Origin of the sequence: Phytobacter sp. SCO41, assembly GCF_003073275.1 — a bacterium.
In the GTDB taxonomy this organism is placed as follows: domain Bacteria; phylum Pseudomonadota; class Gammaproteobacteria; order Enterobacterales; family Enterobacteriaceae; genus Phytobacter; species Phytobacter diazotrophicus.
In genome coordinates this window covers 4485253-4542574 of sequence record NZ_CP027225.1, presented here as the reverse complement: position 1 = coordinate 4542574, position 57322 = coordinate 4485253, and the positions used below count along the sequence as shown (strand labels likewise).

The window sequence follows — 57322 nt, the reverse complement described above, 5'->3', positions numbered from 1 at the left end:
AATCAGCATGCATTCAGATACGGACAAGCCTGTCTGGCACTTTACCGATAACTACCCGCGCGATATGGCAGGGTATGCCGGAAAACCCCCTCATGCGCAATGGCCCGGGGGGGCGCGCATTGCCGTGCAGTTTGTCCTTAATTTCGAAGAAGGCGGCGAGAACCACGTCCTGCATGGCGACGCCGGTTCTGAACAATTTTTGTCAGACATTATTGGTGCGGCGAGTTACCCGGCAATACATATGTCGATGGACTCACTGTATGAATACGGTTCCCGCGCAGGTTTCTGGCGCATCCACAATGAATTCCAGAAGCGCGGCCTGCCTTTAACGGTGTTTGGTATCGCAATGGCGCTGGCGCGCAACCCGGAGATCGTCGCTGCGATCAACGCCGCGGAGTATGACGTGGTGAGCCACGGCTGGCGTTGGATCCACTATCAAAATATGGATATCCAGACCGAGCGTCAGCATATGCAGCAGGCGCTGGAGATCCTCACGACGCTGTTTGGCAAAGCGCCGCTCGGCTGGTATACCGGGCGCGATAGCCCGAACACCCGCAAGCTGGTGGTGGAGCAGGGCGGTCTGCTGTATGACAGCGATTACTACGGCGACGACCTGCCGTTCTGGACAACGGTTGACGAGAAGCCTCATCTGATTGTGCCTTATACGCTGGATGCGAACGATATGCGCTTTGCCACCGCGCAGGGTTTTAATACCGCCGAGCAGTTCTATACCTACCTGAAAGACAGTTTTGATGTGCTGTATGAAGAGGGGGAAACGGCACCGAAGATGATGTCGATTGGCATGCACTGTCGGCTATTGGGTCGCCCCGGCCGTTTCCGCGCATTGCAGCGTTTCCTGGATTATGTGCAGAGTCACGAAGGTGTGTGGATTTGCCGCCGTCAGGATATCGCCGAGCACTGGGTGAAGACGCATCCGTATACTCCGGTGTGAGTTTATCCCCTCACTCCGGCCCTCTCCCTCAAAGGTGAGGAATCCCCACAAAATGCGAGCACGAACGGTCCCCTCTCCTCTTTGGGGAGAGGGTTAGGGTGAGGGGGAAAATGCGGCTCTGATGGTCATTCCGTTCACCTTATGTTCCTTGCTTTTCTGTCGCGACAGAACCCGTGAACGTGCCAGGGTGGCTCACCGCCACCACCCTGGCGACCCGGGCTCCCGGCCAGGAAAATCGCCGCTGGCGCGGTCCATGATGCTTATGTCGTCTGACTTTCGGGTCGGGGACCAGCCTGCGTCCTTGCAGGCTATCCCCTCCGCCCGCTTCCCTGCGGGCGGCCCCGGTCAGCCGCAACGCCTCATCGATTTTCAGCCGGACCCTGTCATTGCTGTCATTGTTTTATTCTTATTAAGCGGCGTTATCGCTGTAAGACGTAAGATTACTGGGGATTCCTCAGCCCCCGGGGAGAGGGGGGCACCCTGTAGCCCCGGTAAGCGCAGCGCCATCGGGGACAATTCCCGGATGGCGGCGCTGGCACCTTATCCGGGCAATGTTTTCCATGCGAGCAGAGAGGGGTTTTCTCCCTCTCCCTGTGGAAGAGGACAGGGGGGAGGGCATCCAGCCGCACCCATCTTTCCTTTTTACCCCATCAAACTGACATGCGCCGCCACAATCCGCCAGCCATAGGGGAACTTCACCCAGGTCTGCATCTGGCGGCCCACCCGTTCACTGTTCTCGCGCGTAAACTCCGTGCTCGCGACTGCCATATCCTCACCGTAGGTGGTGATCGTGGTATTACGCAGCAATCTGTCCAGCCCCGCTGAGGGGCGTGCATTACGAAACTCGCGGATCGCCTCAATACCGTACAAATTCTCTGTTGCGCCGTAGCGCACCGTGCGCGGGTCCGCCCAGAAAAGCTCATCCAGCACTGCCACATCATTACTGATAAGCGCCTGCTCATAACGATAAAACGCAGCGGTGACCTCATTTAATACTGTCGGACGGTCGATATTGTCTCTGTTCATCATGCTTCCTGTGGGTAAAGAACGCCCGCCTGCTCCAGTCTCCACGCCGCCTGCAGACAGCGTGACTCCTGCCAGGGGGCGGCAATAATCTGTACGCCAATCGGTAATCCCGAGGCGGTTTTTACGGGCACGGTTACCACCGGCAGGCCTAAAAACGAGATGGGCTGCGTCAGCATCCCCATACTGGCTTTGATCGGTAAATCGGTATGGTTAATGCGCATGGTGTTCTCGCCAATTGGCGTTGCGCTGCACGGCGTCGCCGGGGCCAGAAGCAGATCGACATCGTTAAACAGCGGTAGCGTTTTATCGCGAAACCAGGCGCGAAAACGCAGTGCCTGGGTATACCAGGCCGAGGGAGTCATTGCGCCTGCCAGCAAGCGCTCGCGGGAGTTAAGCTCAAACGTATCGGCATCCGTTCGTAGCGCAGGAAGATAATGGTTACCCCCCTCTGCCGCAGAAAGCAAAAACGCGGCTGAACGCGCCAGCTCCGCTTCCGGCAATACCCGCGTCTGGTTAGCGCCCAGAGCTTGTGCCACCGCGTTGACGGCGGCGCGGGCATCAGCATTACACCAGGTGGTGAAATAGCCCTCCAGCACGGCACAGCGTAGCGCCACCGTACTGGATAACGTGGGCAGCGTAGCGGCAGGCTCGTGTGGTGATTGCCAGTTGTCTTCCCCGTCATGCCCCTGGAGCGCGTCATAGACACAGGCCAAATCCTCCACGTTACGTGCCAGCGGGCCGATGTGATCCAGACTGGCGACAAACGGATGGCTACCGCTGCGTGATAAGCGTCCAAAGGTGGGCTTTAGCCCCGGCACGCCGCACAGCGAGGCGGGAACGCGAATAGAACCGTTGGTGTCGGTGCCCAGCGCAAAATTGACCATCCCGGCAGCAACGGCCGCCGCTGAGCCGCCCGATGAACCACCCGCCACCCGGGTGAGGTCTCGCGGGTTACGCGTCGCACCATAGTGGCTGTTTTCGGTAGTGAAGCCATAGGCATAGGCATCCATGTTGAGCGTGCCAGCCAGCGTTGCACCCGCATTCGTAAGCTGGCGAATGGCGAACGCATCTTTTGTCGCGGGGGGCTGAGTGCTGAACAGCTTTGCCCCCGCCAGCGTGGTAACCCCCTCCACATCGAACAGGTTTTTCACCGCATAGGGTACGCCTGCCAGCGCAGGCAAGGTTTCGCCCGCAGCACGCCGGGCGTCGATGTGCGCGGCTTCGGTGAGCATGCGCGTCGCCGTTACGCTGGTGAAGGCGTTGATGCCGGGGTTTGCCTGTTCAATCAACGCCAGTGATTGCTGTGCCAGTTCGCGTGCGCTAAAGGTTTTGCTACGCAGTCCTTGCTGAATGTCCCGAATGGATAAGCTCATAGCCGATATTCTCCTGCGCCTTCCTGACGGTGCGGCAGTGGGAAAGCCATCAGCGGCTGCGCCATGGCCGCGATGCGGGTGAGCTGAACTTCGAGTTCGGCCCGGCGTTCATCGTCCAGCGGTACCGCCAGGAGTTGTTCCATCAACTGGATGTATGTCGGCCAGTCGAATTTGTTATCGCTCATAATGACTCCTTAAAAACCGGCCGCGCTGCCGTTACTGCGTGGATCAAATGCCCCTTCGAGCATCCCGTTGGGATGACGCACAATCGCCCCGGCGTGCCCGGTGGCTTCGCTCAGCCCCGGCAACCATTCAACGTCATGGCCCAGGTCACGCAACGCCTGATACGTGGCCTCGCTGAATCGCCCCTCCAGCTTCAGGCTATCGGACGTTTGCCCCCAGGTGCGGCCCAGCAACCAGCGGGGGGCGCATACTGCTTCCTGCAAAGGCATGTTTTGCATCACGTGGCGGGTAAATATGGCGGCCTGCGTTTGCGGTTGCCCGTCGCCCCCCATCGTGCCGTAGACCATGGTGCGGCCATCTTTCAGCCGTGCCGCCGCCGGGTTGAGGGTGTGGAACGGTTGTTTACCGGGCACCAGCGCCAGCAAATGATCCGGGTCGAGACTGAATGCCGCGCCCCGGTTTTGTAACAGCACGCCGCTCTCTGGCAGCACCACGCCGCTACCGAACTCGTGATAAATGCTCTGAATAAACGACACCGCCAGCCCGTTTTTATCCATCACGCCCATCCAGACGGTATCCCCCGGTCCTTTGCCTTTGCCCCAGGGGGCGGCCCGCTTGTCATCGATGCTGGCGGCCAGCCGTTGCAGTGGTGCCTGCTCCAGCAGACTTTGGACCGGCAGCGTGACGTGGCGTGGATCGGTGATGTAGCGGTCACGCAGGCCAAAGGCCTGTTTGGTTGCTTCGACGATGCGGTGAATGGTCTGTACTTCGCTGGCCTGCGCCATATCCAGATGGTCGGTAATGCCGAGGATGGCCAGCGACACCAGCCCTTGCGTTGGCGGCGTCATATTGAAGATGTCGCCCTTGCTGTGGCTCAGGCGAAGCGGTACCCGGCGGTGGGCACGGTGAGCCGCCAGATCCTGAGCGGTCAGTGGCAGGCCGAGCGCGCTCATTTCCGCCGCCATCTGATCGGCGAGCGCTCCGCGATAAAAACTGTCCAGTCCGTCGGTGGCGAGGCGGGTTAATGTGCGGGCGAGGCGCGGCTGGCAGAAACGGCTGCCCGCCTGTGGGACTTCGCCCTGAATTAGAAAAGTCTCGCTAAAGCCCGGCACATCCACCAGTTCCGGGTATTTACTTTGCGTGGCGCTGGCCTGCGACTGTGTTACCGGGATCCCTTCGCTGGCGTAACGGATGGCGTCGGCCAGCAGACGGGAGAGCGGCAATTGCCCGCCGCCCAGTGACGCTGATACGTTCAGCGCCTCGTCCCAGCCGCTCAGCGTGCCGGGAACCGTGAGCGCCGCCAGCGGGCCACGATGGGGAATATGGCTATGCCCGCGATAGAAATCACGTGTCGCCAGTTGCCCGGCGGCGCCGCTGGCGTCAATGGCGAGGGGCGCGCCTTCGGGTGGCACTATCAGCCAGAAACCATCGCCGCCGATGCCATTCATATGGGGATAGACCACCGCAATGGTAGCGGCTGCGGCGATCATCGCCTCAATCGCATCACCGCCGTGGCGCAACACCGATAATGCCGATTCGCTGGCAAGGTGGTGGGGCGTTACCGCCATACCGGAAGGGGCAACATTACTTTGCATCGTCATGCTCTCTTTGTTCGGGTAAGTCAGAGAGCTAAGCAAGAGCTGTTCCAGATTGACGGCAAGCGTTTCACTGTGTCAGCTTAATGTGAAACGAAAGTTGCAGGAGGGTCTATGCAGCAGTTAGATACGCGCTTACGTGAGTGCTATAACGAATTATCCCCGCAAGAACAGCGAGTTGCCTCATTTATCATGGATCATTTTGATGACCTGATGAGCTACAACAGCGCCGAACTGGCCCGTCTGAGCGGCGTGTCAAAAGCCACTGTCAGCCGCCTGTTTAAACGGCTTGGCTATGATCGTTTCAAAGAGATGCGCGACGAGGTGCGTACACTGCGCCAAAGCGGCATGCCGCTGACGGAAAACCGCGATGCCGTACAAGGCAACACCTTGCTGGCGCGACACTACAAGCAGGAGATGGCGAACCTGACCCAGTGGGTGAATGCGTTAGATGCCGTACAGTTTGCCGATGTGGTACAGGCGTTGGGCGCAGCGCAGCGCGTCTTTATTCTTGGCCTGCGCAACAGCGCGCCGGTGGCCTTGCATCTGCGCCAGCAACTGATGCAAATCCGTGGTCAGGTCAGTCTGATGCCTCAGCCGGGGCAGACACTGGCAGAAGAGTTAGTGGATATCACCCCGCAGGATGTGGTGGTGGTGGTCGCTTTTCGCCGTCGTCCACGGGTTATCCGCCCGGTACTGGAAGCGCTGCACAAACAGGGCGTGCCGACTGTTGCCATCAGCGAACCGCAGGCGGCGGGCATTACCACGCTTGCCCGCTGGCACTTCGGCCTGCCGCTCGACAGCGTATCGGCGTTCGATAGCTACAGCAGTGCCATGAGTCTGGTGAATTTACTGGCGAATGCGTTACTGCACAGCGCCCTGACGGAGGGACGTCAACGTATCCATAACATCGCATCGCTGTATACAGAACTCGACGAACTGGAGCAACGATGATGCACTGCATTGGTGCTTTTGCACCCGTTCAGGGGATCGTTATGGTGCGGGCAGATAACGTTAATCCGCGCTGAAAAAGGACGAAATCAGCGCAATAGCAGGCTGGTGTCTTCATTTCCTCTGTGGCACATTAGTTGCAGAAAGTAGCACTAAGAATCTTTTGTTTCATGACGATCACTTTTGTATACCAAAGGATGTGTCCATGTTCGACTCTCAGCACTCTGCGCAAATTAACCCGCCCCACCGTTTACTGATGGGGCCGGGACCTATCAACGCCGACCCGCGCGTTTTACGTGCCATGGCGAGCCAACTGGTGGGGCAGTATGACCCGGTTATGACCGGCTATATGAATGAGGTAATGGCCCTCTACCGCGAGGTATTCCGCACGCAAAACCGCTGGACCATGCTGGTAGATGGCACCTCGCGCGCCGGGATCGAAGCGATCCTCGTCTCTGCGATCCGCCCTGGCGACAAGGTGCTGGTACCGGTCTTTGGCCGTTTCGGGCATCTGTTATGTGAAATCGCCCGTCGCTGCCGTGCGGAAGTACACACCATCGAGGTGCCCTGGGGGGACGTTTTTACGCCCGATCAGATTGAAGACGCCATCAAGCGTGTTAAGCCTCGCCTGTTACTGACGGTGCAGGGTGATACCTCTACCACAATGCTGCAGCCGCTGGAAAATCTGGGTGAGATTTGCCGCCGTCATGGCGTGTTGTTTTATACCGATGCCACCGCATCGCTCGGCGGTAACGCGCTGGAGACCGATGCCTGGGGGCTGGATGCGGTCTCCGCGGGTTTGCAGAAATGCCTGGGCGGTCCGTCGGGCAGTTCGCCCATCACCCTGAGCCCACAAATGGAAGAGGCCATTCGCGCACGCAAATGCGTGGAGCAGGGGATCCGTACCGATACGCATCAGGACGGCGATGACGAGATGATCTACTCCAACTATTTCGATCTCGGCATGGTGATGGACTACTGGGGGCCGGAACGCCTGAACCACCATACCGAAGCCACCAGCATGCTGTTTGCCGCCCGTGAGTGCGCACGCATCATGCTGGAAGAGGGGATGGACGCGCTGATTGCCCGCCACGAATTACATGGCCGCGCCATGCTGGCGGGGATCCAGGGAATGGGGCTGGAGGTGTTTGGCGATATTCATCACAAGATGAATAACGTACTCGGGGTGATGATCCCGTCGGTTGTGCATGGTGAAGAGGTGCGTAAGCGCCTGCTGGATGATTTTCACATTGAAATCGGCACCTCGTTTGGCCCGCTACAGGGCAAAATCTGGCGTATTGGCACTATGGGGTATAACGCGCGCAAAGATTGTGTGCTGCAAACCCTCACAGCTCTGGAAGCGGTGCTTAACCGTCTGGGCCTGCGCACTGTACAGGGAGCGGGAATGCAGGCCGCCTGGGATGTCTACGAAGGGGTGGCATGATGATGACTGCCGATGAGGCTGACCGCGCTGCGCACCGGGTAATGACGCGTTGCGATGCGCTGGCAGAGATCAGTGAAACGCCGGGTCAACTCACCCGGGTTTACCTCTCTTGCGAACATCTGCGGGCAAACGCGCAGGTGGCGCAGTGGATGCAGGATGCGGGAATGCTCACCTGGCAGGATGCGGTAGGCAATATTTGCGGACGCTACGAAGCGGCAAGCGACGGTGCACAGGCGGTGTTGCTCGGATCGCACCTGGACACCGTTCGTGACGCCGGACGCTACGACGGCATGCTCGGCGTGCTGACTGCCATCGAAGTGGTGGACTGGCTGCACCGTCAGGGTTTGCGTGGTTCACAGGCCATTGAGATCGTCGGGTTTGCTGATGAAGAGGGCACGCGCTTTAACATCACGCTGTTAGGAAGCCGGGGGCTGACCGGCACCTGGCCGCAGGGCTGGCTGGATTGCGAAGATGCGCAGGGGATAAGCGTGGCGCAGGCGATGGTCAATGCCGGTCTGGAGCCTACACGTATCGCCACGGCGGAACGTGCCCGTGAGGATTTTTCCGCGTATCTGGAGCTGCACATCGAGCAGGGGCCGGTACTTGAGCAAGAAGATCTGCCGCTCGGCGTGGTCACCGCGATCAACGGTGCGCGCAGGTTGACCTGTCGGTTTAGCGGGGAAGCGGGGCATGCGGGCACCGTGCCGATGAGCCATCGTCACGATGCATTGACCGCCGCCGCCCAGTGGATCGGGTTTGTTGAACAAAAAACGCGGGAGTCTGGCCCGGAGCTGGTGGCAACGGTCGGTACGCTGCAGTGTGAGCCCGGTGCGGTGAACGTGATCCCAGGGGCAGTGACGTTGACGCTGGATATCCGCAGCCCGAACGATGATCTGCGGGAGACGCTGTTAAACGCCCTGCTGGATGAGGCCGTGCGCATTGGGCAGGAACGTGGCGTTGGTTTTAGCTACGATATTTTTTACTCCATTGCGGCAACACCTTGTGATACGCATCTGCGTAATGTGCTGGCTGGTGCCGTTGAGGCGGTGCAGGGGCGCGTGCTGTTGCTGCCAAGCGGTGCCGGGCATGATGCCATCGCAATTGCGGAACGCTGGCCATCGGCCATGTTATTTGTGCGTTGTGACAGGGGGATCAGCCATCATCCGGCCGAGAGCGTGCAGCAGCAGGACGTGGCGCACGCGTTGCGGGCATACAGTGAAGCGGTGAGAGCGTTAATGTAATTCAGTGTTTCCCTGAAAGAGGGGAAATATCGTGTAGCCCCGGTAAGCGTCAGCGCCACCGGGGACAATTCCCGGATGGCGGCGCAGGCGCCTGATCCGGGCTACGACCGGTTTTCTCCCTCTCCCCTGGGGCAGAGGAATCCCCACATAAATGCGAGCACGAACGGTCCCCTCTCCTCTTTGGGGAGAGGGTTAGTGTGAGGGGGAAAATGCGGCTCTGATGGTCATTCCGTTCACCTTATGTTCATGGCGACATGTCAACTTCGGCCACGTGAACGGGTAAAGGGGAACGTCATATCACCCAAGCGTAAACGGATCGGCGTCCTGCCAGGCGGGAAACTTCTCGCGGTACTCTTTTAATGCGGCCATCGACAACTCGGCATCAATGCGGATAGCCTGGTGCGGCTCGGCGGTGGCGATAACCTCGCCCTGCGGGTTAATGACCCGGCTGTCGCCACGATAATGATGCCCGTTGCCATCGGTACCCACACGGTTGCAGCCCGCGACATACGCCAGGTTTTCAATAGCGCGAGCCACCAATAGCGATTGCCAGTGCAGCGAACGCGGCGCAGGCCAGTTGGCGACATACAGCGCCAGATCGTAATCATCGCGATTGCGCGACCAGACCGGGAAGCGCAGGTCGTAACAGACCAGCGGTAAAATACGCCAGCCGCGCCACTCAAAGACCACGCGCTCGTTACCGGCTTCGTAATGGTGATGTTCATCGGCCATACGGAACAGATGGCGCTTATCATAGAAATGAACAGCCCCTTCCGGCTCGACCAGCAGGAAACGGTTAACCGGGCCGCGCTCTGTTTGCAGCGCGGCACTGCCTGCGACCAGCGCGTTCGTCTGGAGCGCTTTGGCCTGCATCCACGCCACAACGTCTTCTTGCGGCATCGACTGCTTCGCCGCTTCCATCGCAAAACCGGTGGTGAACATTTCCGGCAGGACTATCACATCACGCCCGGTGATATCTTCAAGCTGGCGGTCGAAATGGCGCAGATTGGCCGGACCGTCCATCCAGACTAAAGGTTGTTGCAACAGCGTAATTTTTAAACCAGGCACGATTTAAGCTCCCCTTAAACAGCATTTTTACACTTTAGCACGAGAAAAAGGGAATTTGTGGTAATAAAAAACCCCGCACGAAGCGGGGTCAGGGTCTCTCGAGGGGGGCGTTATGCAGCCTGAGGCTTACGCACCTTTTCCGGCGTTTTTACCGGCTGCGTTGCCAGCTCTTCCGGTTCGAAATCGTCGACATTGATACTGCGCAGACGGCTGATTTCGGCTTTTGTCAGGATCTCAGCTTCGTCCTGATTGATAAGCCCGCCGGCCAGCGCCTCTCTTGCCAGCACGTCCAGACGTGTGAACGGCAGGTTTTTACCGAGCTCTTTACAAATGCGCTGATGAATCGGGTCGGCGGCAATCACGTCAAGCAGCGCCTCTTCCAGCAGACCGACCGGGTTATGTTCGCTCGGCGTCAGGTACTGACCACGACCAATACGCGAACGGGTGGCGCACGGCGTTTGCAGAATCTTAGCGACCTGATGATCCAGCTTATCGGACGGTGCCAGATAGTGACGACCGGTCGGGAAAATCACCACCCGCAGCAGACCCGCAACCACACGGTTCGGGAAGTTGGCCAGCAGATCGTCCATCGCCTGTTCAGCCTGATACAGCGCGTCCTGTACGCCCCAGTGCACCAGCGGCAGATCCATCTCATGGCGGCCTTCATCGTCATAGCGTTTCAGCACCGCAGAGGCGAGGAACACCTGACTTAAGATATCCCCGAGACGTGCCGAGATACGTTCACGACGTTTCAGGCTACCGCCCAGTACCGCCATCGACACATCCGACAGCAGCGCGAGGTTGGCACTTAAGCGGTTGATATGCTGATAGTAGCGTTTGGTTGAATCGCTGGTCGGGGCCGAACTGGTCAGCCCGCGCGTCAGCCCCAGCCAGAAGCTACGCATCTTATTGCTACCCACATGCCCGATATGTTTAAACAGCAATTTGTCGAACGCATCCACGTCATTGTTTTGCGCGGCGGCCATTTCATCCAGCACGTACGGATGGCAGCGAATCGCGCCCTGACCGAAGATCATCATGCTGCGGGTCAGAATATTGGCCCCCTCAACGGTGATGGCAATCGGTGCGCCCTGATAGGCGCGAGCCAGGAAGTTGCCTTCGCCGAGCATAATGCCTTTACCGCCAGCGATATCCATTGCGTCAATGATTGACTGCTGGCCACGGTGAGTACAGTGATACTTCACAATGGCGGAGAGCACCGCCGGTTTCTCACCGAGCATAATGCCGTACGTAATCAACGCGGCAGCGGCATCCATCACATAGGCGTTACCCGCGATACGTGCCAGTGGTTCTTCGATCCCTTCCATCTTACCGATAGCAACTTTGAACTGACGGCGGATATGAGCATAGGCGCCAATACCCAGCGCCACTGATTTCAGGCCGCCCGTGGAGTTGGATGGCAGGGTGATACCACGGCCCACGGACAGACATTCCACCAGCATACGCCAGCCCTGTCCGGCCATTTTCGGACCGCCGATGATGTAATCAATCGGTACGAAGATATCCTGACCACGCGTCGGACCGTTCTGGAACGGGACGTTCAGCGGGAAGTGACGACGACCAATTTCAACGCCCGGGGTGTTGGTGGGGATCAGCGCACAGGTAATACCGAGATCTTCTTCACCACCCAGCAGTTTTTCCGGGTCAGAGAGTTTAAACGCCAGGCCCAGTACGGTCGCGATAGGCGCCAGCGTGATATAGCGTTTGTTCCAGGTCAGGCGCATACCGAGCACCTGTTCACCCTGCCAGTCGCCCATGCAGACGACGCCGGTGTCCGGGATAGCGCCCGCATCGGAACCGGCTTCCGGGCTGGTCAGTGCGAAGCACGGAATTTCCTGTCCACGCGCCAGACGGGGTAAGTAATGATTTTTCTGCTCTTCGGTGCCGTAATGTTGCAGCAGTTCGCCCGGCCCTAAAGAGTTAGGTACGCCGACGGTGATCGCCAGGATACCGGAAACCCCGGAGAGTTTTTGCAATACGCGGGACTGGGCGTAAGCGGAGAATTCCAGGCCGCCGTACTCTTTTTTAATGATCATCGCGAAGAAGCGATGTTCTTTCAGATACGCCCACAGTTCTGGCGGTAAATCGGCCATTTCATGGGTAATCTGAAAGTCGTTAGCCATACGGCAGGCTTCTTCCACCGGGCCATCAATAAAGGCCTGTTCTTCGGCGGTCAGGCGCGGCTGCGGGTAATTGTGCAGTTTTTTCCAGTCAGGATTACCGCGGAACAGATCGCCTTCCCACCAGGTTGTACCGGCATCGATAGCTTCTTTTTCCGTACGGGACATCGGCGGCATCACTTTACGAAAGCCGCGGAAGACCGGTGCAGAGATCAGCGATTTACGCATCGGCACAAAGTTGAAGGGCACAAGGATAATGGCCAACGGCACCAATACCCAGATGGACCACAGACCTGAAGCGCCAAGCGCGGCAGTCCATGCCAGGAGGATTACGCTGCTGAGCAGCAGACTCACCCGGTGATAGAACAACACGCCGAGTAGGACAACAGTTGCGAGAAGACTCAAAATCATCATAGAGAAAAGCTCCCTTGCTTGTAGGAGGTCTGACCACTTGTGATGATATGGTTGTAGTGGATGTTATTTCTTTTAGCAATGTGTTTACAAAATAATTACAACCTGGTTCACATTGTTGGGGAGGAATGTGGCACGAAAAACGAAAACCCCCGACGATCACCATGGCTTTAGCTTCTCGCTTGCCATGCTATCCGGTAAACTGCGCGCGAGAATTTATATTCATACTGCTTTCATACTGAAGGATATCCTCATGTACCAGGATCTGATTCGTAACGAACTGAACGAAGCAGCGGAAACGCTGGCAAACTTTTTAAAAGACGATGCCAATATTCACGCCATTCAGCGTGCAGCGGTTCTGCTGGCTGACAGCTTCAAAGCCGGTGGTAAGGTATTGTCCTGCGGCAATGGTGGTTCCCACTGTGATGCGATGCACTTTGCCGAAGAGTTAACGGGACGCTATCGTGAAAACCGTCCGGGTTATCCGGGGATTGCGATTTCTGATGTGAGCCATCTCTCCTGCGTCAGTAATGACTTTGGTTACGACCATGTTTTCTCTCGCTATGTTGAAGCCGTTGGCCGTGCAGGGGATGTACTGTTAGGTATTTCTACTTCCGGTAATTCTGGTAATGTCATTAAAGCGATTGACGCGGCGCGCGCGCAGGGCATGAAAGTCATCACCCTGACCGGTAAAGACGGCGGCAAAATGGCAGGTACTGCTGATGTTGAAATCCGTGTACCGCACTTTGGTTACGCCGACCGCATTCAGGAAATCCACATTAAAGTGATCCATATCCTGATTATGCTGATCGAAAAAGAGATGGTAAAAGCGTAAGAAGGCTATTTTATTTGCCAGTTTGAACCAGGGCTGTGTTCAGAATCCTCTCGTACCTGGTGTGCGCTCCGGTTCTTACGCGCTGTCCGTGTTCAAACTGGCTGCGACAATTACGCCTTCTCCATATTTGGGCGTTTGGGGGTGTTGAATGTGCGAACTGCTCGGGATGAGCGCCAATGTGCCAACCGATATTTGCTTTAGTTTCACCGGGCTTGTTCAGCGCGGTGGGGGAACCGGGCCGCATAAAGATGGCTGGGGTATCACCTTTTACGAAGGCAAAGGCTGTCGTACGTTTAAAGACCCGCAACCCAGCTTTAACTCTCCGATTGCCCGTCTGGTGCAGGAGTACCCGATAAAGTCCTGCTCGGTGGTGGCCCATATTCGCCAGGCGAACCGTGGTGAAGTGGCGCTGGAAAACACGCACCCCTTTACCCGTGAACTCTGGGGACGCAACTGGACCTACGCCCATAACGGGCAGTTAACCGGGTATAAATCGCTGGAGACCGGCAACTTTCGTCCTGTCGGGGAAACCGACAGCGAAAAAGCTTTCTGCTGGCTGCTGCACAAACTCACCACGCGCTATCCGCGTACTCCGGGCAATATGGAAGCGGTATTTAAATACATCGCGACGCTGGCGACTGAACTGCGTGGGAAGGGTGTTTTTAATATGCTGCTGTCGGATGGGCGTTATGTCATGGCGTTCTGCTCGACCAATCTGTTCTGCATTACCCGTCGGGCACCGTTTGGCGTGGCGAAACTGCTGGATCAGGATGTGGAAATTGATTTTCAGCGGGAAACCACACCTAACGATGTGGTTACCGTGATTGCTACCCAGCCGCTAACGGGCAATGAAACCTGGCAAAAGATTATGCCAGGCGAATGGGCATTATTTTGTCTCGGGGAACGTATAGTTTGACGCCAACTGCGGGTGAATAACTTCGTGGCTCAGCGGTTTGCTGACCACGTAGTTCCCGTCAACAACAGAGACCACAGGCGGTTTCTGCGTCTGCTGGAAGAAGTCATAACCCGGTTTTAACTGTTCCCAGAATTTCGCATAGGTCGAATATTTGTGACGCTGCATATTCGCGTCCGTCATACGGAACGGGTAGATGCTCAGTTGCACGCTTTCCTGACCAAACACCAGCGCGGCGGTGACGAACTGGAAAATCTCGTCGATTTGCGAATCGGTCATGGCGTAGCAGCCAATCGACACGCACGCGCCGTGGATCATCAGGTATTTCCCTTCATAACCGTGGGCACGGTCATAGGCGTTAGGAAAACCAATATTGATGGCTTTATAAAAACGGCTATCCGGTTTTAGCTGGCTGCGCTGAATGGAATAGAACCCTTCCGGGCTTTTGAAATCGCCCTGACGCTGTTTCGGACCCAGGCCGCCGGAGTAGTTACAAATTTTGTAACTATTGAGGAGCTGATATTGCTCACCCATTTTGACGTAGAGATCAAGGGTACGCTCTTCTTTGAAGATCTGGATGTATACCGGCGACCCCATCAACTGCTGCTTATATTCTTTGCTGATCGGCGTTGTTGAACCATTGCTGCTTAATAAGCTGGCAAACGAGACGCACGGCATCAGAAGCATCGCAAGAAAAAATGCGATTTTGCGCATACTGCTTGTTTCCTTGATAAAACGGTTACCACATTGCCAGGACGGCAAAAGAATCCCATAAATTCAGATTAATCTGGATTGGGTGCGCCCACAGTAGCATCACGGTAGTTTTTCGCAAGCCCGGATCGCTGAGTTTACAAATTAGTTTTTTGCAGCGGTCCCCCTGTTAAATATTGTCTGATGAAAACCCCAGAAATAACAGCGCTATTGGGCGTTTTTTTCACTGCGAACCCTCTTTTTTCCTCTCTCTTCTCATTCTGGGTAATGATGCTGTATACTTATCCAGTATCTGATAAGGTGAGCGTATGCGCAAAATCATACATGTCGATATGGACTGCTTTTTTGCGGCGGTGGAGATGCGTGATAACCCGGCTCTGCGGGATATCCCTATCGCTATCGGCGGCAGCCGGGTTCAGCGCGGCGTTATCAGCACGGCTAACTATCCGGCGCGTAAATATGGCGTGCGCAGCGCCATGCCCACGGCAATGGCGTTAAAGCTCTGCCCGCATCTCACCTTATTACCGGGGCGCTTTGAAGCCTACCGGGAAGCCTCTCACCAGATCCGCGAAATCTTTTCCCGTTATACAAGCCTGATTGAGCCCCTGTCGCTGGATGAAGCGTATCTGGATGTGACCGACAGCCCCCACTGCCACGGTTCGGCAACGTTAATGGCAGAAGAGATTCGCCGGACCATATTCCGCGAAACCCAACTCACCGCATCGGCCGGGATTGCACCGGTGAAGTTCCTGGCGAAAATCGCCTCCGATCTGAATAAACCTGACGGGCAATATGTCATTGCCCCTGCGGATGTACCGGCGTTTTTACGTACGCTGCCACTCAGTAAAATTCCGGGCGTTGGCAAGGTGTCGGCGGCAAAACTGGAAACGCTTGGACTGCGTACCTGCGAAGATGTGCAGAACAGTGACCTGGCGATGTTGCTAAAACGCTTCGGTAAATTTGGTCGCGTGTTGTGGGAGCGCAGTCAGGGGATTGATGAGCGACATATCAGTAGCGACCGGCTGCGCAAATCGGTTGGCGTGGAGCGTACGCTGATAGAAGACATTCATGAGTGGGAAGAGTGTGAAGCCATTATCAACCAACACCTTTATCCGGAACTGGAACGGCGGCTGGCAAAGATAAAACCCGATCTGTTGATTGCCCGGCAGGGAGTCAAACTCAAGTTTGCCGATTTCCAGCTCACCACCCAGGAACACGTCTGGCCACGCTTAAATAAAGACGATTTGCTGGCGACGGCGCGGAAAACCTGGAATGAGCGGCGCAGCGGGCGCGGCGTGCGTTTAGTGGGTTTGCATGTGACGCTGCTCGATCCGCAATTAGAACGTCAGTTGGTGCTGGGGCTGTGATAAGCGTGAAAATAAGAGCGTAACGGGAAGAGAAAAGGAAAAGCGTCCGCACCAGTAAAAGGTGCGGACGCTACGACTTATTTCGCCGGAATAGCTTTCAGCAGCTCGGTCAGCAGCGTCCAGTAATGGCCCACGCTTTCGATATGTACCTGCTCATCCGGGGAGTGCGGACCGGTGATGGTGGGCCCAATAGAAACCATATCCATATCCGGGTACGGTTTTTTGAACAGACCACATTCCAGACCTGCGTGAATGATCTGAATGTTCGGCGTCTTGTTGAACAGACGCTGATAGGTCTCACGTACCAGATGCATCACCGGCGAGTTCGCATCCGGCTGCCAGCCAGGGTAGCCGCCTTTCGGTGCGGTTTTTGCACCAGCCAGTTTGCCCAGCGATTCCAGCATGCTCACCACATAATCTTTGCCGCTATCGATCAAGGAGCGGATAAGACAGATGATTTCCACGCTGTCGTCCTGCATGGTCACCACGCCAACGTTCAGGGAGGTCTCGACCACGCCTTTGGCAACGTCGGAGTTACGGATCACACCGTTTGGCGTGGCGTTCAGCAATTGAATGAAGCTATCGCGGGAAGCAGAGGTCAGCGCCTGTTTGTCGCTGGAAACGCTATCCAGCAGTACCACCAGGTTTTTCTCTTTCATCGCCAGCTCGTTTTTCAGGATGTCCTGATAAGTTGCTGCCAGTGTTTTCAATTGTTCAGCTTTATCGGCCGGAACGGCAAACGTGGCGAAGGCTTCACGCGGGATCGCGTTACGCAGGGTACCGCCGTTGAAATCAGCCAGACGCAGGTCCAGCTCAGTCGCGTGGCCTGCCAGGAAGCGCGCCAGCAATTTGTTGGCGTTACCGAGACCCAGATGAATATCGCCGCCGGAGTGGCCGCCTTTCAGCCCTTTCAGGGTCAGTTTGAACGTCTGGTAGCCCGCAGGTACCGCTTCGCGGGAGAGCGGCAGGGTGGTGATGAAATCAATACCGCCGGCGCAACCCATGTAGATTTCGCCTTCTTCTTCTGAGTCAGTGTTGATCAGAATATCAGCCTGCAACCAGCCGGGCTGCAAACCAAACGCGCCATCCATGCCGGACTCTTCGGTCATGGTCAGCAGCACTTCCAGCGGACCATGCTCAACGCGGTCATCCGCCAGCACCGCCAGCGCGGATGCCATGCCGATACCGTTATCAGCGCCAAGCGTAGTGCCGCGCGCTTTTACCCATTCGCCATCAATGTAGGGCTGAATCGGGTCTTTGGTGAAGTCATGTACGGTGTCGTTGTTTTTCTGCGGCACCATATCCAGGTGCGCCTGCAGCACAACTGGTTTGCGGTTTTCCATACCTGCTGTTGCCGGTTTGCGCAGCAGAATATTGCCAACCTGATCGCGTTCCGCATGTAAGCCTTTTTCTTTCGCCCAGCTCATGATGTGCGCGGCGAGTTCTTCTTCATGGTAAGACGGATGAGGAATAGAACAGATTTTGGCAAAAATATCCCACAGCGGTTGTGGCGATAGTTGAGACAATTCAGACACGATGAGTCTCCTTTAAAAGGCCTGCCAGCATATTTTGCAGGTCCGAGGGTTAAACTACAGAACAATCACAAGGCCGGATTGCGAGATGGACTTGAGAATACCACTTTATTGTCTCTCTGTTAGTACGCGTCGCGTAAAAAGCGCCAGCCCGGCCCGGTAACACTGGTTTTTAGCGCGACAGATCTCTATAATCTCGCGCAACCTATTTCCCCGTAGAACACTTTTTAAGCCGTATATACACAGGCTGGGACACTTCACATGAGCGAAAAATACGTCGTCACCTGGGACATGTTGCAGATTCATGCACGCAAACTGGCAAACCGCCTGATGCCTTCTGAACAGTGGAAAGGCATTATTGCCGTTAGCCGTGGTGGTCTGGTTCCGGGCGCATTACTGGCACGTGAACTGGGTATTCGCCATGTCGATACCGTTTGCATTTCCAGTTATGACCACGACAACCAGCGCGAAATGAAAATTATCAAACGCGCAGAGGGTGATGGTGAAGGTTTCATCGTTATTGATGATCTGGTCGATACCGGCGGCACCGCGGTGGCTATCCGCGAAATGTACCCAAAAGCGCACTTCGTCACTATTTTCGCTAAACCGGCCGGGCGTCCGCTGGTTGACGATTACGTGATTGATATCCCGCAGGATACCTGGATTGAACAGCCGTGGGATATGGGCGTGGTCTTCGTTCCGCCTATCTCTGGTCGTTAATCCTCTCTTTATGATTATTTACAACGCCTGGCATCGCCGGGCGTTGTTTTTTTTCGCATCCACCAGGTTACAATACCGTCATCGACGTATTCATGGAGGCTGCGCGTAATGCCACAAGCTAACCTCAGCGAAACCCTGTTCAAACCCCGCTTCAAGCACCCGGAAACCTCAACGCTGGTGCGTCGCCTTACCCATAGCAAACAGTCGCCTGTAGAATCCACCCTTGACGGTAACAATGCGCCCCACTGGTATCGGATGATCAACCGACTGATGTGGATCTGGCGTGGCGTTGATCCGAAAGAGATCCTCGACGTACAGGCGCGGATCGCCATGAGCACGGCGGAACATACCGACCCTGAGCTTTACGATACGGTGGTCGGTTATCGCGGCGGCAACTGGATCTACGAATGGTCCACTCAGGCTATGCAGTGGCAGCAAAAAGCCAGCCAGGAGCAGGATACCACCCTCAGCGGCCAGCACTGGCTGCATGCGTCAAACCTCTATAGCATCGCCGCTTATCCGCATATTAAAGGGGATGTGCTGGCGGAGCAGGCTCAGGCGCTGGCGAATCGCGCCTATGAAGAAGCAGCGCAGCGTCTGCCGGGCACCATGAAAGAGATGGAGTTTGCGATTCCCGGCGGTTCGCCGGTAATTGGCTTCTTGCATATGCCCAAAGGGGAGGGGCCTTTTCCCACTGTCCTGATGTGCGGCGGGCTGGATGGCCTGCAAAGCGATTACTACAACCTGTATGAACGCTATTTTGCGCCGAAAGGCATCGCCATGCTGACGCTGGATATGCCTTCTGTGGGGTTCTCCTCAAAATGGAAACTTACCCAGGATTCGAGCCTGCTGCATCAACACGTGCTGAAAGCGCTGCCGAACATTCCGTGGGTTGACCATACACGCGTGGCAGCGTTTGGTTTCCGCTTTGGTGCCAACGTGGCGGTCCGCCTTGGTTATCTGGAGTCTCCGCGCCTGAAAGCCGTGGCCTGTCTGGGGCCAGTTGTGCATGCGCTGCTCACTAACCCCCAGCAACTGGGGCGTGTGCCGGAGATGTATATGGACGTGCTCGCCAGTCGGCTTGGCATGCACAATGCGTCGGATGAGTCACTGTATGTTGAGCTGAATCGCTATTCGCTAAAAACGCAGGGGTTACTGGGGCGGCGCTGCCCGACGCCGATGCTGTCTGGCTTCTGGAAAAACGATCCGTTCAGCCCGGAGGAGGAGTCGCGTTTAATCACGTCGTCATCTGCGGATGGTAAATTACTCGAAATCCCGTTTAATCCGGTTTATCGCAATTTTGATAAGGCGCTGCGGGACATTACCGACTGGATCAATGATAGATTGCGTTAATGGATTGCTAATTTCGATTGATTTGGTAAAACAGTTGCATCACATAAGGAGATCGCAATGACGTTACCGAGTGGACATCCCAAGAGCAAACTCATTAAAAGGTTTACCGCGCTAGGCCCGTATATTCGGGAAGAACAGTGTGCCGATAATCGCTTCTTTTTTGATTGCCTGGCCGTATGCGTCAATGTAAAGCCCGCGCCGGAGAAGCGTGAATTTTGGGGCTGGTGGATGGAAATGGAAGCGCACCAAGACCGTTTTACCTATAGCTACCATTTTGGGCTGTACGATAAAGACGGGAACTGGAAAGCAACCGAGATAAAAGATTCAGAAGTGACTGACCGGCTGGAGCATACGCTTCGTGAGTTTCATGGTCGCGCCCGCGAGGTCCTTGCGGCGCTGGAGCTGAAACTGGAGCCTGCGGAAAATTTCTCTGACGAGATTAACCTGACGGTGTAAGCGCAGTAAAAAGATTCCCCGACAAGAGACAATCCGGATTCAGCCCGCTGATTCCGGATTTTTTACGTCTCAACGCAACTGGCGATGTTGTTGTTGATGGCTGTGCTTCCGCCTGCCGGAGCAGGGAAAACATGCCGGACTCAGGTGAAATCCGACAGTTTTTGGCCGGAAACGATCAACTCTTTGAGCAACATTTGACGGCGCTCCTCCGGTGTATCGCGACTCACCATAAAACAGATCGCCGCGACCGCCTGCCCGCTACGAGAACGAATCGGCGCCGCCATACAGCAGGTAAAACTCTCCGATAACCCCTCAGTCAGACAATAGCCCTGCTGTCCGGCACGATGAATATCTTCCAGGAAGGCTTGTTTATCGAGCACTTGCCCGTTCGCCAGACGGTAATCTTCTTCGGGTATAAGGTTGAGAATAGCGCTGTCCGACCAATTACTGAGTAACAGACGGCCTGTCGCCGTCCAGGTGATCGGTACCCGCACGCCGATATCCGACGTGATTTTGAACGGGTGGGCATTACTTTCCGACAGCACGACGGTGTACTTATTCCCCTCCAGCATACAGAGCTGCACCGTCTCGCCATGACGGGCGACCAGTTCAACCATTAACTGATGTGAGCGGCGGATAAGATCGTTATGTGCCATATAATCTGCACCGTAATAGTGCATTTCACGGCCAAAGAACACCGCGCCGTCGGCATCCACTTCCAGCAGCCCGGCCTCGCTGAGCAGGCTGACAAGTTCATATACACTGGAGCGCGGCGCGCCGGTGGCCTCGATCAAATCGCGCATCGCCATCGGCTGACGAGCGATATGCAACTGGTGAAAAATGTCGATAACCCGGTCAACACCGCGCGCACGCGATGGCTTCTCGTCCGGCATAAGCAAATTCTCCTGATGCAGTCGGGCGGTCGCGCCAGACAGTAAAGACAATAAAAAAGAAAAGCATGATACACCCAGCGTCGTTGTTAACCCATCCCCGGTAATTAAAATTTTACTACCGGTTTTTATATTTTTTTGTTCTATTTTGGGGCCTCATTTTAGCGCATGGCGCACAAATTATTTTTTTTAAATTACGACCCCGGTAACATTTTCATTCTGCCATTCCCCCCATTCATTTTTTATTTTGCGATCGCCACAACACCACAAAAAATTAAATTGATCGGGATATATTGCAAAAATAAAAAACCTGTGCAAATCTTGCTCTATCCGATATTGCAGATAACAGTCCGATATACCAGACAGTTGTGACGCGGTATTCATGGCGATTCTCAGAACAAAAAGGAGCAGCATTGCATGACGATTAAGCGTTATGGCATTGAAGGCGGCACTGGTACGGGCGGGCAAAAACTGCCGTTCGCACGCGCCGTTGAGGCCGATGGCTGGCTGTATATCTCAGGCCAGACGCCGATGCGCGAAGGCGAAGTGGTGGAAGGCGGGATCATTGAGCAGACCCGTCTGGCGTTTGATAACTGCCTGTCCATTATGCGCGAGGCGGGGTACAGGGTAGAGGATGTGGTACACGTCACGGCAGTATTAACCGACGCACGTTATTTCAGTTCCTTTAATAAAGTTTTCAGCGAGATATTTACCGGAAACCCACCGGCACGTATTTGTAGCGTGCAGGATTTAGTCGTCGACTGCAAAGTGGAAGTGGATATGAAATGCTTTCGCGCCGACCGAAAATAATATTATTTATCTGATAACACACTGAGATTTTTATTTATTCGCCCACACCAGGGCTGCCCGTTAATAACTGATGCTTTTTATGTCGTCTCCATTTAATAAGCGAGCAAAACAATGAATGCAACTTCGTTAAAAATCATCGCCGGAACGCTGGCCCTGCTGGCCGTTGCCGGTTGTACCCCCACGGAAGAGAAGCAAGTGGCGGGTGCGGCTCCCCAATCGACGCTGCAAACCGTATTGCAACGCGGCACGTTACGCGTGGGTGATTGCCTGAGTTTCGCTCCTTTCGGTTTTTACGATAAAGACGGCAAACCGGATGGTTACGACGTCGATTTGGCGAAAGCGCTGGCGAAAGAGATGGGCGTGAAACTGGAAATGGTGAACACCACCAGCGCCAACCGCATCCCTAACCTGCAAACCAACAAAGTGGATGTGGTGTTCTGTAACTTCACGCGCAACCTGGAACGCGCCAAAGAGATCGGTTTCACCCACCCGTATGTTGTGGCGAGCGAAGCGATGTTGGTCCGTAAAGAGAGTGGCATCAAATCGGCGCATGACATGGCCGGTAAGACCATCGCTACGGTGAAAGGGTCAACCAACGGAGACGAAGTGCGCAGTATGGGCATTGAGGTCAAAATTCAGGAATACGACTCTTCCCAGGCGGCCATTCTGGCGGTGAAGCAGGGGCAGGCTGATGCAATGATTGAGGATAACAACTTCCTCGCTTATCAGGCCAAGCTTGATCCGACCCTGACGGTCACCAATGAAGCGCTGGTGCCGCTGGAATATAACGCCTTTGGTGTGAAGCAGGGCGACCAGGTATGGCTGAACTACCTCAATGAATTCCTGTTTGAGATCAACGCGTCCGGTGAGAACGCCACGCTCTATCAAAAATGGTTTGGTGATAAGCCGCGTTACCCACTGAATCCGCAATTCTGATTGCCTGCGGTGTAGCGCCCTTTGGTCTGCTACACCGCAGAAAGGAGTCCATGCATGAGTTATCAATGGCTAACCCTGTGGAGTTACGGCGAGACCTTCCTGGCCGCCGCCTGGCTGACGTTACAGGTTACTCTTCTCGCGTTCGTGCTGGCCGTCGCACTCGGCTTGCTGGCCGCGCTGGCGAAAGCCTCGGCGGTAGCGCCGCTACGCTGGCTGAGCCACTGCTATGTGGAATTTATCCGTAACACGCCGGTGTTGCTGCAAATTTTCATCATCTTTTTTGGTCTGCCTTCCCTCGGCATCACCATGAGCGCCTTTACCGCGGGGGTGCTGGCTTTGGGCATTAACGTCGGTGCTTACCTGTCGGAGATCTTTCGCGCCGGAATACAGTCGGTGCCGAAAGGGCAACTGGAAGCCGCGTGGATTTTAGGTATTTCACGCCGCCAGGTCTTTCTGAGTGTGGTGTTGCCCCAGGCCGCGCGCGCCGTGTGGCCGGCCATTATTAACAACCTGATCCAGCTATTGCTCGGCACGTCGCTATTGTCGGCCATTGCACTGCCGGAATTGACCGGCACCGCCACCGTGATAAATGCCCGTACTTTGCTTTATATCCAGACGTTCAGCGTGGTGGCGCTGGTCTATCTGCTGCTGAGTAATCTCTTTTCCTGGCTCGGTAACATGGTGGGAAGCCGCTTATTTCATCCGCAACTGGTCACGCCGGTAAAAAAGTCCGCCCGGTGGTGGGCAAAAAAATGGCTGACTAACCCACTGAAACGGGAGAATGCGCTATGAGCGATATGGTAATGACCTCGTTGCCGTTGCTACTGGAGGGGCTGTGGATCACCCTGCTGCTTTCGGTCGCGGCCATCATTGGCAGCACGCTGCTTGGCCTGCTCGCCGCCGTGTTGCGTACCAGCCGTGCCCCGGTCGCCAGCCATATTGCCGTGCTTTACACCGAGTTATTTCGCGGCACGCCGGTGTTGATCACCCTGATGTTTATCTACTTTGGCGTGGCCTATTTTGGCTATGAAATCAATTTGTTTGCCGCCGGTATCCTCGGTTTGAGTATTTACCAGGGGGCCTATATCGCCGAAGTCTTTCGCGCCGGGATCGAAGCGGTACCCAAAGGACAATGGGAAGTGTCGTGGATCCTCGGGTTGTCAAAACGCCAGACCTTTCTTAGCGTAATCTTGCCACAGACGCGCGGCATCGTACTGCCACCACTGGTGGGGCAGTATCTTTCCCTGATTAAGGATACCTCCATCGTCAGCATGATTGGCATGTCGGAACTGATGCACCAGGGCCAGGCGATCGTTGATCGTATCGGTCAGCCAGTAGTGATTTATGCGCTGGTGGCCGTGCTGTACTTCGTTGTCTGCTTTCCGCTTTCCCGTTGGGTTCAACATCATCAAACCAGGAGCCAGTTCTCATGAGCAATTCCGCCATTACGCTGAGCCGTATTACCAAATCTTTTGGTAGCACCCAGGTGCTGAAAGAGATCAGCCTTGATGTTTCGCCCGGCGAAGTGCTGGTGCTGATTGGCGCATCAGGTTCCGGCAAAAGTACCGTGTTACGCATCATGAGCGGGCTGGAAACGGCCGATGGGGGCGAAATCTGGGTTAACAATGTGCCGCTGCATGACCATAAACGCAGCCGGGAAATTTGTGGTCATGTCGGAATGGTGTTCCAGCAGTTCAACCTGTTTCCCCACAAAACCGCGCTCGGCAACGTGACGCTGGCGCTGATAAAAGCGCAAAAGCTGTCTGAGGCTGAGGCCAATAAACGCGGCATGGCGGCACTGACGCGCGTCGGGCTGGCTGAGCGCGCGCATTATTATCCGGCGCAACTTTCCGGCGGTCAGCAGCAACGCGTGGCGATCGCCAGGGCGCTGGCAGTAGAGCCGAAAATTATGTTTTTTGATGAAGCCACCTCCGCGCTCGATCCCGAACTGGTGGGCGAAGTCATGGAGGTGATGCGCAGCCTGGCGCGTGAAGGGATGACCATGGTGGTGGTCACCCATGAGATGGGCTTTGCGCGCAAAACCGCAGACCGCGTGGTGTTTATGGATCAGGGGGTGATTGCTGAACAAGGATCGCCAGAGCAGATATTCGTTAATCCACAAAATCCGCGCACCCAGCAGTTTTTATCGCGTGTTCTTGAGCATTGATCGGAGGCGTTATGTCGATTCATTTTCCGTTGGTGGCAGATGGTCTGCTGGATGCGCTGCAACCTGCGCCACGCTTTAAATCTGTTGCAGGCCGTGGCGATGCGCCGTTACCTGTGGGGACGCCGGTACTGGCCAGCGATAGCGTGTTTTCTCCACTGATGCTAATGAAGCAATCGGCGCTGGAGAATAATCTGCGTCAGTTGGCTGATTTTTGTCGCGAACAGGGTGTGCTGCTGGCAGCACACGGCAAGACGTCAATGTCGCCCGCCATCCTGCGTCGAGCCGTCACCGAAGGCGGTGCCTGGGGATTGAGTGCGGCAACGCCTGCGCAGGTTCGCGCGCTGCGCCAGTTTGGTATCCGTAATGTTTTTCTCGCCAATCAACTGGTCGACCCTGCCGGTATTCGCTGGATAGGTGAGTGGCAAAAGCAGCATCCTGACCATGGCTTCCTTTGCTATGTTGATTCGCTGGAGGGAGTGCGTTTGCTGGAACAGCATCTCGGCGACAGTCGCATTGCGGTTCTGCTGGAGATGTCGGTCAGTGGCGGGCGTACGGGGTGTCGCTCATCCGCGCAAGCACTGGAGATTGCCGCCGCGATAGCGGCAAGCCCGGTCCTGCAACTGGTGGGTGTGGCGGGCTATGAAGGCGCGCTGGGTGCGGGGCGTGATGCCGCGGGTATCGCCAGGGTGCGTGATTATTGCCAGATGCTGATCGCGACGGCTGCGCTGTTGGCCGGGGAGCAACTGTTCAGCAGCGACACTATTATTCTCAGCGCCGGAGGCGGCGCCTGGTTTGATGTGGTCAGCGCCTGTTTTAGCGAGGCGAGGCTATCGCTACCGATCACACCGCTGATTCGTTCGGGTGCCTATATGGCCCACGATAACGGGTTATATGCCCGCATCGCGCCGTTTGCCCAACCGGGCGCCCGTCATCATTTTGAACCCGCTCTGGAGATTTGGGGGAGGGTATTATCGCGCCCTGAGCCAGACCTGGCGTTTGTTGATTTCGGACGCCGCGATGTGCCCTTTGACCAGGACTTGCCGAATCCGCTGTGGGTACGAAATGTGGATGGTAGTGCTCCTCGCGCCGCTTCTGGCATGCGCATCAGCGAGGTGAACGATCAACATGCCTATTTGTTGTTGCCGCAAGAGGATGCCTTAAAGCCCGGCGACTGGGTAGGTTGTGGCATTTCACATCCCTGTACCGCGTTTGATAAGTGGCGCTATTTGCCACTGGTGGATGATGACTATTGCGTCACCGATTCACTGGAAACGGCATTCTGAGTCAGGCATGTGTGCATAACGGCGCGCTGTCGCGCGCTGTCTTACGACGGTTTTTCGATAGCTCTTTCTTGCTTTTTGTTGCATATACTGGCGGGAAAAAGAAAGCACCGACGAGGTTATCGTTCGGTGCTTTATGTTCTTCAGTGAAATGCGTTTATGCGATAAGACTTAGAACTGGTAAGTCACGCCAACAGCAACGATGTCGTCGGTAACGTAGCTTGAACCGACGTAAGTTGCGAAATCACCTTTGTCCAGTTGGTTGATTTTGTAATCAACCATCGCAGAGAAGTTTTTGTTGAAGTAGTAGGTCGCGCCTACGTCAACATATTTAACCAGGTCCTGATCGCCCCAACCGTTTTCCAGGTCTTTACCTTTGGTCTGTACGTAACCAATGGACGGACGCAGACCGAAGTCGAACTGGTACTGAGCAACGGCTTCGAAGTTTTCAGATTTGTTAGCAAAACCACGGCTGCCGATTGGCGTCATGTTCTGCGCGATGCTGTACATAGCTGCCAGGTAGATGTTGTTAGCGTCGTATTTCACGCCAGAAATCCACGCTTCCGCGTTAGCGCCTTTACCCAGTGCCTGAGAGTTCTGCAGATCGGTACGGTCCGATTTGGCATACGCAGCAATCAGAGTAACCGGGCTGCCGCCAAAGTTGTAGGACAGGGAGGTACCGAAGCCGTCGCCATTCTGTTTAGAAGCAGCACGGGAACCTTCGTTTTTACCCTGGTACTGCAGGCCCAGGTTCAGACCGTCAACCGCACCGAAGAAGTCGGTGTTACGGTAGGTAGCCACGCCAGTGGTACGTTTGGTCATGAAGTTATCGGTACGGGTCAGAGAGTCACCGCCGAATTCCGGGAACATATCGGTTACAGACGCTGCATCGTACAGGATACCCAGGTTACGACCGTAGTCGATAGAACCGTAGGTTTTTGCTTTCAGGCCAGCGAACGCCAGACGCGTTTTCTGAGTAGAGCTGCTTTCGTCGGTGTTGCCAGCGAATTCAGATTCCCAACGACCGAAACCGGTCAGTTGATCGTTGATCTGCGTTTCGCCTTTGAAGCCCAGACGTACGTAAGTTTTGTCGCCATCCTGAGTGGTATCATCGCTGAAGTAGTGCATGGCTTTGATTTTGCCGTACAGATCCAGTTTGTTACCATTTTTGTTGTAGATTTCCGCAGCGTTGGAAGAAGCAGAAACAACACCAAGGCCGATCATCATTAATGCCAAAGTAGTTTTTTTCATTATGTTTCCTGATTAATTGTAATTAACGCGCTTTAGATCGCTGAACGTCGCCGCTCGAGTGAAAAATTCACGTAGGTTTTAACGTCTGCGAATTAAAGTTTTATGACAATTCTTATTTATTTTTTTACAAAGCAGGTTTTACAGGTAGTGTCATAAAAGCGTCAAGTTTTGTAAGTAGGTTTTCTGATTGCCTTCAAGGATTTTCTTAAGTTGTTAAAACTGCCAGTTGGAAGTTGGCTCTGATCCTGTTACAAAGACTGTTTACTTTTTTTCTTCTACGTTGAACGGCAGAAATCATGAGCGACAGCCAGACGCTGGTAGTGAAACTCGGCACCAGTGTTTTAACGGGCGGATCCCGCCGCCTGAACCGCGCCCACATTGTTGAACTCGTGCGCCAGTGCGCACAGCTACATGCAGCAGGGCATCGTATTGTTATTGTGACTTCTGGCGCTATCGCCGCCGGGCGTGAGCACCTGGGTTACCCGGAGTTGCCTGCCACCATCGCCTCGAAACAACTTCTTGCCGCTGTCGGGCAAAGCCGCCTGATTCAACTATGGGAACAGTTGTTCTCGATTTACGGCATCCACGTTGGGCAAATGCTGTTAACCCGCGCCGATATGGAAGACCGTGAGCGTTTCCTTAATGCGCGTGACACTCTGCGTGCACTCCTCGACAACAACATTGTGCCGGTCATCAACGAGAATGACGCTGTTGCGACGGCGGAAATCAAAGTCGGCGACAATGACAATTTATCGGCGCTGGCCGCGATTCTGGCGGGCGCAGACAAACTCCTGCTTCTGACCGATCAGCAAGGTCTCTTTACCGCTGACCCGCGTAATAACCCGGACGCTGAATTGATCAAGGATGTGTTCGGTATTGATGATGCGTTGCGCGCGATTGCGGGTGACAGCGTATCGGGCTTGGGTACTGGCGGGATGGGTACCAAATTGCAGGCGGCGGATGTCGCCTGTCGTGCAGGTATCGATACTATTATTGCCGCAGGCAGTAGGCCGGGTGTGATTGGCGATGTGATGGAAGGGGTTCAGGTCGGGACGCTTTTCCATGCGCAGGCTTCACCGCTGGAAAACCGTAAACGCTGGATTTTTGGCGCGCCTCCGGCAGGTGAAATTACCGTTGATGAAGGCGCGACAGCCGCTATCCTGGAACGCGGCAGCTCCTTGTTGCCAAAAGGGATTAAAAGCGTGACAGGCAACTTTTCCCGTGGTGAAGTGATCCGCATCCGTAACCTCGAAGGTCGCGATATTGCACATGGCGTTACCCGCTATAACAGTGACGCGCTGCGTCGCGTTGCCGGTCATCATTCGCAGCAAATTGATTCCATTCTCGGCTATGAATATGGCCCGGTCGCCGTGCATCGCGACGATATGATTATCCGTTAAGGAGCAGATGTATGCTGGAACAGATGGGCATCGCTGCTAAAGCAGCGTCGTACAAGCTGGCATTGCTCTCCAGCCGTGAAAAAAATCGCGTACTGGAAAAAATCGCCGATTACCTGGAAGCACAGTCTGACGAGATTCTTCTCGCTAACGAGCAGGACGTTCTGGAGGCTCGCCGTAATGGCCTGAGCGAAGCGCTGCTTGATCGCCTTGCGTTGACGACAGCGCGTTTGAAAGCGATTGCTGACGATGTTCGCCAGGTGTGCAAGCTGGCTGACCCGGTAGGCCAGGTCATCGACGGTGGTCTGCTGGACAGCGGCCTGCGCATTGAGCGTCGCCGTGTGCCGCTCGGCGTAATTGGCGTGATTTATGAAGCGCGTCCGAATGTCACCGTGGATGTGGCTTCCCTGTGCCTGAAAACCGGCAACGCGGCGATTCTGCGCGGCGGTAAAGAGACCTGGCGCACCAATGCGGCAACGGTAAAAGTGATTCAGCAGGCGCTGGAAGAGTGCGGTTTACCCGCCGGCGCGGTACAGGCGATTGAAAGCCCGGACCGCGCGCTGGTCAATGAAATGCTTAAGATGGATAAATACATCGACATGCTGATCCCGCGCGGTGGGGCTGGCCTGCATAAGTTGTGTCGTGAACAGTCCACCATTCCGGTGATTACCGGGGGCATCGGCGTTTGCCATATTTTTGTTGATAACACGGCAGAGATTGCCCCGGCGCTGAACATTATTGTGAATGCGAAAACCCAGCGTCCGAGTACCTGTAACACCGTCGAAACGCTGCTGGTTCATCAGGATATTGCGGGCACTTTCCTGCCTGCGTTGAGCAAGCAGATGGCGGAAAGCGGCGTTACCTTGCATGCGGATGCGCAATCGCTGGCGGCGCTGCAATCGGGTCCGGCGGCGGTTGTAACGGTTAAAGCAGAAGAGTATGACAATGAGTTTTTGTCGCTGGATCTGAACGTGAAAATTGTTGCTGACCTGGACGATGCTATCGCCCATATCCGCGAGCATGGCACGCAGCACTCCGATGCTATCCTGACGCGTACTCTTAGTAATGCGAACCGTTTCGTCAATGAGGTCGACTCTTCTGCTGTTTATGTGAATGCCTCCACGCGTTTCACCGACGGCGGTCAGTTTGGCCTTGGCGCGGAAGTGGCGGTGAGCACGCAAAAATTGCATGCGCGTGGACCGATGGGCCTTGAAGCTCTTACCACCTACAAGTGGATCGGTTTCGGTGACGATACGATTCGTGCGTAAATAACAGCGGGGTGATGCAAAAGTAGCCGTTTGATTCCAAAGGGCATTGACGCATCACCTCGTTAGATCTAACCTTTTGCCCCGTGGTTCACCGACGTGAATCCCGTCCTTTCAGGGCCGATATAGCTCAGTTGGTAGAGCAGCGCATTCGTAATGCGAAGGTCGTAGGTTCGACTCCTATTATCGGCACCAGTTTTTTCAATGAGTTACCTCGCTTTCATATAAACCACATTTTCCCCTTGTGCCATATTTGTGCCACTGCGCTCTAAAATCGCGTCGATTTTGTTCGCGTGCTCGGTGAGGTGCCCAGCCGAAAGATGCGCATATCGTTGTACCATTTCCAGTGTCTCCCAGCCGCCCATCTCCTTCAACGCAAGAAGAGAAACTCCGGACTGAACAAGCCAGCTTGCCCAGGTGTGCCTTAAGTCGTGGAAGCGGAAGTTGCTAATGCCCGCCCGCCTTAGTGCTCCGCTCCTTATTACTGACGCCCTTCTAAGAGTCAAGTTGTTATTTGAGTACTGTTGATTAGTCGGTTTTGATTACGTAGAAGCGTATAGACTTCACGTGAGATATAACGTTTAAGGCAACGCAGTGCTTCCATTTTCGAGTGTCCTTCAGCTACCCGTTTTGCCACATACTCCTGTGTTCTCGTGTCCGTGCGTAATCGGCCAATGGCAATAATGTGCAGGGCACTATTGGCCGCACGATCACCACCACGGTTAAGCCTGTGACGGTTTGTTTTCCCGGAAGAGACTGGAACAGGGCTGACGCCACATAGAGCCGCGAAGCCAGACTCCGAGTTCAGACGCTGAGGATTATCGCCAGCCGTGATCAACAGCTGCGAAGCACATTCATACCCCACTGCTTTACATTTGATAAGTTCCGGGACCAGTTCATCGACTATTGACGTTATCATGATGTCCAGATCGGCTATTTCATCATGCAGTTCAAGATATCTGCGAGCCAGGGATTTCAGCGCAATACGGTAAGCATCCTGGACATTACGATAGGCGGTAACGTCGGGCCGCCACGAAGCCAGGGTACGGATCAACTGCATCCTCGTGAGGTGACGTATCTGGTCACGTAGCTCATCCGGGGCAGAAACGATATTCATCTGGATCATTTGAAGTGCAATACGTCGCGCAGCAACAGCCGTTTTGCGGCAGACTTTCAGGACACGCAGCGCTTCAATCATTCCGCTACGAGTTTTTGGTGTGACGGTTCGTATGCGTGAAAAAGCTGCGTGAGCAGCACTTTCTGCATCGATGGTATCGCTTTTGCCTCGCTTACGGCGTTCCATTTTATCTGGTGCTGTGACCTCCAGAACTTCCACTCCGGTACTCTGGAGATAACGCAATAAACCTGCACCGTAGGAGCCTGTGCATTCAACTCCGATGCGCTTAACAGTTCCGAAAGATGCCATCCAGGCCAGCATCTGACGGTATCCCTGACGTGTTGTCGCGAAAAACTCACTACCTAAGACCCGATTATTTTGATCAACCACAGCAGCAACATGTAAATCTTTATGCGTATCAACGCCACCAACGACAGGCGATAAATGAACGGGTTTTGCCTTTGCCATAGGTTATTCCTGTACCTGCAATTATTCGTCATTTCCCCCTGACGATAACCCGGACAGGACAGTAAAGAGACAAGCCGTCAGGCCCTTCTTGAGTCACGCGTATCGGTGAGGAGAAGCCTCGCATGGAGTACTTCCCGATAACCGACGGGTCCAGGGAAAGACACATTGCTGGTCGTTCAGAGTGTGAGTCAGGAAACCGGGAAGCCTTCACTGCATCAGTGATCCACCGGTCAGGCAAAACAGCAAACATGATGATGAAAACTGACGCCGATATTCTTACTGTCCGAGTGTACGATGACCTCGCCGTCCGGTTTACGTCGCCAGACCGCCATCATCAGCGCGTCGAGCGCCAGTTCGCGTGAGAGAGTGGGTTTCATCGACCAGCCGACCACATTACGGGCGAAGAGATCGATAACCACCGCCAGATATAACCATCCCTGCCAGGTGCGGATATAAGTAATATCGGTGACCCAAACCTGGTTGGCCCGGACAACGGTGAACTGCCGCTGCACGCGATTAGGAGCAACGACTGAAGGCCTACCGGCGATACGACGTGGCGCTTTATAGCCGCGCACAGCTTTAATCCGGTTCAGTTGCATAATCCGACCCACCCGGTTTTTGCCGCAGGTTTCCCCGATTTCGTTCAGATCGCCATGAACCCGGCGGTAACCGTATACACCTCCGCTCAGTGAATATGAGCAAGCGTAGCCCGGATAAGGTATTTACACCGCATCCGGGAAAGCCGCGATACCACCGGTGCGCACACCGCGCTGGAGAACAATTTTGAGAAGGGCAAAATTCAGGATCAGTTAGACATTCAGACCCAGGCCGTTGCACTGGGTACCCAGGCGATGGATGCCTGGCGGCAGAGCCAGCTGGACGAGGGTAAAAAGAAAATCCGCGCAGATATGGAGGCGAACGGTGAGCTGGATGGCCTGACGGAACAGCAGATTGATGACAAAATCGCGGGTTCTGCCCAATATAAAGAGGTTGATAAGGAATACGGCGTTGGCAGTGATTTCTGGCGTAATGGCACTGCGCTGACGGGGCTACTGGCAGGCGCACTGGGTGGAAATGTCACTGGCGGGATGGCGACAGGTGCAGCACCTTATGTGGCAGGGCAGATAAAAAGCGTTGCCGATGGTCATGAAAGCGCGCGTATTGCTCTGCATACGCTGGCGTCGGCGGTGCTGGTGCAGTTGCAGGGCGGCAATACGGAAGCCGGAGCGGCCGGTGGTTTTATCGCGTCGTCCGGTTCAGAAGCACTGTCTCTGGCGTTTTACAACAAGGAGCCGGATAAGCTGTCACCGGATGAGAAAACGGTGATAGTGAATCTTGTGGCTGCGCTGGGCGCGGCAGGCGGTAGTGTGGCTGCCGGTAACAGCAGCGGCACCGGCAGCGGGGCGAATGCAGCGCGGGTTGAGGTTGAGAATAACTATCTGAGCAGCACGGAAAAGAGCCGCCAGACATATCTCAACAACAAACAGAACCTGACGCCAGAAGAGCAGAAAGATAAGAAGAGGTTAAATCGCAAGGATCTGGAAAGCGATATGGCTGTTTACGCGGCCTATACTGGCACAGGTGCTGACTGTCAGGTAGAAAGAGAGAAAGCGAAGGCTGCACAAGATACCTACTTCAACCAGACTTACCTGAACCCCAAAGAGGCTCAAGCAGGTTATCAGCAGATAATGAACTTGCTGAACTCGACAGATCCGAATGCGAAGGAAGTCTTTAACGTTCTGGAAGGGTATACGTAGGCGTTTATGACCTTCGGTTACACGGAGGAAGAAGCCAGAGCGAGAGCAGGAGCCTACGTTGGTTCAATGTACATCGCGGGTGGTGTGAGTGCTGTAGTCGCATCTGGAGTACTGACGAAACAGTTTGGGAAGGATGTTGCTGTTAATGGGAGCAATGGCAAAGGAAGCCTTATTGACGGTGCATCCAATGTAAATTCTACAGCGAAGGTTAAAGTTGAGTATAAGCCTGAAGGAACTTTTATAAACCAAACTTCTCATCCCACAGGTGGAAGCAATTTATGTGGACCAACAAGTTGTGCAATGGTCATTAGTGATAATAAAGGAAATGTCGTTAACCTGGACTCAGTCGTGCAGCAATTTGATAACATTCGCCCTACAGGTATGAATGTTCATGAAATGAATGGAGTATTAATTAAAAACGGCTTGTCAAGTGAGTCAACTCTTACATTAACAGCTAATCAATTAAGAGAGTTAAGCCTTCAAAATAAATCCACTATTGTTGGAGTAAAGGCTGGTGATGGTGGTCACTTTCTGATTGTTGATTCATATAAAGTGATTGATAATGTTGGTTACTATATGATAAGAGACCCATATAATGGCGCTATGGGTGTAAGAGCAGATATCTTAGAGAATAAGTTGAATCATAATGGAGTGTTCTTAAAATGATGTCTGTCAATGAATTACTTCAACATCCTACTTTAAATCAGAAAGTATCTGTAGAAGGTTGTATTGTTATTATTGATGGAAAACTATGGCTGATTGATTCTAGTCATGTAAATAATTTTCCTGACTCAGTAAAAATTGCAATAACTAATAGCCATCTTAAATCAATTCTCTTAAAGAGCGTTGCATTATACAGTGGTGTAACCTCTTTATTTCATGACGCAAAAATTTCCGGTCATATATTTAATGATAATTCATTGCATTCTTTTGCTTTGAATATAGATGATTTGTGTATTAAAGATGGTGAAAACTGGAAGAGAATAGATGTGAATGCTTTTGTTGAAGATAAAGAAGATAATGAGCCAGATTGGTTCGATATATTAAAATAAAACACGAAAAAACTCCCAGCCATCGCGCCGGGAGTTTTATGTCTGTTGTTTGGTGCGCCGTTGCTAAGTTTGAACCCGGTTTTAACTATCACCTGCGGGACAGGGTATGTTTTGTTGAACCGCCACGTTGTGGCCGTCCTCCAAAACGCGTGTTGCTATCGGTCAGGGCGCAGCCCCAACACCCCCCGATAAAACAAAAATCCCGGCGTACTGGCCGGGATCGCTGCATCAGCAAGCGTAGCCTGGATAAGGTATTTACACCGCATCCGGGAAAGCCGCGATACCACTGGTGCGCACACCGCGCTGGAGAACAATTTTGAGAAGGGCAAAATTCAGGATCAGTTAGACATTCAGACCCAGGCCGTTGCACTGGGTACCCAGGCGATGGATGCCTGGCGGCAGAGCCAGCTGGACGAGGGTAAAAAGAAAATCCGCGCAGATATGGAGGCGAATGGTGAGCTGGATGGCCTGACGGAACAGCAGATTGATGACAAAATCGCGGGTTCTGCCCAATATAAAGAGGTTGAAAAGGAATACGGCGTTGGCAGTGATTTCTGGCGTAATGGCACTGCGCTGACGGAGCTACTGGCAGGCGCACTGGGTGGAAATGTCACTGGCGGGATGGCGGCAGGTGCAGCACCTTATGTGGCAGGGCTGATAAAAAGCGTTGCCGATGGTCATGAAAGCGCGCGTATTGCTCTGCATACGCTGGCGTCGGCGGTGCTGGTGCAGTTGCAGGGCGGCAATACGGCAGCCGGAGCGGCCGGTGGTTTTATCGCGTCGTCCGGTTCAGAAGCACTGTCTCTGGCGTTTTACAACAAGGAGCCGGATAAGCTGTCACCGGATGAGAAAACGGTGATAGTGAATCTTGTGGTTGCGCTGGGCGCGGCAGGCGGTAGTGTGGCTGCCGGTAACAGCAGCGGCACCGGCAGCGGGGCGAATGCAGCGCGGGTTGAGGTTGAGAATAACTACTTAAGCTCTAAAGAAGCACGACAACTGATCAGGAATTAACTGAATGCAAAGCTTCTGGCGGAGACTGCAAATCTGTTGTTCAGAAGTATCTGCATATTAGTAACAAAAACAGCAAGGACCTGGCTGAGGCCTGTACTGGTGGTGGCGTCGCGTGTGTGACCTGGGAGGAGCTGATTCAGGGAGGAACGAATGTTGCTAATGATCCGCATTCCGGACAATTCAGACTGGATGAAAAACTGAAGGATCCCGATGCGGCAGCAATCGTAAATTATCTCAACGGCTCAGACCTTAAGTTTCTTAAAGATAACATTACAGAGGGTGACCGCTTACTGTCTGTTATCAGCGATCCAACTTCATGGCCTGTTGCGGTAATGGGAGGTAAGGCCTTTATCACCAATGCAGTCAATAATACTAAAGAACAGCTTATAGCTGTGGGGGTTGATGTTGGATTAGGAGCCGGTATTCAATACGGAACGACGGGAGAGGTGAAACTTTCAGATTTAATAGGAACCGGTCTGATTGGTGGGATTACTGCTGGTAAAGGTTATAATCCAACCGTGACATGGAATGCAGTAGGTGGTTATTACCAAGCTGAAATCAGTGGTGATGATCCATTTATTGCGTCTTTACTGAGTAAAGTAGGGGCTTCGGCTGGTTATGCTGCGGGTAATGTTCTAAAAGTTCCATTTGATAAAAAATTAAACCCAATATCGAAGCAGTATGAATGGATTCCAACTGGTGTTTGGACAATAACGAAACCAGCCCCGCAGCATCCATTGCCATCAATAATGGGTAATGTCGGCGACTCTGCTGTATCGGGTATGGTTCAGGATAAGCTGAAAGATAGTGGAGGTAAGTGATGAAAGATAGTACTAAGTCATTACTTAACCTTTTATCCTTATGCTGCTCTATGAGCTTGGCGTTGTTTGCCCTGACTATGCTTGGCCGCTTATTAGGGGCATGGTTAGCTTGGGATGTGAATGAGAGCTTCCCATTTTCATTAAAAGATTTAATTGCTTGTCTCAAACTAACTTGGATGGGAGTACCTGCTGGATTTGTTTTTTGGTATTTTTATTATCGGTGAGTCTGGTAAAGCATTAAGTCTATATGATGGTGGTGCGGTAGCTTCTCCTGTTAATGAGGGGCGGTAGCGTCTGCGGGGCCAAAAACGCTTAACAGCGCAAAAAGTTGCCGCGCCGGAAGTACAGCAGGGAAAACCGGTTGTAACTAACGGAAAGCACAGGGAAAAAACGAGTTCATCACAGTAATGTGCACCGGAACGAGTTGTTGTTGAGAATAACTCTTTGGCGCTTGTTGCCAGAGGTTGCGCGGTTGCAGCGCCGTGCCGGACAAATTTGGATCGTTACGTAAGAAATTAATAATTGAATCGCCTCGAATTCAACAGACACCTCAGAGCCATTTTACGATGGCTTAAAGAGAGGGGCCCATGAGCGGGCCTTTAATTACCCAGCCATTATCGATATGAGCGAGGGCCGCAATCTCAGCCCGGAAAGCTCAGCAGCAACTCCCTTAATAATGATTCAAGCTGCTCCCGTTTAGCCTGGGAGAGGTTGGCCAGTATCGCGTTTTGCGTTTCAGTGTGGACGAGAAGCGCTTGTTCGATACGCTCTCGCCCATAAGCTGTCAGGCTGACCAGTGTGCTGCGTTTGTCATCGGGATCTTGAATTCGCTCAATCAATCCTTGCTCTTCAAGATGGTTAAGGCGATTCGTCATCGCTCCGGACGTGACCAGTAGCGATTTATATAGCTGTGTTGGAGAAAGACAATAAGGCGCACCGGCGCGCCGCAAGGTGGCAAGGACGTCAAATTCTCCATCGCGAAAGCCGAACGGTTCCAGCGCCTGGGCGCGCATCTTCCCCAAATGCTTCATCACCCTCAACATTCGGCCAAAAACTTTCATTGAAGAGGCGTCAAGCTCAGGCATTGCGCTGTCCCACTGGCTGACAACGAAGTCGATATGGTCATGCATTTTCGTACCTTAAATAGGGTTATTTATCGAGTTGTGCGGTCCATCTTACACAAGGAACACATTTATCTTAATGTTAAGATAAATGCTTACGCATTTTTTGCTGGAGCAATCACATGCCTAAAAGGATTACGTTTTGAAACGCATAGCATCTTCGCCCTTTATGTTCGCATTTATCGCTTTTTTGATCGGGTTGAATCTTCGCCCCATCCTGGCTTCCATCGGACCGTTATTTCCGGTTTTACAGCGTGAAGCAGGGCTATCCGCCACGGAATTCAGTCTGCTCACCACTTTGCCTGTCGCCATGATGGGGTTGGTTGCGCTGAGTGGACCATGGCTTTTAGCCAGAACCGGTGCAGTCAGGGGTATTACAGTAGGGCTTTCCATCCTGCTTTTCGCCTGTTTATTCCGGGGCTTTAGCACATCACTCACGGGGCTTATGTGTACAGCTTTAGCGGGTGGCGCGAGTATCGGCATGATCCAGGCGTTAATGCCAGCGCTGATAAAAAAAGAATACGCGCAATCGGCCAGCACGTTTATGTCTCTGTTCAGCACCGGAATTATGGCCGGTGCGGCGCTGGCTGCTGCCACGGCCGAGCCGTTGTTTACCCGGCTTGATCTAAAGCCTACGCTGGCAATAGGCGGTTTGTTAGCGCTTCTTGCCCTGATATTTTGGCTGTCATGGGCCAGGCACCGCCAGGTAGAAAAAACGGTGTTCGCAGAGGTGACATTATCGTCATCCAGGACATGGCTGTTATTGCTATTTTTTGGCATCGGGACAGGTGCCTATACCCTGGTACTGGCGTGGCTTCCCCCTCTCTATATCCAGGCGGGCTGGAGCGCACGGAGCAGCGGCTATATGCTGGCCTGGCTTACGTTAACCGAAGTTGTGGCAGGCTTTGCCGTTTCAGCGCTGATAACGCGCTTTCATGACCGCCGTGTTCCGCTGCTCATTGTGCTGTTGATGTTGCTGGCAGGGTTGATGTGTCTTGTCTTTTCTCCCGGAACTACGCCAGTTGTGTCAACATTGCTGCTTGGTTGCGGTATTGGCGCGCTGTTCCCGCTATCGCTTATCGTGACATTTGATCATGCCCGAACGCCGGCCGAGGCAGGGAAACTGTTGTCACGCGTGCAGGGTGGCGGATACCTGATTGCCGCGCTGATGCCATTAATCGCCGGTATGGTGCGCGACAGCGGTGCGTCACTGACAAACGCGTGGCTCATCATGAGTGCAGGCGTTATCCTGTTGATTGCGATAGCTTTACGCTTTAAGCCTGTTGTGCACAGGTAGAAATAACGGCCTTATTCCCACTCTGCCAGTTACCTTCGGTATTGACCTCATCTTCACTGTCAAACCAGAAGGTATCTGGCAATCAGATGGGCTTATTGGCAAACAATATGTGTCTGTTCTGCGCTACCTTCGAACCATGCTGAGCATTTTTTTGCGCTGGCCGGGATTTTTAACGTAACCGTCTTATTTGTGCCTTTAAACTGACAAACGAGAAACATAGAAGTGTTGCGAGCTTTAACCGCAGCTTGGGAATGACTCAATGTCCATACAGCAGAATCATCGGAATCAGGCATCAAAGATCCCATTTCTTTAGGCGGCCCCTCAAACACATCAAGATTATAAAGTGAGTACTTCTTGTTATTTTCTGTCAAAGACTGAGGGCATTCAATTTTTTCAGCACAAGTAACCCCGGAATAAAACAAAAACATAGAACTTAACATTAGAGCCCTGTTACTCCACAACATATAATACCCTCCTGTATTTTTCAGGACGTGTCTTTAATGCAATCTGCATATATTTTCCACGTATTGGCTTATCCTCACCACCATTATCACGCACATCAGCGCATTTTCCGAATACAATGCTGCGAGCAAGTCACGCGTTTTGCTTGTGCTATGATCCCGCGGCGCATAATCCCCTTTCCCCCTTTCGGTGATGTGAGATGAAAATTATCCTGTTTATTGTTGTGCTGATCGCTGCGCTCTTTCTGATCCCTGATCGTTGGGTTAACGATATTTTTATGCGTCATATTTCTGTTACGGGTGACGGCGAAGAGGCAATGAACAATTACGCCTTCACGCTGTTGCTTATCAAGACTGCTCTGGCTGCTGTGATTGCTGCTCTGGTGCTATGGGGCTACCGTTTATTTAAACGCTGATTAAATATTGAGTGGTAAACGTTCTGTTTGCGATGAAACACTGCGGAGTGTGAACAATTTACTGTTCATCTCTTATGGATGGTTTATGGCGTATCGCCAGTTCCGCTAAGCGGGCGATATTTCGCAATGCGCAGGTTTATTCACAAGAGGCGTAAAACCCATCTTTGCTGTATCCATACCATTTCTTCGTCTGTATCCGGTAATAATGACGTCCCTTCTCCTGGCGGCCCGACGAAAACATCGACGACATTCATTCGGTATGTTTTATTGCCATCCTGTAAAACAGGCGGGCAGTTGATTTTTTCGGCAAAAACAGCGCTGGAAAAGAGAAAAACCGCGCAACCTAAAATTATTTCCTTACTCCACGACATAGTCATTCCCTTCGGTGTTTTTGGGGCGGGAGAATTTTCCTGCTGATCATATCAGTTAGAGGGTCTTAAAAGAGTCCTCAAATAACTTGCCACGTTCATGGCGAAATTTTAGCCCCGTGAAAGCATGGCGTTTGGTTCAGTATGCTAAGCGCTTGCCGATGACATCACCCGCGCCAGAGATTTTCTGGCGCGAATCATCGGATTACTGCATCAATTACATCGACTTCTTGCGTTATTCATCGGTTAATTCGAATGATATCCTGCGTCAGGATCGGGAAAAATCCCCCTACACAAGAAGGACATTATGAAATCAACATCCCTTATCCTGGCGGGCTGTATGCTGTTATCGTCCGCTATTTCACAGGCGGTTGCCGCTGCCGACACCTTACCCGGATCAACCGAGGGCGCACAAATAATGAAATTCACGCCGTCACAGGATCAGACCGATTTATTCAGCAACGTGATTTACTCGCAGGTCAAAGATGGCGTGGCGCTCAGGCAGCTCAGGATGTCGCTGTTGGTCCCGCGCAATAATGACCTGAAACCGGCCATTGTCTACTTCCCAGGCGGCGGTTTTATGACGGCCAATCACGATAAATACATCGCGATGCGTATGGCGCTGGCGAACGCAGGTTATGTGGTTGCCGCCGCGGAATACCGCGTAATTCCGGATAAATTCCCCGCGCCATTGGTCGACGGGAAAACGGCGGTACGTTACCTCAGAGCGCACGCCAAAGAGTACAACATCGATCCTGCCCGCATTGCCGTGTTGGGTGATTCCGCCGGGGGATGGCTGGCGCAAATGCTGGGAACGACCAACGGCGAAAAAGAGTATGACAAGGGGGATTACCCCGAGCAGTCATCTGACGTTCAGGGTGTGGCCACGATTTATGGCATCTCGAATTTGCTCAATATAGGCGAAGGTTTTCCGGAACAGATACAGCAGGTGCATCGCTCAGCGGCGGTGACCGAAGCGTTACTGGTCCACGGCGCGGCATTTCGCACCTTTGCCGGGGCAACCATCGACAGCGACCCGAAAAAAGCGCTTGCCGCAAGCCCTATGGGCCATATTACCGGCCATGAACCGCCGTTTTTGATTATGCACGGCAGTGCGGATACGCTGGTTTCTCCTCAGCAAAGCGCGCAGTTATATCAGGCGTTGAAAGCCAAAAAAGAGACCGTCGAGTATATCCTGGTTGAGGGGGCGGAGCATGGCGATATTCACTGGTATCAGCCGCAGGTGATTGACCATGTTGTCGGCTGGTTTAAGCACACGTTAGGCGCGCCGACAAAACAGAACGCGCCCGCGAAAGCGGATAAAAAATCTAATCTGTAATCCCGTCATGGGACGCTGAGCCTGCCATTAATAGCTCTTTATCAGGGGAGGGCAGGCTCAGAGTCTTCATTTCCAGCGGCCAATAATCACGGCGCGCTTTTTATATAACCGTTTGATAAATATATAATATAGACCCCAGCCAGCCAGGAATTTTCTTAATTTAAAATCCGCACTTGTCCTCTATTTGCATATCTTTACATTAGATGCAGAATGTCATCACTCAACTTCTACGGGTGCTAACTCCATGGCATATATCGCAAAAACACCGTTAGCGTATGTCGGTCAGTCTGTAGGTAATGGTCAGTGTGTGGCGTACACACAAAAGGCGGCCAATATGCCGCGCACGGTAGCATGGAAACGGGGCGAATTAGTTAAAGGTAATATGACCATTGCGCCCGGTACGGCGATTGCCACGTTTGATGCGGATGGTCGCTATGGCAACCATACTGACGGCCGTTCCCACGCCGCTATTTATCTTGGGCAGGATGCGTCGGGCATACAGGTACTGGATCAGTGGATGAACCACCGGACACTTCCTTCTGGTGAACGTGAGGCCACACCACATTATGTCAGCAAACGCACCATCCGCTTTCATAAGGCACCACGCGCGGAAAACAATGGAGATAATTACTATGTTGTGGAGTAAGACGCTTTTGCTCGGTGCGGGGCTGTTTTTATCTGTTGGCGCGGCTCAGGCAACAACGGTTTGTCCGCAATATCCAACGCAGCAAGATAAAACACACGCCTTAAACGATGCCAGTTTGTTCGTGGGGCCGCCTAAAGATTTAGTCGAACTGATGCCGGATAACGATCGGGAGACGGTATGGACGCTGCCTGATTATCAGGATGAGGCGAAAGAGCATAAAACGTCGCTCTATTTTATATGCCACTATAAGAACACGAAGCAGAGCGTCGAGTTGATTGTTCCGGCCACGGCCAAAAAATGTTCCGTTGCCTATGATAAGAACCGTAAGCTTATAGCTGCTTGCGAATAACGTCTCTCTGCACAGGTATGGATTCGCGGTTTTTGTTCAGAAACCCGCTATCAATGTGCATTTCTGCTGAAAAATGGAAGTCGTTATTATGTCCAGACGTAAAGGGATAGTGTTAAACGTAGCGCTACTGTTTTCAGGTTTGGCAAGCGCTGAAAAAATGCAATGTCCTGATTTGCTGACAGTGAAGAATACCTCTTACAGGATGGATGACGTCAGCCTTTTTCAGGGGCCACCGGACAAGTTGGGAGAGTTAATGCCTGACACGCTGAATGATATGGTGTGGACGCTGCAAAATTATCAGGATTATGGCCGGGAAATGAACTTACCGCTCTATCTTGTTTGCCGTTATAAGGGGACGAAAAAAATACTGGAATTAAAAGTACCGGATACGGCAAAGAAATGTTCGGCATGGTTTGGGAATAATCAAAATGAATTTTATGCTTCTTGCGAATAGTCTTTCTGCATTGCAATTGTGCTTTCGCACAGCGTTATTCCCAATATGGAAATAACGCTGCCGGGTTTTCATTTAATGTTGAATACGCCATAACCCTAAATCTGAAAATGACCAGATGCGCTCTCCTCTTCGCCGGACCAGCAAACCACTTTGTTGCGGCCAGTCTGTTTGGCGATATACAGCGCGTGGTCGGCCTGCTTAATTAACGCATTGCTGTCACTGGCAGAGGACGACTCCGCCAGGCCGAAGCTCGCCGTCACCTGCAGCCCTTCGGCGATATGCCGATAATCCGTCTGCGATAAGGTAACCCGCAGTGATTCGCAAATCGCCGTAGCCTGCGCTATCGGCATATGCGGGAACAACAGAGTGAACTCTTCACCGCCCCAACGGGCGCTCAGCCTGGCGTCCTGCTGTGTATTACGCAGCAGGTCCCCGATACTTTGCAGCACCTTATCGCCCACCACATGTGACCAACGGTCATTTATCTGCTTAAAGTGATCAATATCGAAGATTGCCAGCGTCAGCGGATAATCGTGCGCACGGGCATCGTCGAAGCCGAGCATCAGTTGTTTATCAAAGACCCGGCGGTTTGCCAGCCCGGTCAACTGATCCTCTTTGGCCTGTCGTTCAAACTCCTCAGCCTGCTCCTGTAAGGCCAGCGTCTTGGCGGCAATCAGCGTGCGCAGGCGCTCTTCGTTACGGCGCGCCTGCCTCAGACGCCAGCGAAAGACCATGAACAGCGCCAACAGAAACAGCAGCACTAACAGCACCTGAAAAAGTGGCCGCTGCCAGAAAAACGGGTTAATGCGCAGGTTGATAACCGTGTCCGTGCCATTCCACTCGCCGTTGGGGTAACTGGCGGAAACGTTGAAGCGGTAGTTCCCCGGCGGCAGGTTGGTGTATTCCGCTGTCGTATTGTTTTCGCGATCGATCCACTGCGGGTCAAAACCCTCCAGACGGGTACGATAACGAATACGCTCCGGCAGAACATAGCCCAGCCCGGAATAGTTTATCCGGATGCGTGTTGTTCCGGCAGGAAAGGTATAGTCATTGTCGAGCGGCGTGGTGTTACTCTCAACCGACTCCACCACCGCAGCTAACCGTGTCTTGCTAAATTCCCCTAATCGTTCAGGGTGAACCATCACCGCGCCGCGCGCGGTCGCCACCCAGATACCGCCATCACCGGCGCGCGTGGCGGCAGGCATTGAGCCGCCATTGGCCTGCGCGCTGATCATGCCGTCACTTTCACCGAACGTGGTTACGGCAATCTGCCGCTTACGCCCCTCAATAACATCCACGGCTTCGGCTTTGCTTATCCTAATCATACCGCGGTTCGAGCTAAGCCACAGATACCCCATATTGTCGGGTATCACCTGGAACAGTTTGTCGATGGGCAGACCGTTTTTACGCCCCACCATACCGATTGCGCCATCGCTGCTCCGATAACGGAGCAAGCCCCGGTCGGTTGTCATCCACATATAGCCAGGTTCGCTGTAAAAGCCGAAGGCATATTCGGCATTCTCCATGGCGGAAATATCGATGTGCTCAAATTTTCCGTTATGAAAAACGGAGACCCCCACGCCAGTACCCACCCAAATGCGCTGCTGTTCATCTTCCTGCAGCGCCATAATAAAGCTGGCAGGAAGACCGTCATCTGCCGAGTAGGTATGGAGCGTGCCATCGGCGCGTAAGACGCTCAAACCGGAGGCGGTGCCGATCCACAGGTTCTGCTGGTGATCGGTGAGGATGGCGCGAACCTCGTTACCGGGCAGGCCATTAGATTGCTGTAATACCGGGGTTAATTGGCCATTTTTCCAGTGCAGCAGACCATCGGTATAAGTACCGACCCATACGCTGCCATCCGTGGCCTCGCCGAGGCTCAGTACCGATGGCTGCGTGTGTTGATTCCAGTTAATTTGTTCGACGCGCCCATTCCGAATGCGGTTTAGCCCGGTACTGGTGCCCACCAGGATACTGCCGTCCGAGTGCGTCATCACGGTACGAACATAGTCGCCGTTCAGGCCCTGGCGGGTGCTCACGGTGATAAACGGCGCGCGACGCAGGCGGATCAATCCCGAGTTAGTACCAATCCAGATACTTTGTTCCCGATCTTCCAGGATGCTTTGTACGCGGTTATGAACGATACCATTATCAATATTCAGGTGTTCCAGCCCTTGTGGACTGAGGCGGAATATGCCGTGGTTAATGGTGCCGAACCAGATATCTCCACGCTTATCCTGCATCATGGTTGAGACCACTTCGTTGGTAAGTTCCGGGTGCAGCGGCTGAAAATCTTCACCGACGCGCTTCCAGACGCCGGCTTCGGTACCCACCAGTAAAGTGTTATCGTCTGTTACCAGCAAGCTAAAGGCGCGGACTTGCGGCAAACCGCTGGCTGGCGGCACCGGGGTCGCTTTATTGTCGATCACCTGATACAGGCCGTTGTCTGTTGCGGCCCAGATAGTGCCGTCCGCGTCTTCCACGCTTTTGTTGGCGGTGACGTTATCGAGAATATGCACATCCCGCGTTGCGCCGGTTTCATTGGCGGGGCGCATTAACAGGCCTTTTCCGGGCATGGTCACCCACAGATTGCCTTTACTGTCGCGCATGGCGGAACCAATCATGGTCGGTGCCGCAGCATAGGGCGTCCAGATGCCATCTTTCCAGGAAGAGAGACCGCCGCGCGCGCCTGCAACCAGCAGGCTGCCGTCTGGCCCGGCGACAAACGCCAGCGTTCCGGAGTCGGGCATGGCGCTTTCGCCGCCGCGTTCGAAGACCTGGAAGGTTTTGCCGTTGTAGCGGGCGAACCCTTCCCAGGTGCCGAACCATAAATAACCTTCCCGGGTCTGTGCGATGGCGTTGATGCTATTGTGTGGCAGACCGTCTTTTGTCGACCAGGTTTCAATAAAATATTCGCTTAATGCAATGTGTGGCTCATCTGCCAGTACCGGGCGGCAGAAAAAAAAGAGAAACCCAAAAAAGAAAAGGCGCAGGGTATCAGTGAAAGTATCGATATATTTATGCATTGCTCTGTGCATTAATTAACCACCCTGTCTTTACTGGTTACATTATGAATACAGATAAGACTCAACGCTAAAGTCGCAAAAGGGATTTTCTTTTTTTGCTTTATTTTTCGATATATTCCGGGTGTATATTTCGGTCGCTATTTTTCCTCGCGAAATTTTCGCTACCTTAAGCTAAATCAAACTTATAAACGTTTTGTTATTCGGCTCGGGAGACGGGCCATTTTTATGCGCTGATTTAAAGATAATGCGCTGTTGTATCCCGAATTGTCTTCTTGTTTTTGAATAGAATTATTAATAGCACTACTCTTCTGCTTTCGCGCATTTTTATCGCACTTTATTGTTCCTATAAAAGAAACGTTAGCATTTTAAAAGGAATAACGAGGTTATCCTTCCCCTCGCTATTTCCTTTCACACCGATTATTGCGCCGGGGCAGAACACTGGCTGGAGACGCCATCCAGCCCTTCGGTATCCCTGGTCAAAGATTTAAAATGCTGCTGTGCGTCAAGCTGAACCACATAAATCGAATCAAAGTCCGCCGACGGCCATGACGGCACCTGAGACGCATCGCCACCCGTCTGGGTAATCAGCGTTTTTGCGGCGGTGACCAGATTTTTATGCTCCCAGGAAATAAACGTCAGCGGCTGGTTTTGCTGCGCCAGCAGTGCGGAAACCAGTTCGCTGGTGTCATCAGCATGGAAACGTAGCACCACCGGTTTGGATACCTGAATCGCCAGCGGCGTGATGGTGGTCAGCGGGCGCAGCGAGCTGCCGGTTTTTTTCTCTTTCGGCGCTGAGGCATACAGCGCGTCCGGGGTACCGTAGCGCTTGAGCAGCACCGAGGGGAGACTCAGTGCCCGGTTTAACCCTTTGCAGGTGAGTTGCCCGCTGTTGTTGTCCGGTTTCTCGCCGTGACGAAAGAAGACGTAAGTGCTGTCAGCCGATGCGGCCAGGGGAGAGAGCAGTGCCGCGCTAAGTAACGCTACAAGCCAGCTTTTCATTGTGTTTTTCCCACGTGTCAGAGAGAGATTTTATCAGGGATAAAGACATGACATCCTTCCATTCCCTGCGCTGTAACATCGAATAACGTTGTCGAAGAATAGGGCGAATCTGCGTGCTTCCCTGCCACCGACACGGGTCACAGGGAAGGCCATCATGCTACGCGCAGTCGCGCTCCGGCGAAACACGCAATATTTCATTACCCATTGCCATTTTGTCACTAACGGTAAATATGCCTGATGCTCTATCAGGCCAACAGACGGAGCCTCAGGGGAACGTAGTGGCGTCTATCACCACCATGCCCAACGCGTTGGTCCGCTTTATTACCCGCAGGGTGCGACCAGAATAGAGATTGCCGGAGGGCTCGCAGATGCGGATCTCTTCATCAAGATCGCGGTCATAGACGCTGGCCCCGGAGCAGCTTCGTGAGCCGCCAGAGCTGTAGCGATAAGGGGCGGTATAGGTCGATTCAACGCCGGGCAGCAGCCAGGTGAGCGTGGTGAAGAGCGCGGAAAAAACAAACACCATCCCCAGGGCCATACCGCACCAGGCTTTGAGATATTCCGTTCGTGTGCTGATATTGGCGGCAAAGCGTTTTCGTAGGGCAAAACAGACGACAACCGTCATCGCAAGCGCGGTCATCACCATATATCGAAACGCCGCATGGGACAGGAAGGTGGGGCGATAAATCATGTTGCGCCAGGCGAAAAAGCCAAAAATCGCCGCCACAACGGCAATGGCGAGGATCAACAAATAGGGGTAAGAATACTTTTTCATCTGCGGCTTTCCCTGCGCGGCTGCCTGTATATTTTGTCATTGTCAGATAACAGCGGGCGGGTAACAATCCCTGTTTTCAGGAAGGCGCGTTTCGACCAGTTCTGGGGGGATGACGAACCCGGTCAGAAAGGGCAAAATGCCAGGCTGACAGCCCATCTTGTAGCGGTGACATTGGGGTCCAGATAAATACATGGATAAGTCAGATTGTTCAGAACGGGATTTATCCTCGTTAAGCGCTATCGCTTTATTGTCTCTGCATTCAAAAATACGCTCCCTTTTACATGCGCGTGGTGTTCTGCGTACCCAAAATCGCCCGCTGGGTGATGATGCGCGGTGGCGGGTGGCCAATATGGATCGGGTTTGGGCATCTCCACGCTGGAGAAAATTCTGGCATCCGAACGGGTCAATGATTCGGTGAAACGTCAGGCCCAGAACCTTATTCGTCGTTACGGATAAATATGTTACCGACCAACCACATGGAACAGCGCTAATGCCAACGTCAGCCAGTCAGCCTCGCCAGATTCGCCTGTTTTTGTCTTCCACCTTTCGGGATATGGAAAACGAGCGTCATGAATTACTGACCCGCGTTTTTCCCCTGTTTCGACAGCAGTGTCTTGAACGCCAGGTGGTATTTAGCGAGATTGACCTGCGCTGGGGGATTACCGAAGAGGATGCGCACAACGGCCAGACGGTGCAAATCTGCCTCGAAGAGATCGCCCGCTGCCGCGCGCTGGGCATTTCGCCGTTCTTTATTGGCTTTATCGGCGAACGTTACGGTTGGGTACCACAGCGTCACGATCTGGAAAATTACTGGCACCAGGCGGCGCAGGATGAAAACCCCTATGCCCGACGTATCGAAGCGGCGCTGGCGGAAGGTATCAGCGTTACCGAACTGGAGATGCGCTTTGGGTTTATGGACGATGCGCAGGGGGTCAGCAGGCAGCGGGTCCAGCTCTATTTTCGCCATCCGGATTTAACGGCCTCTCTTGCCGGGAAAGCGTCGGCCACGTTCTATGAAAGCACAGAAGCTGCCCGCGACAAGCTTGCGGCCCTGAAAAGTGCAATCAGAGAGACGCACGCGGAGTGCATCGGTGTTGATGGCTACCAGGCGATCAGCGAATTTGGTCAGCAGATCCTCGATTTCTTAACTGCTGAACTGGATACCCACTTCCCCCTTGATGAGGTGCCGAATGAGCGGCAACTCAGGTTACATGCGCAACAATGCTATGCGCTTTCCCGGCGCGAGAACTATGTGCCATTGCCCGCTTTTAAACAGCAGGTTGAGACATGGGCACAGGACATGCTTGCTGCCATGCTCCCAAATGGAGATCAGGCGCGCGATCCCCTGAACCGGCTGGCGCTGGTTGGCGATTCCGGGCGGGGGAAAAGTGCGTTTATGGCCGACCTGGTGGCCTCTGAAACCTTTAACACGGCGTTGGTGATCGCCCATTTCGTTGGCGCGGACGGCGATAACACGCCGGAAAGCTGGCGTGAGCGGGTGCTACAGGTGCTTACGCCTTATTTGCCCGCCACGCTTGACGTTCCCACCGAAGATGACGCGCGCTGGGCGGCGTTTGCGGAACTCGTGAGCGCCGCCCAGGTGCAGATGGGCAAGCCCATCATTCTGCTGCTGGATGCCATTAACCAGTTTTCCCCTCAGGAGGCGGGGATGCGCCGCCTCAATGGCCTGCGCTTCTTACCGGGCACATTGCTGGTGGTGACCTCAACGGAACCGCTACCGGACACGTGGCAGACGCTGGCTTTCCCGGAACTGACCGAAGCGCATCGCCGCGAGGCCATAACGTTATTTTTGCGCCAGTACAGTAAAAAGCTGCCGGAGACGTTAGTCGGGCAACTGGTTGCCGCGCCCGCCTGCGGTAACGCGCTGTTTTTGCGTCTGGTGATGGAAGAGTTACGCCTGCATGCGGATCACGACTCCCTGGCGGCACGGGTGAGCGCATTACTCACTTATGATGATGCGGGGCAACTGTTCCTGGCGCTGTTAAATGAAACCGACCGGGATTTTCGCGCTGAGGGATACTCCCTTGCCAGCCATGCGACGACGCTGATTGCCGCTTCCCGCGCGGGGGTATCCCACAGTGATTTAGCCGTCCTGCTGGCACCGCATCTGCACCAGTCAGGCCTGAAAATGGCCGACCAGACCTTGCTGCGCTTGCTGGCGCGTATCGCGCCGTTTTGCCTGAACGAAGACGGCAGGTTGCGTATCACCCATACCATCTTTACCCAAACGCTGACCGCGCTGTCGCCGTTGATGTCCCCGTCCCGGCGGGCGCTGGTGGCCCGGTTTAATCAACGGGATGCGTTTTCGGTGGCCGAACGCACATACCAGTGGATGGCGCTGGAAAATTATGAGCAACTGGTGGAGACCCTCGGGCATGTCAACGCCTTTTGCGCGTTACAGCAAAGCTACCCGGAGCTGGCCTCGCAGGCGATGCTCTCACTTGGCGCCGGGCGAAGCTCTCTTTCGCTGTTATTACATGCGCTGGTGGAAAACTGGAATGTCTGGCGCCCTGAGGTGGTGTTTACGCCCACAATGAACGCGGTAAGCGCCTGGTTTTTGCAACGCGGATTCTGGCAGATTGGTGTGCGCTGGAGTGAACTGGCGGCTGTTCTGGTACGCAAAGCCACGCCCGTTAGCGTGATCAACACCATGGGGACGATCAATAGCCTGGCGCTTTTCTATCGCCTGCTTGGGCAGTATGACAAAGCGGAACCGCTGCTGCATGATGCGCTGGCAATGATGCGCAAGATGTTACCCGCAGGGCACCCGGATATTGGCGTTGTGCTGAATAACCTGGCCGGAATTTACGGCGCTCTGGGCCAGCCGGAAAAAGCAGAGCCGCTGTTGCGCGAAGCACTGCAGGCGGTGAGCAACGAAAACAGTATCGATTTTGCCAACCTCGCCCAGAGTCTGGGGGAGTGTTATCAGCAACTGGAAGAATATGAGCAGGCGGAGTCTTTACTGCGTAAATCGCTGGCGGTGAGAACGCGTCTGCAGGCCCGCGACAATCCCCATCTCATTGGCTTAAAGCGCAGCCTTGGCGGGCTCTATATGGAGCTTATGCGTTACGACGAAGCCGAACCTGTTTTGCTTGAAGTGCTGGCCTTACGTAAGGCGGTTTTGCCGCCGGAACATCCCGATATCGCCACAAGTCTGAACGATTTGGGAGAACTCTATTATCGTCAGGGCGACGCCGATAAAGCCGAACCGCTGTTTACGCAGATGATGGACATCCGGCGTAAATCGTTATCACCGGGCCATCCTGACTTCATTGCCGGGCTGTTCTATATGGCGGAGTTATACCATTCCATGGGGCGCCTTGAAGACGCCGCATCGCAACTGCGCGAAGCCATCCCTTTGCTTGAGCATCTGCCGGATAATCAGGCGGAGCTGCTATTTGCCCGACAATCGCTGGCAAACCTCTATATGGAAGACGATCGCCATGAAAAGGCGATCCCGCTGTATGAAGCGATGCTGACCACGCAGTCTGAACTGAGTCGGCCTGAAAGCCCGGTGATGTTACGGTTACTTGATGACCTCGGCATGCTCTACCTGGGCCAGGATCGTCTGGATGAGGCAGCCGCCTGCTGGGCGAAATGGCTCGCTGTACAGGAGGGTAAGCTCGCGCCTGAGAATGCAGGCAGGCTCAAGGTTATGCGTAATCTGGCCTGTACTTACAAAGCACAGCAGAAATATCAGGAAGCGAAAGCATTGCTGCTGCAAATTATGTCGCTTCGTGTTGAGCATGACCATGGTGACGTTGAGCTTAAGGTGCAGTCCGTGGCGGAGGCAGCAGAAATGCATTATTTCCTGGCCGAGTATGCGGCTGCGGAGACCTTGTACCGTACGCTCTTTACCATGGTGGAGCCGCAGTGGCTTGAAGCATCCCCGGAAAAAAATGCGCTGTTTCAATGGCTGGTGGCAAGAGGCGTGCTGAACAAAACGGGGCGCAAGGAACAATGGGGGCAGACGCCTGTCAGTATGGCGACCCCGTCATGGCAGACATCCCTAAAAGTCGACGTCTCAACATGGTCAACAGCGGCACAACCTGGAACGCCAGCGGAGCCGGTATCCATGACAGATGAATCTCCGGCGGAACCTGCGAGCGTGCAAACAGAGGCAAAGCGTAGCGTGGGTGAAAAGCTACGCAGTGCCTGGAATAAGCTCGTTCACTAAGCGGGCTTACTCTGTCTGGCCGTGCTCGCCGGCCAGGCGGTAAAACAGATCGCGACTTTCCTCGAGTTTACGTATCTCGGTTGCGTCGCTGCTGTAAATCGTTTCTACCGCGGCAATAGCGCGGTCATAGAGCCCGACGGCGCGGGCAAAGTTTTTTTCCACCAGATAAACGGTGGCAAGTTCCTGATAAAACGATGACAGCATAATTTGCCGCTGCGGTGTTGGCGGCATCTGTTCGATGAGTGCAACCGCTTCCTGCAGATGCTGTTCCGTTTCGGCGGTGTTGCCGCTTTGGGCCTTAATCTGCGCGATTTGCATAATAATGTTGGCCAGAACGGCAGGGTCCCGCGGGGGTTGCAGGGCCGCGACTTTTGCCTTCTGGTAAAGTTCCAGCGCCTGTTCACTCTTACCCGCCGCATTGAGTTGCTGCGCCATGTTAGACATGGTTACGGCCAGCATTTTCATGCCAGCTTCACCGGGGTTAAACAGATTTTCCAGCACCTGATCCATGGCCTCTTTTGCCAGTGCCGGGTTAGCGGTTTTTTGCGCCAGTACCGCGAGCGTATTGTAAAAGTGCGCTTTCAGCCCCGGCGGCGTTTTATCGTCCTCTACGGCAGGTTTAATCATCTCTGCCCACCGTGTCGCCGCCTTTTCCGCCCGGCTCTGACGTAACCAGGTGAAGATGGAGAGCGCGGCAGGCAGGTGGTTTTGCAGCACCGCCGGGTCCGGGGCGGTCCACGCAAATGTCTGTTCAAACCGGGGGTCAAGACGCCGCCCGTCGTAAATACCACTAAACTGCCAGACGGTGTGTAACAGGGCCGGATCCACCTCGTGCAAACGGATCACCGCCATCACCTCAGAGAGTTCGCGTATGACCGGATCGATCTCACCGAGCGACAGCCACTGCCAGGTGCGTTCCGCCAGCGCAAAGCCGCTGCTGTCCTGGATCTCCCCGAGAATACGTTCCCGGCAGCTTTCCATTTCATCATTGTCCTGTAGCGCCTGATAGAGCGTGTTATGCAATAACCGCAGGCGACCATCGCTGTTCTGACAATACGGGGCAAGCCGTGCCAGCAGCGGTACTAACTCGCTATCCGCGACTTTCAGCGAGGGGTAAATCGCCAGAATGCGGGACAGTTCGCCATGGGTCAGCCCGCGACGAGAGGCCGCAATGGCGCAGGCGGCGCGGGTCGCCAGTTTCGATGAGAAATCACGGTCAGACGCCGCTAATACGGAGGTAAACAACGCGCCAGGCCCGGCACAGGCCAGCAGCGCGCTCAGTCTCTCCGGCAGCGCTTCGTGTCGGGCATGCAGGCAAAGCTCTTCTAATACCAGGCGCATAAACAGCGGATTGTCGCAGGCGGGCGCGCTGATAAGCTGCCCGGTCAGCTCCCCGGACAAGGACTTGCTGACCAGGCTCAGGCTTGCCTGGCAAAGCGCTTCGCGCTCTTCCTGCGTCAGCGCCGGGAGCGAGTGGCATTTCCAGGTGATTTTTTGCTGCTCAAGGAATGACAGCACCTCTGGCGTGGCGGACAAGACCAGCAGCACGCGTGAAGGCCATTCAAGCTGTTGCAGGCGGTGAATCGCAAGCTCAGGTTTATCAAACTGGTTGATGGCATCCAGAATCAGAACCAGCGTCGCATTTTCGCGCTGACGGAAGCGTTGAACTCTTTCCATCACCTGCTGCCAGGCGTGATGGTCATCGGAGGCAGGCTCTGTGCTATCTCCCTCTTCGGCCAAAAACCAGAACAGCCGGTTACGCCAGTTGTCGAGCGTCGTGTCGCCATCCGCGCCAATATAGTGGCTGAATACGCGATAGTTATCGTCCTGGCTCAGGAGTTCGCTAATTTCAAGCGGCACATAATCGTCGTCCCACGGCATCGGCGCCTGCCGGTTTTTCTCCCGCAGCGTGCTTTCTAAGTCGGCTAAAAAGGCGCTTTTACCCATCCCCGACGGGGCGGTAATCAGCCAGGGTTCCGGGGAAATGGCCATCCAGCCCTGGTTAAGCTCGCTGACTACCTGCTGGCGAAATGCTGTAAGCGGCACATAGGCCCGGCGACGCACGGCGGCGAACTGCGCGTGTTCATGGGTGCGCTGTTGCCAGCGATTGGGCATCTTTTCCGCCGGATACAGCGTATCGATGGCGCTGAGCAGGTAAGCTCTTACCGCCTCGCCGAATTGTTCCACGCTGTCATAGCCGTCGATAGCGATAGTCTGCGGAAAATGCTGACGCAGCCGTTGTTTCAGGGAAGCCAGTTGTGCTGTGCGCGTGCTGTCCGGCGTGCCATCAGGCAGGCGATCAAACCAGACATCCTGCGGTGCGTTAGCGCTTGCCATGGTGGCAGTGAGGGCCGGATCGCGTAAAAACATCTGCACACGCGGCGTGCTGGCAGAAGAGAGGGGGGCGACATCCGGCGGGGGCGCCAGAAACGCAAAGCGAATTTCCAGCTCCGTGACGCTGATATTTTCTTTCAGTGCGTCACGGATCAGCCCGGCGTAGCGCTGGTCCGGTGATTGCTGCCAGTAGGCGGCCAGATCGTCAGCCTGCGGCACCCAGCCGTAGCGCTCGCCAAGGAAGCCGATAAAGAAAGGAGGAATGCCAAGCGACCGGCAGCGTTCAATCTCTTCAAGACAGATTTGCACCGTGCGGCCATTGTGGGCCGCCTCTTCGGTGATTCCCCAGCGCAGATCGATTTCGCTGAAATTGATCATCCGCTGATAGCAGATCTGGCGGATCTCCGGGAAGACGCGGGTCACCAGATAGTGGCGTTCGGCGTCCATATCCCGAAACGTGGAGGAGAGAAATACCCGGATTTCGCGCTGCGTGGTTGCCTGAGTCATCATGCCATTCCTTCGCCTAATATGTGTTAGCCGCCAATGATTTCCACATCACGTCCGGTGGTGCGCGCCACCCAGCGTGCATTTTCCTGTAGGGTTTCGATACCGAGCGCATACAAGATTTCCTGCAAGTCTTCGGTATCCGGCGTCGGCGAATGGGCTTCCATTTTCGCCAGCGCAGTAGAGAACAACACCGCGGACCGTTCGTAGTCGGCGATATCCTCTTCATAGCCAAGAAATTTCGCGTAAGCGGCGCAGAGTGCGGCGCAGGCGATCAAAAACTCCGCCAGGTGCTCGCCCACCATATTCCAGAAATGGAGTGTATGCGCCAGGTGCTCATCGGTAAGCCCCCACAGGCTGGAGGCCAGCACCACAGATGTGATGGCGATACCGCAGATAAACAGCCCGAAAGCCATGCGTTTTGCGAGGCGGTGCTTGCGCTCTTTTTTATGGACGTTTTTTTCGAAGTAATTTTTCTGATCGCGCACCCAGCTCTCTTTCACTGCGTTAATCGCCGTTTTTAGCGTGCTGGCCTCGCTTTGCGGGTAAATACTCGCAGCCAGCATTGCCCGGCGCACCCAGGCGATATTGTCGTGGCTGCGGCGCAGATAATGTAGCGAAACGGCGCGCGCAATCCCGGCCTGACGCCAGACGTTCTGCACACGCAGCCCCTCCGCCAGTGCACGCAGTTCGGTGGCATTGCGGTTAGCGCGAGAACTGTGGACGCGGCTGAGCGCGACGGAAAGCAGTACCAGCAGGAGCAGCGACAGGCTCAGCGAGGTGATAACCCAGTGCTCGCCATCACCCGGCACCCGGTTGCCCACCAGGGCCATGATGGCCGCCAACCCAAAGATAACGTTGTACACCTTACGCATATCTTTCATCTGTTTATTCGCCAGCCTGTCAATATGGGCGAAAGCGGCGTGACAGAGATGCGATGCGCCGAGGCTGGCGTTCGCCTCATCTTCTTTGGTGATACGCGCATTCAGCGTATCGAGGCGCTCAAGGCTGCGATACCAGGACTCTTCGCCGTGGATCGATGGCGTCTCCGGCTGGCCTTTGACCGGCAGCGGCGGATACCAGGAGACAGAAGGGGCGGTGGCGCCGTTAGCATAGGTTCCCGCTTTACGGCGCACGTGAATATGGCACACCAGGCCGGTGTCCGGTACATCCAGCAGGTTGGATTGGCCCAGATAGCGCTTGATACCGGGCAGTCTGGCATTCAGCGCGGCCAGGTCGTGCTCCTGAATGCGCCCTTCGCGGCGGAAGTTAACCACCTGCGCGGTGCCCCCTAAGCCCCTGGCTTTTTCGCCATCCCACAGCGCGAAAAGAATATGACAACGCTGCGCCAGGTACATACCCGCTCTGGCATATTGCAGGTCGCGGTAGAGAGAGCCCTGCGGGTTTTGATCCAGGGAAATCATCGCTTCAGAACCGGGGATCTCCGTGTCGATGCAGTAGATACCGCCGGTCTTTTGCGCGTAATCGTAGAGTTCGCGAAATTCCGTCACCGTGTCGGCGAAGTCACGCTCGTACTCTTCTTTGGCAAAAGGCAACACCACATGCAGCGGTAATCTTTTTTCCATGATCACGCGGGCAAACAGGCGGTCCGCCCCTTCGGCCAGCGAAGAGAGCGCCATGACCGGTGAATGAGGATAGCGCGCCTGAATCGCGCTGATTTCACTCTCCAGCAGGATGAGAAGCTGCTCTGTATCCTGCACATCGCGGTGTCCGGTGACGCCTAAGGTCACGGGTAAAGATGAAAATTGAACGGGCATAGTATCGACAACAAGATGAATGAATTTGCGTCAATATACGTTCTATTTCCCGGAGGGAAAACTACTAATATTTCGACTCATCATGCGGAAAACAGAGGGTTTTTTGCGCGGGATGGCCGCAGCAATCACCGCTGAAAGGTAAGGTTATGTTGACCCGCGATCGTGGCGAGGTAGCCCGGACAAGGCGTTGTGCCGTCATCCGGGAACCTGGTTTATCCCCCCAGATACATCTTCTTCACTTCCGGGTTTGCGAGCACATCCTTTGCCTCGCCGGAAAGCACAATCTTGCCGTTTTCCAGCACATAGGCCCGGTCGGCAATCCGCAGGGCCGCCGTGGCGTTTTGCTCCACCAACAAGATGGTGATGTTCTCCTCACGCAACTGGCGAATGGTGGCAAATAACTCACCCACCACTTTTGGCGCAAGGCCCAGACTCGGCTCATCAAGCATCAATAACACCGGCTCGCTCATCAAGGCACGGGCGATGGCGAGCATCTGCTGCTCACCGCCGCTCATCGTGCCTGCCATCTGTTTACGCCGCTCTTTCAGACGCGGAAAGAGGCTGTACATCCTGTCGCGCAGACGGGTGAAATTCGCCAGATTGTTATACGCCCCCATGCGAAGGTTCTCTTCGATGGTCAGGTTGGTGAAAATTTTTCGCCCTTCCGGTACCAGCGCCAGCCCCTTGCGGACGATGTGGTGCGTCTGACTGCGGGAGATATCCTCATTGAGAAAATTGACCGTTCCGCTGGAGCGCACCATAT

51 protein-coding genes, 1 tRNA gene and 2 pseudogenes (1 of these 54 cut by a window edge) are annotated in these 57322 nt (G+C 54.2%); 32 read left to right on the top strand and 22 right to left on the bottom strand.

Translation table 11 applies throughout. The annotated features are described in order from the left end of the window. Positions 1 to 7 precede the first annotated feature (7 nt). Positions 8 to 952, top strand: a complete 945-nt coding sequence (puuE, locus tag C5523_RS22135; RefSeq protein ID WP_107224463.1) for an allantoinase PuuE — start codon at positions 8 to 10, stop codon at positions 950 to 952. 642 nt (positions 953 to 1594) lie between these two features. On the opposite strand, the gene hpxZ is transcribed toward puuE, so the two are convergent. Genes hpxZ through C5523_RS22115 form a run of 4 tightly spaced genes read right to left on the bottom strand, consistent with a single transcriptional unit; the run spans position 1595 to position 5129 of the window. Beyond that, on the bottom strand, positions 1595 to 1981 hold the full coding sequence (hpxZ, locus tag C5523_RS22130) for an oxalurate catabolism protein HpxZ (RefSeq protein ID WP_223878735.1): 387 nt from the start codon (positions 1979 to 1981) through the stop codon (positions 1595 to 1597). Continuing rightward, positions 1978 to 3351 (bottom strand): AtzE family amidohydrolase, encoded by a 1374-nt coding sequence (locus C5523_RS22125; RefSeq protein ID WP_108701978.1) that lies wholly within the window; start codon positions 3349 to 3351, stop codon positions 1978 to 1980. Before C5523_RS22125 ends, hpxZ begins: the two co-directional genes overlap by 4 nt. Then, a complete protein-coding gene (hpxX, locus tag C5523_RS22120) occupies positions 3348 to 3536 on the bottom strand; it encodes an oxalurate catabolism protein HpxX (protein WP_108701977.1) in 189 nt (62 codons plus the stop codon). Before hpxX ends, C5523_RS22125 begins: the two co-directional genes overlap by 4 nt. 9 nt (positions 3537 to 3545) lie before the next feature. Next, the gene (locus C5523_RS22115) at positions 3546 to 5129 is read right to left on the bottom strand and encodes a gamma-glutamyltransferase family protein (protein WP_108702371.1); all 1584 of its coding nucleotides are present in this window, start codon (positions 5127 to 5129) and stop codon (positions 3546 to 3548) included. Between the two features lie 114 nt (positions 5130 to 5243). On the opposite strand from C5523_RS22115, the gene C5523_RS22110 reads away from it, so the two are divergent. The 3 genes from C5523_RS22110 (at position 5244) to hpxK (ending at position 8765) form a co-directional block, all read left to right on the top strand. Then, positions 5244 to 6083, top strand: coding sequence for a MurR/RpiR family transcriptional regulator (locus tag C5523_RS22110; RefSeq protein WP_041852639.1), 840 nt, complete (start codon positions 5244 to 5246; stop codon positions 6081 to 6083). A gap of 202 nt (positions 6084 to 6285) precedes the next feature. Then, positions 6286 to 7524, top strand: a complete 1239-nt coding sequence (locus tag C5523_RS22105; protein WP_041852638.1) for an alanine--glyoxylate aminotransferase family protein — start codon at positions 6286 to 6288, stop codon at positions 7522 to 7524. Continuing rightward, a complete protein-coding gene (gene hpxK / locus C5523_RS22100) occupies positions 7521 to 8765 on the top strand; it encodes an allantoate amidohydrolase (RefSeq protein WP_172960909.1) in 1245 nt (414 codons plus the stop codon). The genes C5523_RS22105 and hpxK overlap by 4 nt, the downstream gene beginning before the upstream one ends. 297 nt (positions 8766 to 9062) lie before the next feature. On the opposite strand, the gene C5523_RS22095 is transcribed toward hpxK, so the two are convergent. Further along, on the bottom strand, positions 9063 to 9833 hold the full coding sequence (locus C5523_RS22095; protein ID WP_041852636.1) for an amidohydrolase: 771 nt from the start codon (positions 9831 to 9833) through the stop codon (positions 9063 to 9065). A 110-nt stretch (positions 9834 to 9943) separates the two neighbouring features. Beyond that, positions 9944 to 12388 carry an acyl-CoA dehydrogenase FadE gene (gene fadE, locus C5523_RS22090; RefSeq protein ID WP_079497620.1) on the bottom strand — a complete coding sequence of 815 codons (2445 nt, stop codon included), beginning with the start codon at positions 12386 to 12388 and terminating at the stop codon, positions 9944 to 9946. Between the two features lie 250 nt (positions 12389 to 12638). Between fadE and lpcA the strand changes: the two genes are divergently transcribed. Next, positions 12639 to 13220, top strand: coding sequence for a D-sedoheptulose 7-phosphate isomerase (gene lpcA / locus C5523_RS22085; protein WP_041852634.1), 582 nt, complete (start codon positions 12639 to 12641; stop codon positions 13218 to 13220). Between the two features lie 148 nt (positions 13221 to 13368). Next, positions 13369 to 14136 carry a class II glutamine amidotransferase gene (locus C5523_RS22075; RefSeq protein WP_041852633.1) on the top strand — a complete coding sequence of 256 codons (768 nt, stop codon included), beginning with the start codon at positions 13369 to 13371 and terminating at the stop codon, positions 14134 to 14136. Here C5523_RS22075 and dpaA read toward each other — a convergent pair. After that, a complete protein-coding gene (dpaA, locus tag C5523_RS22070; RefSeq protein ID WP_108701975.1) occupies positions 14107 to 14847 on the bottom strand; it encodes a peptidoglycan meso-diaminopimelic acid protein amidase in 741 nt (246 codons plus the stop codon). The genes C5523_RS22075 and dpaA overlap by 30 nt on opposite strands. 305 nt (positions 14848 to 15152) lie before the next feature. Between dpaA and dinB the strand changes: the two genes are divergently transcribed. After that, the gene (gene dinB / locus C5523_RS22065) at positions 15153 to 16211 is read left to right on the top strand and encodes a DNA polymerase IV (protein WP_041852631.1); all 1059 of its coding nucleotides are present in this window, start codon (positions 15153 to 15155) and stop codon (positions 16209 to 16211) included. A gap of 77 nt (positions 16212 to 16288) precedes the next feature. On the opposite strand, the gene pepD is transcribed toward dinB, so the two are convergent. Beyond that, positions 16289 to 17746, bottom strand: a complete 1458-nt coding sequence (pepD, locus tag C5523_RS22060; RefSeq protein ID WP_108701974.1) for a cytosol nonspecific dipeptidase — start codon at positions 17744 to 17746, stop codon at positions 16289 to 16291. A 258-nt stretch (positions 17747 to 18004) separates the two neighbouring features. Here pepD and gpt point away from each other — a divergent pair, with 258 nt between their 5' ends. From gpt to crl, 3 genes are all read left to right on the top strand, one after another. Next, a complete protein-coding gene (gene gpt / locus C5523_RS22050) occupies positions 18005 to 18463 on the top strand; it encodes a xanthine phosphoribosyltransferase (protein ID WP_041852629.1) in 459 nt (152 codons plus the stop codon). A 108-nt stretch (positions 18464 to 18571) separates the two neighbouring features. Further along, on the top strand, positions 18572 to 19816 hold the full coding sequence (frsA, locus tag C5523_RS22045; RefSeq protein ID WP_041852628.1) for an esterase FrsA: 1245 nt from the start codon (positions 18572 to 18574) through the stop codon (positions 19814 to 19816). Between the two features lie 57 nt (positions 19817 to 19873). Next, positions 19874 to 20272, top strand: coding sequence for a sigma factor-binding protein Crl (gene crl / locus C5523_RS22040; protein ID WP_041852627.1), 399 nt, complete (start codon positions 19874 to 19876; stop codon positions 20270 to 20272). 140 nt (positions 20273 to 20412) lie between these two features. Here the strand turns inward: crl and C5523_RS22035 are convergent, their stop codons facing one another. Beyond that, complete coding sequence (locus C5523_RS22035; RefSeq protein ID WP_071195911.1) at positions 20413 to 21165, bottom strand: IclR family transcriptional regulator; 753 nt, start codon at positions 21163 to 21165, stop codon at positions 20413 to 20415. A 414-nt stretch (positions 21166 to 21579) separates the two neighbouring features. On the opposite strand from C5523_RS22035, the gene C5523_RS22030 reads away from it, so the two are divergent. The 6 genes from C5523_RS22030 to C5523_RS22005 all read left to right on the top strand — a co-directional run bounded on the left by C5523_RS22030 (position 21580) and on the right by C5523_RS22005 (position 26358). Continuing rightward, positions 21580 to 21972, top strand: a complete 393-nt coding sequence (locus tag C5523_RS22030) for a RidA family protein (RefSeq protein WP_047371700.1) — start codon at positions 21580 to 21582, stop codon at positions 21970 to 21972. A gap of 111 nt (positions 21973 to 22083) precedes the next feature. Next, the gene (locus tag C5523_RS22025; RefSeq protein ID WP_041852624.1) at positions 22084 to 22908 is read left to right on the top strand and encodes a transporter substrate-binding domain-containing protein; all 825 of its coding nucleotides are present in this window, start codon (positions 22084 to 22086) and stop codon (positions 22906 to 22908) included. Between the two features lie 54 nt (positions 22909 to 22962). Beyond that, on the top strand, positions 22963 to 23700 hold the full coding sequence (locus C5523_RS22020; protein WP_108701973.1) for an amino acid ABC transporter permease: 738 nt from the start codon (positions 22963 to 22965) through the stop codon (positions 23698 to 23700). After that, on the top strand, positions 23697 to 24341 hold the full coding sequence (locus C5523_RS22015; RefSeq protein WP_041852622.1) for an amino acid ABC transporter permease: 645 nt from the start codon (positions 23697 to 23699) through the stop codon (positions 24339 to 24341). Before C5523_RS22020 ends, C5523_RS22015 begins: the two co-directional genes overlap by 4 nt. Next, a complete protein-coding gene (locus tag C5523_RS22010) occupies positions 24338 to 25075 on the top strand; it encodes an amino acid ABC transporter ATP-binding protein (RefSeq protein ID WP_079497616.1) in 738 nt (245 codons plus the stop codon). Before C5523_RS22015 ends, C5523_RS22010 begins: the two co-directional genes overlap by 4 nt. 11 nt (positions 25076 to 25086) lie before the next feature. After that, positions 25087 to 26358 (top strand): alanine racemase, encoded by a 1272-nt coding sequence (locus C5523_RS22005; RefSeq protein WP_108701972.1) that lies wholly within the window; start codon positions 25087 to 25089, stop codon positions 26356 to 26358. A gap of 168 nt (positions 26359 to 26526) precedes the next feature. Here C5523_RS22005 and C5523_RS22000 read toward each other — a convergent pair whose 3' ends face one another. Beyond that, complete coding sequence (locus C5523_RS22000; RefSeq protein ID WP_071195906.1) at positions 26527 to 27606, bottom strand: porin; 1080 nt, start codon at positions 27604 to 27606, stop codon at positions 26527 to 26529. A gap of 296 nt (positions 27607 to 27902) precedes the next feature. Here C5523_RS22000 and proB point away from each other — a divergent pair, with 296 nt between their 5' ends. The 3 genes from proB (at position 27903) to C5523_RS21985 (ending at position 30463) form a co-directional block, all read left to right on the top strand. Continuing rightward, on the top strand, positions 27903 to 29006 hold the full coding sequence (gene proB, locus C5523_RS21995) for a glutamate 5-kinase (protein ID WP_041852618.1): 1104 nt from the start codon (positions 27903 to 27905) through the stop codon (positions 29004 to 29006). Between the two features lie 11 nt (positions 29007 to 29017). Further along, positions 29018 to 30271, top strand: a complete 1254-nt coding sequence (gene proA / locus C5523_RS21990) for a glutamate-5-semialdehyde dehydrogenase (protein ID WP_108701971.1) — start codon at positions 29018 to 29020, stop codon at positions 30269 to 30271. 116 nt (positions 30272 to 30387) lie between these two features. Further along, positions 30388 to 30463: transfer RNA gene (locus C5523_RS21985), tRNA-Thr, on the top strand. Positions 30464 to 30477: 14 nt separating this feature from the next. On the opposite strand, the pseudogene C5523_RS21980 reads toward C5523_RS21985, so the two are convergent. The 3 genes and pseudogenes from C5523_RS21980 to C5523_RS21970 form a co-directional block, all read right to left on the bottom strand. Then, positions 30478 to 30738: pseudogene (locus C5523_RS21980) on the bottom strand (tyrosine-type recombinase/integrase); the annotation flags it as partial. Between the two features lie 32 nt (positions 30739 to 30770). Then, positions 30771 to 31853: an IS110 family transposase gene (locus C5523_RS21975; RefSeq protein WP_108701970.1), complete on the bottom strand. Its 1083-nt coding sequence runs from the start codon at positions 31851 to 31853 to the stop codon at positions 30771 to 30773. Between the two features lie 281 nt (positions 31854 to 32134). Continuing rightward, positions 32135 to 32551 (bottom strand): annotated as a pseudogene (locus tag C5523_RS21970) (DDE-type integrase/transposase/recombinase); the annotation flags it as partial. Between the two features lie 153 nt (positions 32552 to 32704). Between C5523_RS21970 and C5523_RS27560 the strand changes: the two are divergent. The 6 genes from C5523_RS27560 (at position 32705) to C5523_RS27310 (ending at position 36718) form a co-directional block, all read left to right on the top strand. Continuing rightward, a complete protein-coding gene (locus C5523_RS27560) occupies positions 32705 to 33610 on the top strand; it encodes a VENN motif pre-toxin domain-containing protein (protein WP_108701969.1) in 906 nt (301 codons plus the stop codon). A gap of 6 nt (positions 33611 to 33616) precedes the next feature. Beyond that, positions 33617 to 34276 (top strand): hypothetical protein, encoded by a 660-nt coding sequence (locus tag C5523_RS21960; RefSeq protein WP_108701968.1) that lies wholly within the window; start codon positions 33617 to 33619, stop codon positions 34274 to 34276. Next, positions 34273 to 34662, top strand: coding sequence for a hypothetical protein (locus C5523_RS21955; protein WP_108701967.1), 390 nt, complete (start codon positions 34273 to 34275; stop codon positions 34660 to 34662). Before C5523_RS21960 ends, C5523_RS21955 begins: the two co-directional genes overlap by 4 nt. A gap of 384 nt (positions 34663 to 35046) precedes the next feature. Further along, positions 35047 to 35673, top strand: coding sequence for a VENN motif pre-toxin domain-containing protein (locus tag C5523_RS27555; RefSeq protein ID WP_108701966.1), 627 nt, complete (start codon positions 35047 to 35049; stop codon positions 35671 to 35673). Positions 35674 to 35789: 116 nt separating this feature from the next. Further along, positions 35790 to 36494 (top strand): hypothetical protein, encoded by a 705-nt coding sequence (locus tag C5523_RS27820; protein ID WP_223878734.1) that lies wholly within the window; start codon positions 35790 to 35792, stop codon positions 36492 to 36494. Further along, positions 36494 to 36718 (top strand): hypothetical protein, encoded by a 225-nt coding sequence (locus C5523_RS27310; protein ID WP_155525421.1) that lies wholly within the window; start codon positions 36494 to 36496, stop codon positions 36716 to 36718. Before C5523_RS27820 ends, C5523_RS27310 begins: the two co-directional genes overlap by 1 nt. Before the next feature lie 417 nt (positions 36719 to 37135). Here C5523_RS27310 and C5523_RS21940 read toward each other — a convergent pair whose 3' ends face one another. Further along, on the bottom strand, positions 37136 to 37624 hold the full coding sequence (locus C5523_RS21940; RefSeq protein ID WP_108701965.1) for a MarR family winged helix-turn-helix transcriptional regulator: 489 nt from the start codon (positions 37622 to 37624) through the stop codon (positions 37136 to 37138). 160 nt (positions 37625 to 37784) lie between these two features. On the opposite strand from C5523_RS21940, the gene C5523_RS21935 reads away from it, so the two are divergent. Continuing rightward, positions 37785 to 38912: an MFS transporter gene (locus C5523_RS21935; protein ID WP_108701964.1), complete on the top strand. Its 1128-nt coding sequence runs from the start codon at positions 37785 to 37787 to the stop codon at positions 38910 to 38912. Between the two features lie 92 nt (positions 38913 to 39004). Here C5523_RS21935 and C5523_RS21930 read toward each other — a convergent pair whose 3' ends face one another. Then, positions 39005 to 39376 carry an STY0301 family protein gene (locus C5523_RS21930; RefSeq protein WP_108701963.1) on the bottom strand — a complete coding sequence of 124 codons (372 nt, stop codon included), beginning with the start codon at positions 39374 to 39376 and terminating at the stop codon, positions 39005 to 39007. 197 nt (positions 39377 to 39573) lie between these two features. Here C5523_RS21930 and C5523_RS21925 point away from each other — a divergent pair, with 197 nt between their 5' ends. Then, complete coding sequence (locus tag C5523_RS21925) at positions 39574 to 39789, top strand: hypothetical protein (protein WP_108701962.1); 216 nt, start codon at positions 39574 to 39576, stop codon at positions 39787 to 39789. 140 nt (positions 39790 to 39929) lie between these two features. On the opposite strand, the gene C5523_RS21920 is transcribed toward C5523_RS21925, so the two are convergent. Then, complete coding sequence (locus C5523_RS21920) at positions 39930 to 40160, bottom strand: STY0301 family protein (RefSeq protein ID WP_178030045.1); 231 nt, start codon at positions 40158 to 40160, stop codon at positions 39930 to 39932. A gap of 304 nt (positions 40161 to 40464) precedes the next feature. Here C5523_RS21920 and C5523_RS21915 point away from each other — a divergent pair, with 304 nt between their 5' ends. From C5523_RS21915 to C5523_RS21900, 4 genes are all read left to right on the top strand, one after another. After that, positions 40465 to 41496: an alpha/beta hydrolase gene (locus C5523_RS21915; protein WP_108701961.1), complete on the top strand. Its 1032-nt coding sequence runs from the start codon at positions 40465 to 40467 to the stop codon at positions 41494 to 41496. Between the two features lie 244 nt (positions 41497 to 41740). Further along, positions 41741 to 42142: a BPSL0067 family protein gene (locus C5523_RS21910; RefSeq protein WP_085006185.1), complete on the top strand. Its 402-nt coding sequence runs from the start codon at positions 41741 to 41743 to the stop codon at positions 42140 to 42142. Then, complete coding sequence (locus C5523_RS21905; RefSeq protein WP_071195890.1) at positions 42129 to 42491, top strand: STY0301 family protein; 363 nt, start codon at positions 42129 to 42131, stop codon at positions 42489 to 42491. The genes C5523_RS21910 and C5523_RS21905 overlap by 14 nt, the downstream gene beginning before the upstream one ends. A gap of 88 nt (positions 42492 to 42579) precedes the next feature. After that, entirely contained in the window at positions 42580 to 42945 is a 366-nt protein-coding gene (locus tag C5523_RS21900) for an STY0301 family protein (RefSeq protein ID WP_108702370.1), read from the top strand. Positions 42946 to 43040: 95 nt separating this feature from the next. Here the strand turns inward: C5523_RS21900 and C5523_RS21895 are convergent, their stop codons facing one another. From C5523_RS21895 to C5523_RS21885, 3 genes are all read right to left on the bottom strand, one after another. Further along, a complete protein-coding gene (locus C5523_RS21895) occupies positions 43041 to 45983 on the bottom strand; it encodes a ligand-binding sensor domain-containing diguanylate cyclase (protein ID WP_108701960.1) in 2943 nt (980 codons plus the stop codon). 405 nt (positions 45984 to 46388) lie between these two features. Then, positions 46389 to 46970, bottom strand: a complete 582-nt coding sequence (locus C5523_RS21890) for a histidine phosphatase family protein (protein ID WP_108701959.1) — start codon at positions 46968 to 46970, stop codon at positions 46389 to 46391. Between the two features lie 265 nt (positions 46971 to 47235). After that, positions 47236 to 47745 carry a hypothetical protein gene (locus C5523_RS21885; protein ID WP_108701958.1) on the bottom strand — a complete coding sequence of 170 codons (510 nt, stop codon included), beginning with the start codon at positions 47743 to 47745 and terminating at the stop codon, positions 47236 to 47238. A gap of 490 nt (positions 47746 to 48235) precedes the next feature. Between C5523_RS21885 and C5523_RS21880 the strand changes: the two genes are divergently transcribed. Then, the gene (locus C5523_RS21880; RefSeq protein ID WP_108701957.1) at positions 48236 to 51943 is read left to right on the top strand and encodes a tetratricopeptide repeat protein; all 3708 of its coding nucleotides are present in this window, start codon (positions 48236 to 48238) and stop codon (positions 51941 to 51943) included. Positions 51944 to 51949: 6 nt separating this feature from the next. On the opposite strand, the gene C5523_RS21875 is transcribed toward C5523_RS21880, so the two are convergent. The 3 genes from C5523_RS21875 to C5523_RS21865 all read right to left on the bottom strand — a co-directional run. Next, positions 51950 to 54787: a DUF4062 domain-containing protein gene (locus tag C5523_RS21875; protein WP_108701956.1), complete on the bottom strand. Its 2838-nt coding sequence runs from the start codon at positions 54785 to 54787 to the stop codon at positions 51950 to 51952. Between the two features lie 23 nt (positions 54788 to 54810). Continuing rightward, on the bottom strand, positions 54811 to 56559 hold the full coding sequence (locus tag C5523_RS21870) for a hypothetical protein (RefSeq protein ID WP_155525420.1): 1749 nt from the start codon (positions 56557 to 56559) through the stop codon (positions 54811 to 54813). Between the two features lie 212 nt (positions 56560 to 56771). Then, positions 56772 to 57322, bottom strand: partial view of an ABC transporter ATP-binding protein gene (locus C5523_RS21865; protein WP_041852598.1) — the 3' portion only. It continues 145 nt past the right edge of the window; 551 of the gene's 696 nt are visible here — the last part of the coding sequence; its start codon lies off the right edge, out of view; the stop codon is at positions 56772 to 56774.

Coding starts and splice junctions, on each gene's coding strand:
- C5523_RS22010 (WP_079497616.1), top strand. CDS start 24,338: ATGAGCAATTCCGCCATTACGCTGAGCCGTATTACCAAATCTTTTGGT.
- C5523_RS22035 (WP_071195911.1), bottom strand. CDS start 21,165: ATGCCGGACGAGAAGCCATCGCGTGCGCGCGGTGTTGACCGGGTTATC.
- hpxZ (WP_223878735.1), bottom strand. CDS start 1,981: ATGATGAACAGAGACAATATCGACCGTCCGACAGTATTAAATGAGGTC.
- C5523_RS22110 (WP_041852639.1), top strand. CDS start 5,244: ATGCAGCAGTTAGATACGCGCTTACGTGAGTGCTATAACGAATTATCC.
- C5523_RS22125 (WP_108701978.1), bottom strand. CDS start 3,351: ATGAGCTTATCCATTCGGGACATTCAGCAAGGACTGCGTAGCAAAACC.
- C5523_RS22030 (WP_047371700.1), top strand. CDS start 21,580: ATGACGATTAAGCGTTATGGCATTGAAGGCGGCACTGGTACGGGCGGG.
- fadE (WP_079497620.1), bottom strand. CDS start 12,388: ATGATGATTTTGAGTCTTCTCGCAACTGTTGTCCTACTCGGCGTGTTG.
- C5523_RS21895 (WP_108701960.1), bottom strand. CDS start 45,983: ATGCACAGAGCAATGCATAAATATATCGATACTTTCACTGATACCCTG.
- C5523_RS21875 (WP_108701956.1), bottom strand. CDS start 54,787: ATGATGACTCAGGCAACCACGCAGCGCGAAATCCGGGTATTTCTCTCC.
- proB (WP_041852618.1), top strand. CDS start 27,903: ATGAGCGACAGCCAGACGCTGGTAGTGAAACTCGGCACCAGTGTTTTA.
- C5523_RS27555 (WP_108701966.1), top strand. CDS start 35,047: ATGGATGCCTGGCGGCAGAGCCAGCTGGACGAGGGTAAAAAGAAAATC.
- C5523_RS22075 (WP_041852633.1), top strand. CDS start 13,369: ATGTGCGAACTGCTCGGGATGAGCGCCAATGTGCCAACCGATATTTGC.
- C5523_RS21885 (WP_108701958.1), bottom strand. CDS start 47,745: ATGAAAAAGTATTCTTACCCCTATTTGTTGATCCTCGCCATTGCCGTT.
- C5523_RS21920 (WP_178030045.1), bottom strand. CDS start 40,160: ATGTCGTGGAGTAAGGAAATAATTTTAGGTTGCGCGGTTTTTCTCTTT.
- C5523_RS21955 (WP_108701967.1), top strand. CDS start 34,273: ATGATGTCTGTCAATGAATTACTTCAACATCCTACTTTAAATCAGAAA.
- C5523_RS22105 (WP_041852638.1), top strand. CDS start 6,286: ATGTTCGACTCTCAGCACTCTGCGCAAATTAACCCGCCCCACCGTTTA.
- C5523_RS21900 (WP_108702370.1), top strand. CDS start 42,580: ATGTCCAGACGTAAAGGGATAGTGTTAAACGTAGCGCTACTGTTTTCA.
- C5523_RS21925 (WP_108701962.1), top strand. CDS start 39,574: ATGAAAATTATCCTGTTTATTGTTGTGCTGATCGCTGCGCTCTTTCTG.
- crl (WP_041852627.1), top strand. CDS start 19,874: ATGACGTTACCGAGTGGACATCCCAAGAGCAAACTCATTAAAAGGTTT.
- dpaA (WP_108701975.1), bottom strand. CDS start 14,847: ATGCGCAAAATCGCATTTTTTCTTGCGATGCTTCTGATGCCGTGCGTC.
- puuE (WP_107224463.1), top strand. CDS start 8: ATGCATTCAGATACGGACAAGCCTGTCTGGCACTTTACCGATAACTAC.
- C5523_RS27310 (WP_155525421.1), top strand. CDS start 36,494: ATGAAAGATAGTACTAAGTCATTACTTAACCTTTTATCCTTATGCTGC.
- hpxK (WP_172960909.1), top strand. CDS start 7,521: ATGATGATGACTGCCGATGAGGCTGACCGCGCTGCGCACCGGGTAATG.
- C5523_RS22020 (WP_108701973.1), top strand. CDS start 22,963: ATGAGTTATCAATGGCTAACCCTGTGGAGTTACGGCGAGACCTTCCTG.
- C5523_RS27560 (WP_108701969.1), top strand. CDS start 32,705: ATGGATGCCTGGCGGCAGAGCCAGCTGGACGAGGGTAAAAAGAAAATC.
- C5523_RS22115 (WP_108702371.1), bottom strand. CDS start 5,129: ATGCAAAGTAATGTTGCCCCTTCCGGTATGGCGGTAACGCCCCACCAC.
- C5523_RS21930 (WP_108701963.1), bottom strand. CDS start 39,376: ATGTTGTGGAGTAACAGGGCTCTAATGTTAAGTTCTATGTTTTTGTTT.
- C5523_RS21935 (WP_108701964.1), top strand. CDS start 37,785: ATGTTCGCATTTATCGCTTTTTTGATCGGGTTGAATCTTCGCCCCATC.
- C5523_RS21880 (WP_108701957.1), top strand. CDS start 48,236: ATGCCAACGTCAGCCAGTCAGCCTCGCCAGATTCGCCTGTTTTTGTCT.
- C5523_RS21870 (WP_155525420.1), bottom strand. CDS start 56,559: ATGCCCGTTCAATTTTCATCTTTACCCGTGACCTTAGGCGTCACCGGA.
- C5523_RS21910 (WP_085006185.1), top strand. CDS start 41,741: ATGGCATATATCGCAAAAACACCGTTAGCGTATGTCGGTCAGTCTGTA.
- C5523_RS22000 (WP_071195906.1), bottom strand. CDS start 27,606: ATGAAAAAAACTACTTTGGCATTAATGATGATCGGCCTTGGTGTTGTT.
- C5523_RS21975 (WP_108701970.1), bottom strand. CDS start 31,853: ATGGCAAAGGCAAAACCCGTTCATTTATCGCCTGTCGTTGGTGGCGTT.
- C5523_RS22005 (WP_108701972.1), top strand. CDS start 25,087: ATGTCGATTCATTTTCCGTTGGTGGCAGATGGTCTGCTGGATGCGCTG.
- lpcA (WP_041852634.1), top strand. CDS start 12,639: ATGTACCAGGATCTGATTCGTAACGAACTGAACGAAGCAGCGGAAACG.
- proA (WP_108701971.1), top strand. CDS start 29,018: ATGCTGGAACAGATGGGCATCGCTGCTAAAGCAGCGTCGTACAAGCTG.
- gpt (WP_041852629.1), top strand. CDS start 18,005: ATGAGCGAAAAATACGTCGTCACCTGGGACATGTTGCAGATTCATGCA.
- dinB (WP_041852631.1), top strand. CDS start 15,153: ATGCGCAAAATCATACATGTCGATATGGACTGCTTTTTTGCGGCGGTG.
- C5523_RS21960 (WP_108701968.1), top strand. CDS start 33,617: ATGACCTTCGGTTACACGGAGGAAGAAGCCAGAGCGAGAGCAGGAGCC.
- C5523_RS22025 (WP_041852624.1), top strand. CDS start 22,084: ATGAATGCAACTTCGTTAAAAATCATCGCCGGAACGCTGGCCCTGCTG.
- C5523_RS21940 (WP_108701965.1), bottom strand. CDS start 37,624: ATGCATGACCATATCGACTTCGTTGTCAGCCAGTGGGACAGCGCAATG.
- hpxX (WP_108701977.1), bottom strand. CDS start 3,536: ATGAGCGATAACAAATTCGACTGGCCGACATACATCCAGTTGATGGAA.
- C5523_RS22015 (WP_041852622.1), top strand. CDS start 23,697: ATGAGCGATATGGTAATGACCTCGTTGCCGTTGCTACTGGAGGGGCTG.
- C5523_RS21890 (WP_108701959.1), bottom strand. CDS start 46,970: ATGAAAAGCTGGCTTGTAGCGTTACTTAGCGCGGCACTGCTCTCTCCC.
- frsA (WP_041852628.1), top strand. CDS start 18,572: ATGCCACAAGCTAACCTCAGCGAAACCCTGTTCAAACCCCGCTTCAAG.
- C5523_RS21915 (WP_108701961.1), top strand. CDS start 40,465: ATGAAATCAACATCCCTTATCCTGGCGGGCTGTATGCTGTTATCGTCC.
- C5523_RS21905 (WP_071195890.1), top strand. CDS start 42,129: ATGTTGTGGAGTAAGACGCTTTTGCTCGGTGCGGGGCTGTTTTTATCT.